A 57,671-nucleotide genomic window follows, 5' to 3' on the forward strand; every position below is an offset into this window, starting at 1 on the left:
CTCACATCAAGAAGCTTTGAATTTCCTACTTCAAGATTGTTGTCTTCTTCATCATTCTCAAATGCTTCGAGCTCTTCTTCACTTACATATTGTAACTTGAGGTATTCAACAAAATCTTCAACATCATGTTCTGCACTTAAATATCCTGCCTCTTCATCTCCAACTGTGAGTGCAAGAGCCTCGGCTTTCACTTCTATTAGATCGGCTAATTTATCCAGAGTCACATCATTAATTACACGAGCCTGGAATACGCGCTCGGGAATAACGTCGACTTCCTTCGACGTCGTAAGAACGAGATCTTCATAGTCTTTTTCAACTTTTTCAATCTCTGAATCTATGAGCTCATTCACATCTTCTTCATGACTCACAAAACCAATGCGCTCTTCTCCATAATAAACATGATAAACCGTCGTCAGACCTTCTGATTCATCTTCTTCTAAACTGTGATCCGCACTGACTTGTGCAGAAACTCCAATTGTAAATAGTGTCGTTAATACTATTAATATGAAATGTCGTATGTATCGTTTATGTTGACCAATCTCTTGGTTGGATTCCTGGGCTAAAGTAAGCATAAGATCCTCCTAATGGGCTGTTCCTTAAATGAAAGTTTAAGTAAATGTACCTATTTTCTTTCAGTAGTCATTCTACCATAAGTGACAACTGTCGTGACTAATGTGACAAAACTGTAAAAGAACTGTATTATTCGTGTCATTTTATGTAAAAAAACAGCGTTCAGTGTCCTTTCTCGTACGAACGTGCTATGTTTATGGCTAAAGTTTGTTGTTTTTGAGCGTTTTTTCAACTCAAATGATGATACGAATAAATGAATTTGCCCTCCACGATCACTTGATTTGAAAAACTCAAAAACAACTGCCAACAAAAGAGCATTATACAAACAAAAAACCTACCCTGCTGCTGCAAGATAGGTGTAACGTTTATTTAATATGGTGCTGGCCAGAGGACTTGAACCCCCAACCTACTGATTACAAGTCAGTTGCTCTACCAATTGAGCTAGGCCAGCGAGTATAAAAAAATGGTGGCTCGAGACGGAATCGAACCGCCGACACGAGGATTTTCAGTCCTCTGCTCTACCGACTGAGCTATCGAGCCACTCTGGCGGTCCCGACCGGGATCGAACCGGCGATCTCCTGCGTGACAGGCAGGCATGTTAACCGCTACACCACGGGACCTTGACCAAAAATATGTATTTTATACTCTATCAAACTTAACCAGCTTGTCCGGCTATTTTCCCAAAAAAAATATGCCGGTCTTTAGATTTTAAATTGGTTGCGGGAGGAGGATTTGAACCTCCGACCTTCGGGTTATGAGCCCGACGAGCTACCAGACTGCTCCATCCCGCGACGTTACATAGCATATGGATGATGCTATTCAAATGATGTGTAAACCCTACATCAAGTAAAAACCTTTTCCACTTTCGTTCACTTTATTAGTATGTGAAGGAACAATTTCTATTATACCTTAAAGTTCTAAAGAAAGCAACTACTTGAAGGAAATGGTGACCCGTACGGGATTCGAACCCGTGTTACCGCCGTGAAAGGGCGGTGTCTTAACCACTTGACCAACGGGCCACAAGAAATTAAGCAAGAAAAGAAAATGGTGAGCCATGAAGGACTCGAACCTTCGACCCTCTGATTAAAAGTCAGATGCTCTACCAACTGAGCTAATGGCTCATTTCTTGGCGACAAGATATATAATATCACCGTTCAAGAAACAATGCAATAGAAATCACAAAAATAATTTAAAGTTTTTTATCTACCCTCAAATATCCTTATCAACAATAACGAATCTTAATCAGAAAAGCAATAATCGTTGAGAAAAAAACCTTAAAATTAAATACTGTGGAGCGCTTAGGTGTAGAATTAATGAGTATTTGTGTAGTATTTGTGTAGAATAAAATTGTTTTTGTGCAGAATAGATTCTGTTTTGGATACAATTAAATGATTTTTGTGTAGAAATGGTTTCAAACTTGGCTGTTTTATTGAAGTTTGAGCATGACACGCTCAAAAAACAACAATCTTTTCTAAAATACCCTTCTACTTTTAAGATCAAAAGGTTCGTAAACAGAGCCTAAGAAAAGCCGCATAGCGGTCTATTATTAAAAACAGCGTCAGCTCGCATGTTTTAAAGTCTCAAGGATGCTTTTCCCTTGAGACGAGCGGTGTGAAGGTAGCAGTCCTCTTATAAATTCTTTTTTTAAATAAATACAGCTGTCTTACCACCGTGCAGTAAGACAGCCGTTTTTTACGCGAATACGCCACGAACTAAGTTCGTCTGACTGCGGTCCGGTCCAACTGAGAAGACACTCAATGGAATGCCAGTAAGCTGTGAGATGCGCTCTACGTAATAAAGGGCATTTTTCGGCAATTCATGTAAGGACTTGACGCCTGTGATGTCCTCATCCCAGCCATCGAGTTCTTCGTATACCGGTTTACACTCAGCAAGGACTTTTAAGCTGGCAGGGAACTCGTCAATGATTTCCCCTTTATATTCATAAGCAACACAAATTTTCAGCTTCTTAATTCCACTTAATACATCGATTGAGTTCAGCGACAGGTCTGTAATGCCACTCACGCGACGAGCATGACGAACAACAACACTGTCGAACCAACCGACACGGCGCGGACGCCCAGTAGTTGTTCCGTATTCATTTCCTACGTCACGGATTCGATCGCCGACTTCATCAGTCAATTCGGTTGGAAATGGACCATCACCTACGCGAGTTGTGTAAGCCTTCGATACACCAACAACGTGGTTAATTTTCGACGGGCCTACACCGGATCCTATCGTTACGCCACCTGCAATTGGGTTAGAAGACGTTACAAATGGGTAGGTACCTTGGTCAATGTCCAACATAACCCCTTGAGCACCTTCAAATAAAACACGGCGCCCTTCGTCTAACGCATCGTTTAAAACAACAGACGTGTCTGTTACATAATTAGAAATTTCTTGACCATAGTTATAGTATTCTTCGAGAATGTCTTCTTTTTTGAAGCCTTCTACTTCGTATACTTTTTCAAGAAGGCGATTTTTGTCTCGAAGGTTGAGTTCAAGTTTTTCTTCAAAGGTTTCTTTATCCAAAAGATCTGCAATACGAATTCCAACGCGAGCGGCTTTGTCCATGTATGCAGGGCCAATACCTTTTTTCGTCGTACCGATTTTATTCGCGCCTTTGCTGTCTTCTTCTACTGCATCTAATTTGAGGTGATAAGGTAAAATAACATGAGCGCGATTACTGATTCGCAAATTGCTTGTGTCGACCCCTTTATCGTGAAGATATTTCAATTCTTCCACGAGCGCTTTCGGATCAATGACCATTCCATTACCGATCACACATGTCTTATCACTGTAAAAAATCCCTGAAGGAATAAGATGAAGCTTGTATTTTACTCCACCAAACACGATCGTATGACCGGCATTATTTCCTCCTTGGTAACGAGCAACTAACTCAGCTTGCTCTGATAAGTAATCTGTAATTTTTCCTTTTCCTTCGTCTCCCCATTGTGTTCCTACCACAACAACCGATGGCATGGATGAGCACCTCCACTTATATTAAAAACATTATTTAACGTTCCCTAGTTATTCCTTTTTCATTAAACCACAGTAAGTTTATCAATTTGAAGCCAGATCGTCAACAAAAATCCGAACAATTATAGATAATACAAGATTTTTCGTTCGTATGTTAACTGTTAGACGCTTCTTACAAATAAAATCCCCTCTCCAAAAAAAGAGGGGGATTCTCATTATGCACCTGGTGGAATATCGCCTTCGTCGTAGCGGCGTTCCAAGTTAACGAATTTATTGTATTCTTTTACAAAGGCCAGTTCACATGTGCCAACCGGACCGTTACGTTGTTTAGCAATAATGATTTCAATAATATCTTTGTTTTCCGATTCCTTGTCATAGTAATCATCACGATAAAGGAAAGCGACGATATCGGCATCTTGCTCGATACTTCCTGACTCACGAATGTCGGACATCATAGGACGCTTGTCTTGGCGGGATTCTACACCACGGGAGAGCTGAGATAAGGCAATGACAGGTACTTCGAGCTCACGGGCGAGTCCTTTTAAAGCACGGGAAATTTCACTTACTTCCTGCTGACGGCCTTCTCCACTTCGGGCATCCCCTTGAATGAGCTGAAGGTAGTCAATCATAATCATTCCAAGGCCCTTCTCTTGCTTCAATCGACGACATTTTGCACGAATGTCATTTACTTTTATCCCAGGTGTGTCATCAATGTAAATACCCGCCTTAGACAGGCTTCCCATTGCCATCGTCAGCTTTTGCCAATCTTCATCGTTCAGCTCCCCGGTACGGAGCCGTTGGGCATCGATGTTACCCTCAGCACAAAGCATACGCATGATCAGCTGCTCTGCGCCCATCTCTAAACTGAATATCGCTACATTTTCATCGGTTTTCGTAGCGACATTTTGACTAATATTCAGAGCAAAAGCAGTCTTACCTACTGAGGGACGGGCAGCTACAATGATTAAATCGTTACGTTGAAAGCCGGCTGTCATACCATCTAGCTCGGTGAATCCAGTAGGAATTCCCGTAATTTCACCACTATGATGCTGGAGCATTTCAATATTATCATATGCACTGACTAGAACGTCTTTAATATCTTTAAAGGCACTCGTGTTTTTTTTATGAGATACTTCAAGTATCGTTTTTTCAGCGTCATTTAAAATCGCATCTACTTCTTCATCGGCTGCATATCCATCGGCAGCAATGTTTGTTGCCACACGAATCAGTCGGCGAAGTAATGATTTTTCTTCAACGATTTGGCTGTAGTAATCAACGTTGGCTGCAGTAGGTACTGCATTGGCCAAGTCACTTAAATAGGTCACACCGCCAATTTCTTCAAGCCAATTTTTGTTTTGCAGCTCAGACGTTACCGTGACTAAATCAACTGGCTCTCCTTTTTCAGAAAGTGTGAGCATGACGGAATAAATCCGCTGATGTGCAGCTCGGTAAAAATCGTCTGGCATTAAACGCTCAGAAGCCGTGACAAGGGCTTCATCTTCAATAAAGATGGCACCCAGCACGGCTTGCTCGGCTTCGACATTTTGTGGCGGGGTGCGATCCGCAAATAAATCGCTCATTTTCTCTTCCCCTTTTTTCACAAACTGTGTATTATTCTTCTGTCACGTGTACCTTTACCGTGGCAGTCACTTCCGGATGGAGCTTAACTTCTACGTTCGTATAACCTAACGCACGGATCGGTTCTTTCATAACGATTTTACGTTTATCGACTTTCATATCCATTTTTTTCAGCTTTTCTGCAACTTGTTTATTTGTAACAGCTCCGAATAAACGTCCACCGTCACCAGCTTTCGCTTTCAGTTCTACTGTTGTACTTTCGATTTTACCTTTAAATGCTTTAGCATCTTCGACTTCTTGCTGAGCCTTCTTATTTTGGCTTTCTTTTTTCTTTTCGAGACTTTTCATGTTCGCATTATTCGCTTCAATCGCAAGGTTATTTTTTAATAAATAGTTACGCGCATAGCCTTCAGAGACGTTTTTAACATCTCCTTTTTTCCCTTTTCCTTTAACGTCTTGTAGAAAAATTACTTTCATGACGATTGTCCCCCTTTGAAATAACCATCAATCTTCTCTTTTAAAATATCTTCTGCTTCATCAATGTCCACATCTGATAACTGAGTTGCTGCATTCGTCAAGTGACCGCCGCCGTTCATTTTTTCCATAATCACTTGGACATTCACATCACCTAAAGAGCGGGCACTAATACTGATCCGCCCATCATCGAGCTCAGAAATAACAAAGGATGCTATGACATTGTTCATCGTTAACAGCGTATCGGCTGCCTGGGCAATAAGCACTTGATTGTACGTCTGATTTTCTTCCCCTTTGGAGATTGCTGTCCCCGCAGAGTATATATAAGAGTTTTCCACTAACTTTGCTCGTTTCACATACTGCTCTAGATCTTCTTTCAACAGCTTCTGAACTAGGGTCGTGTCTGCTCCCTGACTTTTTAAATAAGAAGCCGCATCAAACGTTCTCGATCCAGTCCGGATAGCAAAGCTTTTTGTATCGACAATAATCCCTGACAATAGTGCAGTTGATTCAAGAACATCCAAATTTGGATGATTCGGCTGGTACTCCAAAAGCTCTGTGATCAGTTCGGCTGTCGATGAAGCATAAGGCTCCATGTAAACGAGGACAGCATCTTCAATAAACTCCTCACCTCGACGATGATGGTCGATCACAATGATTCGCTCTACACGATCTAACAGCTTCGTATCAATGCATAGAGACGGTTTGTGTGTATCAACGACCACGAGGAGCGTATCTTCGGTCATTTCCTCTCGTGCTTCTTCGGGAGTGATAAAGTTGGCCCATAGATCATCATGATCTTGTATAGCCTCTAGTAACTTGTGTACACTTAAGTTCACATTATCCGGATCAAGAACAATAAAGGCATCCTTGTTGTTTACTTGTGCAATTTTTAACATCCCGATGGCGGCACCAATTGAATCCATGTCAGGATTTTTATGCCCCATGACAATGACCTTATCGCTTTCTTTAATAAAATCGCGAATAGCATGAGAGATCACACGGGCTCTTACACGGGTCCGTTTTTCCATCGCGTTTGATTTTCCGCCATAAAAACGAACTTTTCCGTTCTTTTGTTTAATAGCTACCTGATCTCCACCTCGGCCTAAAGCCAAATCTAAACTTGATTGAGCAAGGGCACCCAATTCACGCAATGAAGAGTGGCCGCTTCCAATTCCTATACTTAAAGTGAGCGAGACTTTTTCCTGTCCTGTCACTTCCCGAACTTCATCAAGAAGTGTAAATCGATTCTGTTCTAAATGATACAAAGCATCCTCATTAAAAATTGCGATAAACCTGTCTGAGGATATTCGTCTCAATAAAATATCATGTTGTTTTGACCACGAGTTTAACACGTCTGTTACATGAGTCAACAATTTACTTCTTAACTGGTCATCCATTCCTTGGGTCACTTCATCATAATTATCTAAATAGACTAGACCAATCACAGTTTTATCACGTTCGAACAATGCTTTAATTTCCTGTTCTTCCGTGACATTAAAAAAGTAAAGGAGTCGCTCGTTCGACTCGTGGACTACCCGATATTTACGCTCTCCAAGAGTAATAAGAAATTCACCTTGCTCAGTTTCTAAAAGATCAGGGAGCTTGTCAGATACGACAGAAAGCTGTTCCCCTAGTGTTTCATTCGCTAACAATGCTGACATATAAGGGTTAATCCACTGAATGCTTCTTTCCTCATTATAGAGGATCATTCCAATAGGAAGTTTGGTTACCGCCTCTTCGCCAGCTTTATTTACCCTGTAACTTAATGTAGACACATAATTGGTAAATTCTTTTTCAAATTGTGTTTTTGCACGGATCACAAAGACAAAAACAAGGCCAATACTTAGAAAGCCGATCAATCCAAGCTGCCATTGATAATAGGTTAGAATACCGGTAAACAATATCGCGATACTCAACAGTGCTATGACGTGATAGCCATGCCACCGCTTCAATAAGAAATTAGGCATTCTTCACAACTCCTACTTGTTTGAGTCTAATCGCTTCCTCAACTCAAATCCTAAATCAATTATACCTAATATACGGACGAGATACAGCATAAATGGGAAAAGGACACTCAGAAATAAAATGGAAATTGGCACTGCAATATGAATCTTCTTTTTATGGAAAAAGAAGAAAATAAGAGCAAGTCCTTGAATTACCATGACCATTTCTAAGATCGGAAATAAATTATAAACGATTGTATACATCGTGGTGCCTTCATCTACGCCTATTAAAATGAAAATATACATTATTAAGTAGTACCAAATAAACGCTTTTGGAAAGGACCATTCTCTAAGTGGTGGAAATGTGCTTACTTCGGATTTCAGCATCCTCGCGGTAATCGAAGCGAGCCATTGAACAATAAACGCAAACGCAACCCCTATTAAAATAAATAAAGAAGGTGTGATGACAATAAGTTGATCAATTAACTCTTGCGCTGCTTCAAAAGTCGCCTGTTGATCCCCAAAAACCGCCAACATCGATTCTGTTTGCTCAACCGAATCAGTCAGTACATCTTGCACCGCACGAATCGGATGAATATCTAACAGAACGATACTCCCGATAAAGTTAACGATCAACGCCGTAATAACGGTTAACGAGCCTCCAAGAAGTACAGCAAAGGCTGGTTTTTCACGTCGGTACAATTCACCAATAACGACTCCTGTAGAGGCAAACGTGATCGTAAAGATAATGGCTAACGGGTAAGCTAGGATCAACAGCAGGACAAAGCTCACTAACAATAAATAGAGGCTCGGCTTTAACCCGTATTTTTTCCCAAATAAAATAAAGGGTATCGGTAATAAAAATACCGTTAATAACCCAACAAACGGAATAAAGAGTGTGCTCAAAATCAGAAGAAAGTAAATCCCTAAGAAGAGAACCCCTTCTTTTATAGCATTGGATGATTCATTCATCTTGTTCCCTCGTTTCAATCACTGTTACTAGTAGGTATCGAATCTTATTGTAGCATGAGTTAAAAGTAAAGGACAAAGTCCACTCTTACTCTTAAGCTAGCTTTCGGTGTAGCGAGTGGTTATTGGTCATGACGTCATTAAAGGAAGTGAGGTTTGCAAGTATGGCACACTGACCTTTAATTAAGGATTAATTCTTCTTACTAAAAGGCTGTTTTCTAAAAGATTGTTGCTATTTGTTTTTAGAGCGTTAGGCAACGCATGCTTCCCCAAAAAGCAACAAACTTTACGAAAACAGTCTACTAAAAAGAAGCGTGCATCAGAAGAAAAGCGCTGGACATTGAAATGTAGATTTTTAATTCTAAACAAGTATTGGATGCTAATGGTATTGAGATTCCATTCCCCATCAATTCTAACATGAGAACAAATAGTGTTATTTACCTCAAACGCCTCTTCAATAGTGGCGTTTTTTGTCTATTTTCTGCTTTTTTTATAGTTAAGAGCGAAAAAACAGTTATTTAAGTGCCATTTTACGTTTTGAATCTGCTCGTCAATGTATTTATCAGCGGAATTCATTGCGATATCAGCGGAAATGATTACGATATCAGCGATTCGACAAATTACGCTAAATAACGACACCGACCACACCCCGCCCCTACTCATTAAGGAAAACTAAAGTACAAAAAAGACCCTCAGTAGCTCCGTCACTACTGAGGGTCTTTTAACTAGCGATTACTCACCAGTTACAAATGGTAATAATGCCATTGTGCGAGCGCGTTTAATAGCACGAGTCAATTGGCGTTGGTATTTTGCAGAAGTACCAGTCACACGGCGAGGAAGAATTTTTCCACGCTCAGAAATGAATCGCTTAAGCAAATCTACATCTTTGTAGTCGATTTTCGTAATTTTGTTTACTGTAAAGTAACAAACCTTACGACGTTTTGGACGTCCACGACGAGCCATTTGAACCCCTCCTTCTTGTAAATTTTTATATAAACTCGTTATTTTTTAAAGCTTAGAACGGAAGATCATCATCATTGATGTCGATCGGTTTACCGTCGTTAGCAAATGGGTCATCAGAGAAGTCGGATTGTCTACCTTGACCAGATTGGCCTTGGTTAGGATTGTTTTGATAACCGTCGTTATTTTGACCGTAGTTTCCACCGCCATATTGTTGATCACGGTTTCCACCGCCGCCACCACTGCCTTTCGTTTCAAGAAATTGTACACTATCAGCGACAATTTCTGTAACAAAGACGCGGCGTCCTTCGTTATTATCATAGCTACGACTTTGCATCCTGCCATCAACACCGGCCATGCTGCCTTTTTTCAAATAATTCGCTACGTTTTCCGCTTGCTTTCTCCAAACAACGATGTTTAGAAAGTCCGCTTCACGGTTCCCTTGTTGGTTCGAAAAGGGACGGTTAACTGCTAACGTAAACGTAGCAACGGCAATACCATTTGCTGTATACCTTAACTCAGGGTCTTTTGTTAATCTTCCGACTAGTACAACGCGGTTAATCATCCGAACTCCTCCCCATTTATGATTCTCTTTTATTCATCGTCGCGTACAGCGATGTTACGCATAACGTTTTCGTTGATTTTCACCAAACGATCGAACTCAGAAATGGCTTCAGGGTTAGAGTTTACGTTTAAGATCACGTAGTAACCCTCTTTGTAATCGTTGATTTCGTAAGCAAGGCGTTTCTTTCCTACTTCCTCAACCTTTTCCAATTCCGCGCCGTTATCAGTCAAAACCTTGTTGTATCGCTCGATAATTTCTTTCGTAGCAGCCTCTTCAAGGTTAGGACGTACAATGTACATGATTTCGTACTTGCGCATGTTTCGTCACCTCCTTTTGGTCTAGCGGCTCCTCTGTTTCGAGGAGCAAGGAGCAAGCAGATTTCTCTTTTGCTCGCAATTGTCAATTATAGCAGGAGATTAACCGAAAGACAAGATAAGGATGGTTATTTTTTTGATAGGTTCTGTTATCTGGTAAGCTTGGGCATGATAAAGGGTAGATTTCGCTTCTTCGTACTTATTTGTAAAGAACAACAAAGTTTTCGAAACCAGCGTTTCAAAAAAAGAACCCAAGAGATAAATCTCTCCTGGGTCCGTCAATTTCTTTATTAATATACGAAGAATGTAGTTGAAGCAGAGCTACCTTCATAGCCAGAAAGTGCTGTATCTGCTTGTACACTGTATGTCCCTGTTGCAGTTGACCAAGATGTAGAAAGTGTCCAACTAGCTACACCTGATGAGTTCGTTGTAACTGTATTCGTCAACGTCGTGCCATTTGGACGTGTAATCGTCAAATCAACCTCTGCATTCGCGAGTGCTCGTCCATTTTCATCCGTTACTTGTGTAGAAACCGTCACGTTTTGACCACGGCTCACGTAATAACGATCTGTCGTTACAGATGTATTTGTTTCTCCTGCTTCCGGATCTGGCTGAGAACCTCCACCAAGAGCTTGTACTGCAGCGTTAGCATCTACAATACCATGTCCGTACTCAAAAAAGCTTCCTGCCTCTTGCGCTGTATCTTGTAATATACTTCGCGCTTCAGAGACAGAAACGCTAGAATCAACTGCTCTCATTAAACCAGCTACACCTGCTGCATGAGGAGATGCCATTGAAGTACCTGAGAAAGAATCATAACCATTGTTAGGGACGGTGCTGTAAATGTTAGAGCCAGGTGCCATTAATTCAAGACCGTCACCATAGTTAGAGAACGAGGATCTTGTTCCGTTTGACGTTACAGACCCTACAGCAATGACACTGTCGTATGCTGCTGGATAAGAGATGCTATTGCGATATTCGTTACCAGAAGCTGCGATTACAATAGATCCTGCATTGACTGCGGTTTGCGTTGCTTCATCCATGCTTTGATTGTATCCGCCACCGCCTAGAGACATATTGATGACATCAGCGCCAATATCAGCAGAGTAAAGAATACCTTGTGTGATGCCATACATAGAACCTCTACCATCGTCACCTAGTACTTTAACAGGTACGAGTGTTGCGTTGTGCATGACACCAGAAACATTTCCATAGCTTGCAATCGTACCCGCAACGTGAGTACCGTGACCTTGAACATCCATCGTGCTGCCGCCAACAAAGCTTCTTCCTAAGTCAGTATCTACTAAATTGCTCAAGCTCTGATGGTTGTGGTCGATCCCTGTATCTAACACAGCTTGGATGACATCGCTTGACCCAGTTGTGATATCCCACGCCTGTGGTGCATTAATCATTTCATAGTGCCACTCTTGGTTTGGATGCATGTTAATTTCAACGTCTTCTGTTGATACGTCTTCAAGAGCATACATCTCGTAGTTTTTTTCGATGTATCGCACCTCTACCCCTAACTCTTTTAACGTTTCTTCTAATGAAGCCTCTGCTTCCTCAATAGAATCATAGTCTTCAGTAGAATACTCTGTTAAGTATACTAACCCCATGTTTTCTACTATTTCTGTTTTAAATTCATCATCGCCGAAAGCTCGAATTGAATCTGAATCAGATTGTTCTAATAAAGAATCAACAACTTTAAATCCTTTATTTTCTAATTCATCTGACTGACTCATCACGCTATACGTACTTTGAATCCCAACACTAGAACTAGACTCACCTTCAACTGAAACAATCAATTCCCCTTCAATGAAACTCTCATCATTATCAGCTTGAGTAAATGTTGGATCGTTGGCATAAGTAGGAGTCACAAACATCGTAAAAATCATTGTCAGCATAACTAACCATATAAAACTCTTTTTCATCTCTAAAACCTCCGCCTTTAGTAGTTTAATTATTCCGAATTTTTTACCTAGATGTAGCCTAAATGACCTTATTTCCATGATACTTTTGACCATTTTTCGATAACACCCAACTCCTTTCCTGGTCATTTTACAAAACTTGCGGAAAGAAATGATTCTTTATCTTAGTTGCATCAACCTGCCGCTATCCCAAGTGTATCAAAGGTTCAAGCGTTTTGTTATTGGGAAATAGCCCTCAATTTTTATCGAATATTAACTTAAATTTTACGTACCTTTCACAAGTTTTTGGATATTTGACTGAAAATTCCGTTTTGATTTATGATTGTAAATATTAAATAGGTAGTGTGTTTTTTTTCCTTTTTCTAGCACGTTAAGAGTAGTCTTTTAGTGAGGTAATTAGTATAATGGGCAAAATTATATTGGAATTTCAATAGATTGACTTTATTTAAAAGGTGGAGGTATCCCTATGCTTGGTCAAAAAATTTTCTATTTTAGGAAATTAAGAGGCTTGACGCAAGATCAATTGGCTCAAGGGATCTGCTCTGTGCCACATTTAAGTAAAATTGAAAACGATCATGAAACTCCAAGTGCGGATATGCTCGAACACCTATGTAAACGATTAGATATTTCAATCAAAGAGATTGACGTGCAAGGAGAAATAACCTCAATTACGCAAGAATTAGATAATTGGTACACGTTGATATGTAATCGTGACAAGAAAGAGGCGAAGCGGTTATTTACGAAGCTAAAAAAACAAATAACGAGTATTCAGGACCCTCAAGTCTTACTGAAGTATCGAATCTTTACATTAGGATATCAATTATTAATAAGGAAAATGGCTGAAGCCAAAAATCAAATAGATGAACTAGAGCCATTTAGTAAAAAGCTAGATTCAAGCCTAGCCTACTATTACAACCTTTTTTACGGACTTTATTACTGCTTAGGAGAAGATTATTTAGAGGCTCTGTATTTATACAAGCAAGCAGAGCATGTACGAGATTCGTTAGGGATTGAGGATCCGGAAATTTACTACCATTTGGCGTTAGTCAATATGAATTTACACCGGACATATTACTCAATTAACTATGCTGAAAAAGCTGCAAAAATATATGTAAAGAGCTGCAATTATTTACGTTCGATCGACTGTGAAATTTTATTAGGTGTAAATTTGACTCGAATCAATAACTTTTGTGAGGCAGAAAAGCATTTATTAAATGCTCTTGAAGCTTCGACACAATTAAATAATAAGGATCACATTAGTACGATCTATCATAATTTAGGCTACTTGTTCTTAATGCAAGATCAGTATCAAAAAGCAAATAATTATTTCAAAAAAACGACGGAGTATGCAAAGCCAGAACGTTATGAGGACAACGTTCGAACGTACCTTTGTTTAGCGAGAACATGCTATAAGCTTCATGATTTTGATCACACTGAGCATTGGATTGAAGTCGGGCTTTCTATTGCCGAAAAATATAAGTTGGAAGAATTTCTAATCCACTTTAACGTTTTAAAAGGTCAAGTGAACAATGATATGTCACAAGAGTTTGAAACCCTCCTCAAAAATAAAGCGATTCCTTACTTTGAAGAAAAGCAGCTATGGTTTAACGTAGCCAAGTATGCTGAAATTTTAGCTGAATATTATACTAAAAAAAGTAAATACAAAAGCTCCAGCTACTACTATTCTCTTGTCAATGAATCAAGGGGAAAGATCTACGAATATATTACTTAACGCTCAAAATCAAATGTTGCCTTTGATTTGGGCGTTTTTATTAAAAATATGGCTCTGTTAAAGCTTGTTGTTGATATTGTGACATCGCTTTCCGCGGGCACTGCTCGAGCCTCGTGCTTTTCCCGCTGGAGTCGCCGCATTTCGCTCGTAACATCACACACCAAACTTTTCAATGCACTTCTCTAACAACACAGAACTTTAACAGAGCCCAAAATAAAAGAAGAGAGCCTCCAATTTGCTCTCTTCTTCAAGGATGTTGCTATACATTAAAACGGAAATGTACTACGTCGCCGTCCTGAACGACGTACTCTTTTCCTTCCAGTCTCACTTTTCCTTTTTCTTTGGCGGCGCTCATGTTTTCTGCTTCTACCAGATCTTCATAGGAAACGACTTCGGCACGGATAAACCCACGTTCAAAATCGGTATGAATTACACCAGCTGCTTGAGGGGCTTTTGTACCTTGACGAATCGTCCAAGCACGCACCTCTTGTTTCCCCGCTGTAAAGTAAGTTTCTAATCCTAATAAATTGTATGCCGCTTTAATTAACTGGTCTAAACCTGACTCGGCTATACCAAGGTCATCTAAAAATTCCTGTTTCTCATCACCTTCAAGCTCAGCAATTTCAGATTCTATCTTCGCACAAACAACAATCACTTCAGAATTTTCATTATTAGCAAACTCGCGGACCTTTTGCACGTTCGGGTTACTTTCCGCATCAAGAATCTCTTCTTCACTAACATTCGCTGCGTACAGTACCGGCTTCATCGTTAACAAATGCATGCCTTTTGCAAACTTCTCTTGTTCCTCTGTTAACGATACGCTACGTGCCGGTTTTTCATTTTCAAACGCATCTTTGAATTTATTCAGAATTTCGAGCTCATACATCGCATCTTTATCTTTTTGCTTTGCCATTTTCTCCACTTTAGCCAAACGCTTTTCGACCGTCTCCATATCAGCTAGAATGAGCTCTAAGTTGATCACTTCAATATCACGGATCGGATCGACGCTTCCGGATACGTGCGTAATGTTTTCGTCATCAAAACAGCGCACTACGTGAGAAATTGCATCGACCTGACGGATATGTGACAAGAACTGATTTCCAAGTCCTTCCCCTTTACTTGCCCCTTCTACAATCCCCGCGATATCAGTAAATTCAAAAGCTGTCGGAACCGTTTTTTCCGGATCAACGAGCTCCGTTAGTTTATTTAGTCTTTCATCTGGTACTTCAACAATTCCTACGTTCGGGTCGATTGTACAGAACGGGTAGTTTGCTGACTCAGCACCTGCTTGTGTAATTGCATTAAATAATGTTGATTTTCCAACGTTCGGTAAACCAACAATTCCAGTTGTTAACGCCATAGAGCATGCTCCTTTATCGTTATTGTCCAAAAACTGTAAGAGGGATTTGGACAATCATTTAAATTCATATAACCGTGATTTTACTACGTTTTCATCCTTTCCAATTATAGTGAGTATGGTGGAAAAGCGCAAGAGCCTGACTCTCTCATATAAATAGGAAAAAGCCTAAATCTCAACTTTGAGCTTTTAGGCTTTTCTTATCGATACCCGGCAGTCATATTGAATACCGCCTTTTCCCATGTCAGATTCCCCTGATAAAGTAAGGAGATTCACACTTCCTCCCATCGATTCTGATCGACCTTCGTCTACGTTTATGACCTCAGGGTGGAGATTTTCATCGACTCGAATCTTTCCATTAAGGTGTCCACGGTTATTATAAATAAGTCCGCGATCGCCATTTTTTAATTGGTGGTCTTGTGCTATTTGAGCCGAGACTTCAATCACATTTTCATTTTCTCCACTCAATAGATGATAGTTTTGCGAGTGGTTAGAACGTGCGGGGTGTAATGACAGCAAGTGATACATGTGAGTTGAGTCAACGTTTTCTTCTTCTTGTGCTGCCTCTTGCGGATACTCCAGCTTTATTCGGCCTTGGTTATCTTTGTTGTTATGTTGAGCAAGCTGAGAGGTAAATTCGTATTTACCACTTGGGGTATCGAACTGGTAATCAGCCCAAGCAACGTCTGGAATCGGCAGCTTAGAAAAGCCAATCCGTTTAGTATCCTCAAGACTCCACCCTCGTCCCCGCAAGGTTTTCGTTCCAATTTTCAGCCAATCCTCCCTACTGTAATCGAACCAATCTCCAAATCCAAGTCGCTTTGAGAGCTCAGTCCACATCCACAGGTCAGACTTCGCTTCTCCTTTTGCTTTTACAATGGCCGGGCTGTAATTCACGTAGTCGTGATACATTGCGGCAAAATATAAATCCTCTTCCTCAAACACTGTCGTACTCGGTAACACGTAATCTGCAAGCTTAGCTGTATCTGATAAATAGTGATCGGCCACCACTAACGTATCAAAGCTTTCGAATGCTTGCTTCGCCACATTTGTATCAGGGATTTGCGTTAACGGGTTTCCCCGGGTGACAAAAGCCATCGTCACTGGGGGATCATCATCAGTAAGAATTTTTTCCGCTTGATTCATTCTCGTAAATGTACGAATCTCAGCTGGCACACACCTTTTTGCCAGTAAGTCTGTGTCAAACAATTGACTTACAGCAAGATGCCCGTACATAACTCCGCCACCGGGAATCCCAACGTTCCCACTCGCTGCTCCAATTGCGTCAATAAGGCGGATCGTGTTACCTCCGTTGGCGTATCGCTGCATTCCTAAACCTAAATAGGTAACGGTTGGACTATCTCCGTAAATGCGGGCTACTTCATAGATCGTTTCTTTATCAACACCGGTGCATTTGACGATTTCTTCATAAGAAATATCTGTAACAAGTGTCAATAAATCATCCCACCCATATGTATGATGGGCGATAAAAGTGCGGTCTTCAAGCTCTAATTCTAGTAATGCTTTGATAACTCCAGCAGCTAAAAACCCATCCATGCCAGGACGAACACTTACATAAAGGTCTGCCTTTTTGGCAGTATCATTACGGATCGGATCTATGACAGTTACTGTTGCGCCTCGTTTTTTTGCCTTCATCAGACGCGCGAACAAATGAATATTCGTTCTGGACGCATTTCTCCCCCAAATAACGATGTGTTTACTATTTTCAATATCTTCTGGAGCATGGGCAACACTATTCCCAAAATCTTGAATTTGCGCTTGCAAACCAGCTCCCCAGCAAAGGCTACCTTCTAATTTTGTAAACCCACCAAATCCTCGAAAAAAGCGTTCATCGACGTTCTTTACTAAGCCGTTGTTCGCATAGTCGTGACTATGTAAAACCGCAGTGGGACCAAACTGTTCCTTCACTTTCCTCAGCTTAACTGCAATTTCATCTAAAGCTTGTTCCCAGGAAATTTGTTCAAATGTTCCGTTGATTTTTTTCAAGGGGTGTATAACACGAGAGACATCGTTAGTCTTTTTTTCCAACTGGCGCCCTCTACTGCAAATTTGTCCTTTGGTAATGGGGTGCTCTCGATTACCGTTTACTTTGACTACTTTTCCTTCAGCCACGGCAACCGAAAAGCTACACATATCCCAGCAATTCAATGGGCAAGCTGACGTGATAGCTGTCTCTTTAGATCTACTTTCCATGATGCTCCAACACTTTTTTGAGCTTTTTTGTAAATTCTTTACGAGGAATCATTACACTATGATCGCATCCTAAGCATTTAATTCGGATGTCCATCCCCATGCGAATAATCTTCCAACGATTCTCACCACACGGGTGTTGTTTCTTCATTTCTACCACATCATGTAAATCAAATGTTTTCTCGCTCATTGCTTTCACCTCTTCTAAACGGTCTTCTTGCTGATATTATACAACAATCCCGTTATCTATGGTAAAGGGCGATCATCAAAACGATGGAGAATTGGATACAAAATAATTGAAGCCAAAATGTATAAGTTCAACAACCCATACAGTGGATACAAAATTGAAATTAACCGTGAAAAACCAATTGTCGTAAGCGGGACCATTAAGCAAATGAAAATAAGAGCCAAAACCCAGAACGGAAGGCCTAGGTAGTTTTTGAACCTTGTACACAATCCAAGCATGCCTGAAGCGGCTGTCGTGTAAATGGCAGCCCAAAGTAAACCTGACATAACGAGAACCATAAAGTAAGGGTAATGCTTTAAAATCGCAAATAAGGGTATCTCATATAACATAACCTCGTGAGCGACAATTAACAGAGACTCATTGTACAAAAATGAAATCACTCCAAGAACCGTCGCACTTCCGATACTGGCAATCCAAATTTCTCCCGTACGTTGAATTTTATTACCTATTGCAGCGATCACAGCAACCAGCGGCAAAATATTCAACGCTGTAAAAGTAAAGGCATTAGGCCAGTTATGCTGAGCCATAACGTCGAAAGAAATTTCAAATCCTGTCGTCCATTGAAATACAAACAAAGTACCAACGAGAAAGACAATGAGCAGTGGAATAATAACCGCATTCATTGAGGTCATCCCTGAAATTCCCCAGACAAAAAGCAGCACTAGGAGTCCGGAAATAATTAACACTCCGTACCAATATGGGATATGTAGCACCTCTAATGTAGCACCTCCACCGGCGATCATAATGACAGTCGTTGAAAATAAATAAAGGATGATCATGCCATCATACAGACCCGTCAGCCTCTTTCCCATCAATTCTTGTAAAACCGGAAGATAATGCTCTGAGTTTTTCTGATAGCTGATCGCCATAATCACATAGCAACAGACAAAAAATAATATCGCAAATAGAATGATAGCTAGGCCACTTTCATTGCCAAAAAACTGCCATAATTCTCGTCCGGATGCATAGCCTGCACCAATGATCGTACCAATAATAAGAAACATCCACTTAAAACCTGATAGCCACATGGTCTCTTTCCCCTTTTCCTTCCGTTTTCAGACGTATAGATTTGTGAAAGATTCCGTATACTGTTAATACTATTTGGGAACAGGGGGTTATATGATGTTTCGTGGACAACTTTTTCAAAATCGTCGCCCATCCCCTTATCGTATATACGCAAAAGACAGCAATGCTGCTTTGGAATTATCAATGCATTTGAAAGAAATTTTAGCAGCTAAAAGATCAAGGGATTTGGTGATTGTATGTATTGGATCGGACCGTTCCACAGGAGATAGCTTGGGACCACTTATTGGTACAAAACTTCAGGAAAACCTTGCGAGTCATTACAAAGTCTACGGGACGTTGGCTAAACCTGTACATGCTGTAAATTTACAAGAAACGTTGGATGAGATTAACGCTACTTACTACGAGCCATTAATATTAGCCATCGATGCCTGTCTCGGCCGTTCGACGAGTGTTGGATATGTATGTCTTGGCGAAGGTCCTTTACGCCCTGGAACTGCAGTGAAAAAACAATTACCCGCTGTAGGAGACTTCCATATGACTGGCATCGTAAACGTCGGTGGTTTTATGGAAATGATGGTTCTGCAAAACACACGACTATCCGTTGTCGTTGAAATGGCAGACGTCATGTCTGATTCGATTGTCCGTGCGACAAAAGAAATTGAATCATCGCGAAAGAAATTCACCTGGCCAACACTGCCTTCCTCAAAATCTCAGTAAAATAAGAAAAGCGCAAGGCGCCCGCTAATCGGCGACATGCAAATGTTCTGTCCGATAAAAAGTGCTTTTTACTTTTAATCGGGCAGGTTATTTGACACGAGCCGATGGCGCCTGGAGCTAGACATCGAAACGTGGATTTTGTCGAGTAGGATGAGGGTTCACACCTTCATCCCCTCTCAAGAACCGTGCGTGCGGTACTACCGCACACGGCTCTTCCCTGTACTATTCACTTGAAGCAAAGGTTAATTCTGGGTTGGTTTTCGCTACTTCAGCTATTCTCATCAGTTTCGTTTCCATGACATTTTTTTCCTCCTACCTCTGTGTGTAGTTCATGTGTCCCTGATAAGACCCATACAGGGTGGATGCCTTTCCTCAGTCGGAGTTACCCGATGTCATCGGTACTACGCATCCATCCGACTTCCTGAATGACATTTGGTTTTCTCACTTTGTATCGCTTGTCCACCATACTTTCTATCCGAAAGATCATTCAGGATCTCCCGAGTTGCCATATCCTAACGATGTCCAGCGTGCCGAGGTCACAGACTCCGGGGAAACCTCTCCTCACTCGCCCTATCGTTTGGAGAGATGTTGCTTTCTGAGAGTATAAGATCATCAGCTTTCCCAGGTCATAAGATATCGGAGCTCTATCCCTTCAACCGCTTGGCTTACGGCCCACTGTCTTACTGTCTATGCTTAAAGATTATGGTTACCCACAACCCTCCAAGACTCGTTACGGGTGAGTGGCTAGCCCTTACCCGATGGGATTCCCACCCATTATAGGATACGACCTATGCTCGGTCACTCTATACTTTCTTAACTCACGCGAAAAAAGAGGCACCTATGGGGTACCTCTTTTTCACATATTTACAACTATTTTTTATTATCTAGTATCTCTATCTCTCTATAGCTTCGTAAGTATGAGTTTCAGACAATACTTGTTGCTTTACGAAAAGAGCCTTTATTAAGTCATTCCTATATAAACTCTAACATGGCTTCTATTACAACAACCTTATCCCACAAGGTGCATTATGAAAACAAAAGCGACAGCAATCGGAATTGCTGGCAGTAAATTGGCTACTCGAACCGGCTGGATTCCGATAATGTTCAGTCCAATGGCAAGAATCATAATACCACCTACTGCAGTAATTTCACTAATCATCATTTCCAGTAGTTCATCAGGTACCCAGCGTACTATAAAAGCGGCACCTAGTGCGATGGACCCTTGGTACAAGATTACTGGAATCGCTGAGAAAATTACACCAATGCCAAGTGTTGCTGCAAATACAATAGATGAGAAGCCGTCTAAAACACTTTTCGTAAATAAGACGGAGTGATCTTGTCGTAATCCACTGTCTAATGCACCAATAATCGCCATGGCGCCGACAACAAACAATAACGTTGCAGCTACAAAGCCTTCTGCCAACCTTCCTTCTGATGATTTGCTCATTCTCTTTTCCAATACCTTACCTAATTGATTGAGCTTCCCTTCAATATTCAACCGTTCACCAAGAATACCTCCGAAAGCCAGACTAAAAATAATCAAGAGAAATTGCTGTCCTTCAAAAGCCATCGTTAAACCTAATACAATAACCGCTAATCCGATCGCTTTCATAACCGTTTCCTTCATATCAGCCGGAATTCTCTGTAGTTTGATACCGATATATGCACCAATGGCAATGGCAACTCCGTTTACTAATGTGCCTAGTAAAACCATCCTCTACTCTCCTAACCTAACAGGCCTTCCTTAATCTCTGTTATCGCTTCTATAAATGTGTCAATTTCATTCTCAGTATTATAAGGACCTACACTGACTCGTACCAGCCCCGTTTTAGCCGTATTAAAGTAATAATGCGATAACGGAGCACAATGCAGTCCGGCCCGCACAGCAATATTATAGTGCTCGTCTAAGATCATCGCTATTTCATGGACGTCTGCCCCATCCATATAAAAAGAAACGACTCCTAGTCGCTTTGCTGCGGCTTGGACGACATGAATTTCCTCATGAGTAGACAACCCTGCGATCAGCTTGTCCGTAAGGTGAGTTTCATGCTCGTAGATATTGTCTAGTCCCATTTTCTCAACAGCTTCTAACCCTTTTACCAAACCAGCTATACCAGGTGTATTTAATGTGCCGCTTTGCATCCCAGTAGGCCATACATCAGGCTGAAGCGGGGTCTCCGAATGACTCCCCGTCCCTCCGAAATAAATTGGTGACAATTTCACATCTGGCTTTACCATTAATACTCCGACCCCTTGTGGACCAAGAAGACCTTTGTGTCCAGGAAATGCCAATAAGTCAATCCCGCTCTTTTTCATATCAATCGGCAAGACACCCGCCGTTTGTGATGCGTCGACCATAAACGTAGCTGAAGTCTCGTTATGCAAAACTTCTCCCCATTCCTCAACAGGAAGGACAGTACCTGTCACATTCGAAGCGTGCGTAGCCACCACCATTTTTGTAGTTGCGCGTAGTGCATCAAGAAGTGTCTTCGTTTCAATTCGTCCCTCTGAATCAGGGGTAAGATACGTTACCTCAATTCCTTTTTCTTTTTTCAGCCATTCCAATGGTCGTCTGACGGAATTGTGTTCATATTTCGTCGCAATCACATGATCTCCACTCTCAAAAGAGAATCCTAATAACCCTTGATTAATGGCTTGTGTCGCATTTTGATAAAACAAAACACGATCAGCTCCAGGGCATTGAAAAAACGAAGAAAGTTTTTCACGGGCCCGATCTATCGTCTCTGACGCCTTTCTACCTAACCGATGACCACTCCGCCCTGGATTCGCTCCATACTCATTTACCGCTTCAGCCATCGCTACAGCTACTGTTTTAGGTTTAGGAAAGCTAGAAGCTGCTTGGTCTAAATAAATCATACTTTCTCCCCCTTCACCATCTCATTTAAAGTAAGACGCACTATTTTTTATTAAAAAAGGCTGTTTTCGTAAAAATTGTTGCTTTTTGAGCGTTTTTTCAAAGCTCAAAAAAACAAATAGCAACAATCGTTTAGAAAAGGCCTTAGAAAAAAGACCACCGGGATGCGATGGTCTCACATTATTGTCCAGAATCTTCATGATCCAGTAACGTGAGAATTCGTTCTAAATCATCTTCAGAAAAGAAGTCAATTTCAATTTTCCCTTTCTTCTTCCCTTGTCTTATTTGTACATTTGTCCCAAAGTAGTTCTTTAATGTAGTCTCTCTTTCTCGGATAAACGGTGAGATCTTTCGTTTTTTATCCTTTGTTTCACGTGAAACAGTTTCGTTTATTTTTTGTACATAGTCTTCAAGCTGGCGGACGCTAAGTTTTTCATTGACCACTTTTTGAATTGTACTTGGGATTTTCTCTTTATTTTTCAATCCTAACAATGCTCTACCATGACCCATAGACAGTTTCCCCTCTGAAATAAACTGCTGGGCTAGCTGTGGCAGCTGGAGTAACCTTACATGGTTCGCTATGTGCGGGCGGCTTTTCCCTAACTTTTTGGAAAGCTCCTCTTGTGTGACTTGGAGATGCTCTAGAAGCTTTTGATAGGCTCTTGCTTCCTCCAATGGATTTAAATCTTCTCTTTGAAGATTTTCGATTAACGCAATTTCCATCATTTCGTCTTCAGATAGATCACGAATAACTACAGGAACTGTTTTAAGTTTTGCTTCTTTAGCCGCTCGAAACCGACGCTCCCCCACCACGATTTCGTAACCTTTAATACTTTTTCTGACGATTAAAGGCTGTAATATTCCGTGCTGACTAATAGAAACTTTTAGTTCTTCAATGGCTCCATCATCAAATCGTTTTCGCGGTTGGTAAGGATTCGGTCTTAACTCTCCGATTTTTAATTCTTGTACTTTTTCCTGTTTTTCGTCCGATGATTCAGGAAAGAGTGCCTGAATACCTTTTCCAAGACCTTTAGCCATTCGACACCACTTCCTTCGCTAATTCAGTATAAACCTCTGCACCTTTCGAACGCGGGTCATATGTAATGATCGGTTCTCCGTGACTTGGCGCCTCCCCTAAACGTACATTTCGAGGAATAACCGTTTGAAATACTTTTTCGCGAAAGTATTTCTTCACTTCTTCAATCACTTGAATTCCTAGATTGGTCCTCGCATCGAGCATTGTTAATAAAACACCTTCAATCGCCAATTTTTGATTCAAATGTTTTTGTACTAAACGTACGGTATTTAACAATTGACTTAACCCTTCCAAAGCGTAATACTCGCATTGCACCGGAATGAGTACTGAATCCGCCGCTGTTAACGAGTTAATCGTTAGTAAGCCAAGAGAAGGTGGACAGTCGATGACCACATAATCATAGTCAGCAGAAACTTGATCGATAGCTCGTTTAAGTCGAACTTCCCTGGAAATCGTCGGTACCAGCTCAATTTCAGCACCTGCTAATTGAATTGTCGACGGTAATAAATCAAGCCCTGTTAGCGTCGTTGGCAAGATCACATTTTTTGCCTCTGTATCTTCCACTAACACATTATAAACACACTCATCTACATCCCCTTTGTCAATTCCAATCCCACTCGTAGTATTGCCTTGTGGATCAATGTCAATGAGCAGTACTCGCTGTCCTTCATTGGCAAGACACGCACTCAAATTCACCGAAGTCGTCGTTTTTCCAACGCCGCCTTTCTGATTTGCGATGGCTATGACTTTTCCCATCTCGTCACCTACCTTACTGATCGTTGAATCTGTGATAAAATAGTTCCAACGTCTTAAAAATAACTCTCGTAGAGATTGTTCACTTGTATTGTTTATATTGAGTTTAAAATTTTCTGTCACTGCATTTTATTTTATCATGAAAAAGCCGTCATGGAAGATTTCCGTTTTAAAAATTGAAAAAAACTAGTTTTATTTAGGGGTTGCTGAATAACTCTAGAACTCAAATACAAAGGGTGCCGCTTCAATGTCTTCTCTTTCCGCAGGCGTATGCTACTTATTCAGCAGCTTTTATTTACTTTTAGCATTTTAACATTGGGAAAACAAAGTAATGAAGTTGAGGTTTGTTTTTGTGCTCTGATTCAAAAAACTTACCTATATAAAGAAAACAATTCGTGAAAATATGAGCATCCTATCTTTAGGTTAACGTTTCCAAACGTGTCTCACGAATGGTCAATGAACTATCCACCCACCCATCCTGAATTCATCAATTGAAAGGCGGATTAATAATGAAATGCTTATGTGAAACACCGCTAGAATCGATTCATCTCCAATTAGACGAAGAAGGGAGTCCAGTCGCCTGCTCTCATTGTGGCACTGAACTAGATCTTGAAGAACTCTCGCTCCCTCCTTCTTTAAACAGAACGATATACGAATGGACTGCCCAGTTTTCGAGTGGTGAATTAACTACGAAAGAAGCAAACGATACTGGACATACCCTCGTCTATCGATTGCAAGCGGCACTCGATGGTCAAACACTTGTTTTTTATATACCGCTCGATGAAAATATAAACATTTAGTCGTTTCTCTGATCCTCATGGCAGAAGCCTTCGTTTTACTTGAATTTTTTCCTTTAAGAAAAACGACATAGCGGTCTTTTATTAAAAACAGCGTTAGCTCGCATGTTTTTATGTCTCAAGGATACTTTTCCCTTGAGTCGCGCGGCGTGAAGGTAGCTGTCAGCTTATAAAGTCTTTCAAAAAAAGCATTCGATTCAATGTCGAATGCTTTTTTCATAGGATAGAAAAAATAGTTTAATAGTTTTATGATTTCGACTTGGGAATGCGAATAGTAAATTGATAATACTCGTCGTGCTCTTCTTCGTTCGTATCCACTTCCATCCCTGATTGAGCTACCATGTCCAGTGATTGGCGGATCGTATTCATAGCTAACCGCATGTCTTTGGAGTAGCCTTTTCGAATCGGCTTTTTCTTCTCAGGTTTTGGTTCAGATAACCTTTTAACCTGTTCTTCCGTCTGTTTCACATTGAGCTCTTCTTCAATAACCTTTTCTAAAATCTTCTCTTGCTTCTCGTTATCTTTTAAAGAAATCAATGCTCGTGCGTGGCGCTCTGATATTTGCCGGTTCAAAAGAGCATCCTGTACTGCTTGAGGCAAATGTAATAATCGCAGCTTATTCGCTACCGTTGATTGTCCTTTTCCTAAGCGTTGAGCCAGACTTTCTTGTGTAAGACCGTGAATATCCAAAAGTTTAGCGTACGCCATGGCTTCTTCAATAGCAGTAAGGCCTTCTCGCTGTAAATTTTCAATGAGAGCAACGGATGCAGTCTGAGCATCATTAAATTCTTTAATTACAGCCGGAATAGTATCCCAACCAAGCTTAGTTACAGCTCGCCAACGACGCTCTCCTGCGATAATTTCAAACTTGCCGTCTCGCTCTCGAACAACGATTGGCTGGATAATTCCATGTGTTTTAATCGTTTGAGCGAGTTCATCTATACGTTCGTCTTGAAAAACCGTACGAGGCTGGTAACGGTTAGGAACAATTTCTGCGACAGGAAGCTGCCTTACTTCCTCTCGGTCACTCACTTCAACTTCTTCTTGTTGTTTTTCATTTAAGCCAAACAAGCGTGAAAACGACTGCTTCATGGCGACACCACCTTCTGAAAACTACCTTAACTTCATTCGAGAAATAATGGACAAAATCCTGCTAGAAGAATATTGAAATTCTTACTTACATAAAAACCTTTGCTTAAGACTGTTATACTTCTTGTTCACGTGAAAGATAAACCACCTTAAACGAGCTGCTATACGATGGGTTGTTTATTAGGTGTTCCTGGTTTTCTTGGGTACTTTTTTGGTGTGGGTTGTACTTTTTTCACCGTAATAATGGAACGTTCACTCTGTTCTTTAGGAAGTTGAAACTCGTTTGCTTCGGCCAATTCTCCGCCTAAAACTCGAAAAGCTTTCCTAGCCTCATCAAGCTCATCTTTTGCTCCTGCACCTTTCATTGCAATGAAAGTCCCGTTCTTTTTAACTAACGGAAGACACAGCTCGCTTAAAACAGGGAGTCGGGCAACGGCTCTTGCCATCGCTACGTCATAGCTTTCCCGGTGTTCTTTTTTCTTACCAAATGTCTCAGCCCGGTCATGATAAAAAGAAACCCCGGCCAAGTCTAATTCTTCTGCTAAAGCATGGAGAAATGTAATTCGTTTATTTAACGAATCAACAATCGTCACATCTAAGTGGGGAAAGCATATTTTCAAAGGAAGGCTCGGAAAACCCGCTCCCGCCCCAATATCAACAATAGTGTGTACGTCTTGAAAGTTAAAATGAAAAGCTGCTGATACAGAGTCAAAGAAGTGCTTTAAATAGACCTCCTCTTTATCTGTAATCGCGGTTAAATTCATACGTTCGTTCCAGTCGACGAGTACTTCAAAGTAACGTTCAAATTGTGCTAATTGCTTGTCTTCCAATAAAAGCCCTCGTTTTACAAGTTCTTGTTGAAATTGATCTGGTTTCATACTCTCACCTTTTCTACGTTCCCGACACCGATCATTCTATTGTCTTGGATTCGTGAACTTTTTTAAGACGACCTTGTTCCATATAAACTAAAAGGACAGAAACATCTGCAGGATTTACACCTGCTACTCGGGATGCTTGTGCCATCGATAGCGGTCTCACTTCCGATAACTTTTGTTTAGCTTCTGTTGCGAGTCCGTTAATCGCAAAGTAGTCCAAGTCTTCAGGGAGCTTTTTCGTTTCCATTTTCTTGAGTCTCTCTACCTGCTCTAACTGCTTAGCAATATACCCCTGATATTTCACTTGAATCTCTACCTGTTCGGCAATATCGACATCAAGTGGTTTGTCAGGTGGTGCAAGCTTAGTCATGACGTCATAACCAATTTCCGGACGTTTTAAAAGGACTGTAGCATTGGTCGCATCCTTTAATGGAGATGATGGGATTGATTCAAGAAGCTTCTGTGCTTCATCTGTGACTTTAATTGTCGTTTTTTCAAGTCGTTTAATTTCGTCCGCAATCGCTGCTTTTTTCGCCTCGAAACGTGCAAAACGTTCTTCAGAAACCAGCCCGATTTCACTTCCTCTGTCTGTTAAACGTAAGTCGGCATTGTCGTGACGCAAGAGCAACCGGTACTCTGCTCGAGACGTCAGCAATCGGTAAGGTTCGTTCGTACCTTTCGTTACTAAATCATCAATCAACACACCGATATAGGCATCTGAGCGATCCAGAATGAGAGGTTCTTTTTCTTGTACTTTCAGCGCTGCATTGACTCCTGCCATTAATCCTTGCCCTGCAGCTTCCTCATACCCACTCGTGCCGTTAATTTGACCAGCCGTAAACAGGTGGCTGATTTTCTTTGTTTCAAGAGATGGCCATAATTGTGTTGGCACAATAGCATCGTATTCAATCGCATAGCCAGGACGCATCATCCTTACTTCTTCTAGTCCCGGTACCGTTTTCAGCATACTTAGCTGGATATCTTCCGGTAAGCTTGTAGACAATCCTTGTACGTAAACTTCAGACGTGTTGCGCCCTTCCGGTTCCAGAAAAATCTGATGACGCGGTTTGTCGCTGAAACGGACAATTTTATCTTCAATTGACGGACAGTATCGTGGTCCCGTCCCTTCAATCATTCCGGAATACATTGGAGAACGTTCTAGGTTACTATTAATAATCTCGTGCGTTAGATCATTAGTATACGTCAACCAACAAGGAAGCTGATCGGTAATGTATTTTGTCGTTTCATACGAGAATGCACGTGGAACATCGTCTCCTGGTTGAATTTCTGTTTTAGAGTAATCAATCGTTTGACTGTTCACCCTTGGAGGCGTTCCCGTTTTAAATCGAACCATGTCAAATCCTAACTCTTGTAAGTGGTAAGACAAATTTACTGAGGGCTGTTGGTTATTAGGTCCACTGTCATAGGCTAAATCACCAAGAATTACTTTTCCACGCAAATAAGTTCCCGTCGTTACCACCACCGCTTTTGCACGGTAAGCAGCTCCGGTTTGCGTAACGACACCTTTACAAACTCCGTCTTCGATAATTAGTTCTTCAACCATTCCTTGTCGAAGGAGCAGATTTTCTGTTTCTTCGATTGTTTTCTTCATTTCATGCTGGTACAAAAATTTGTCGGCTTGTGCACGTAATGCACGGACAGCAGGACCTTTTCCTGTATTTAACATCCGCATTTGAATATGGGTTTTGTCGATATTTCTTGCCATTTCACCGCCCAGAGCATCAATTTCACGTACGACAATCCCTTTTGCCGGACCTCCTACAGACGGATTACATGGCATATAAGCCACTGCATCCAAGTTAAGCGTCAACATAAGTGTATCAGCCCCCATACGTGCGGATGCAAGACCGGCTTCCACCCCTGCATGGCCAGCGCCAATGACAATCACATCAAATTCTCCACCATGGTAGCTGCTCATATCATTAACCTCCTTTACGTGTAATTTTCGATTACTTTCCTAAACAAAATTGCGAGAACAATTGATCAATTAAGCTTTCATTTATACTGTCACCAATCACTTCACCGAGTAGTTCCCACGCTTTTGTAATATCAATTTGCACCATATCCACCGGCATACCCGCTTCCACAGAGGAAAGGGCATCGTCAATAGTTCGACTAGCTTGATTCAAAAGGGCAATGTGCCTTGAGTTCGAAACATACGTCAAATCTCCAGACTCCAAATCTCCTTCAAAAAACAGCTGCTTGATCGATTCCTCTAACTCATCAATCCCTTCATCTTCCAGTAATGAAGTCGTAAGTACCGGACGATCTTTGGCTAATGCTTTGACACGGTCCATATTAATTTCTTTCGGTAGATCGGTTTTATTAATGATAATGATGGTATCTCTTCCTTCACTAATGGCAAAAAGCTTTTCATCTTCTTCCGTTAATGGTTCATTATGATTAATGACTAACAAAACAAGTTCCGCTTCACCAACAAGCTTCCTTGAACGATCCACTCCGATTTTTTCGACAACATCTTCTGTTTCCCGAATTCCCGCTGTGTCGAGAAGGCGAAGGGGAACACCGCGAACATTGACGTACTCTTCAATGACATCTCTTGTTGTTCCAGGGATATCAGTCACAATTGCCTTGTTTTCATGAACCAAGCTGTTAAGAAGTGAAGATTTCCCTACATTCGGACGACCGATAATGACAGTAGACAACCCTTCTCGAAGAATTTTGCCTTGTTGAGCTGTATTGAGAAGTTTGTCGATTTCTTTTTTGACGAAACCTGCTTTCTCATTTAAGATCTCCAATGTCATTTCTTCTGCATCATATTCTGGATAATCAATATTCACTTCGACATGAGCCACGGTTTCTAACAGAGCTTGTCTTAATTTCTGGATTCGATCGGATAATCGTCCTTCTACTTGAGACATTGCGACATTCATCGCACGGTCGGTTTTCGCACGAATTAAGTCGATCACTCCTTCAGCTTGAGATAAATCGATCCTTCCATTTAAAAACGCACGTTTCGTGAATTCGCCAGGTTCAGCCAACCGAACCCCTTCATTTAAAATCAGCTGTAACACGCGATTTACGGCAACAAGTCCCCCGTGACAGTTAATTTCAATCATATTTTCTTTCGTAAAAGTCCGTGGAGCATGAAGGATACTGACCATCACTTCTTCCACGGTTTCCTCTGTTTTCGGATCAATAATATGACCGTAGTTAATCGTATGGGAATCGGCATTCGCTAGTGGCTGCTTCCCTTTGTACAGTCGATCTGCAACTTCAATCGCATCGTCACCGCTAATTCTAACAATAGCAATGGCGCCTTCCCCCATTGGAGTAGAAATTGCCGCAATTGTATCGAGTTCCATTTACCTTCACCTCTCTTTCTGTAAAAGGTTGCTTAATATTCGTTTTGATCACTCTCTATATAAACTTCATTTATTCATTATTTTCATAGATAAAAACATGCATCCAAAATATTAGAATACCATAATCTCTTATACGAAAAAAGCAACTTTCTTCTCCATCTTAGACAAAAACAATCGGCTTCATCCACAAAGAGAAAGCAGCTTCTTACTGCGGATTATGCGTTATCCACATGTGAATAACATCACCCATTTGTAAATGATGCCCATTTATCCACAGTTCTTTCTTTACTTTACAAAATGTTTCCTTAAAAATCAAAGTATGAGGCTTTCTGATTGCGAAAAGAGTCAACAGTTACAACTCACAGTCTGCTCTTCCATCAACAAAACTTTAATACACAAAGGCTGGCTATTTTGTGCGTTAGGCAAGCGAATGCTCGCCACAAATTTACTAAACAGTTTTAGAAAAGCGCAAGGCGCCCTTACCCGACGACATGAAAAAGTTCTGTCCGATCAAAAGTGCTTTTTACTTTTGATCGGGCAGGTTATTTGACACGAGCCGATGGTGCCTGAAGCTAGACAACGAAACGTAGATTTTTATACCTTCTTAACTCTTGAGAAAAACCGCATAGCTTTCTTTTATTTTAAAGGCTTTTTGATAAGATAAGATCTTCGCTCAAATCCGCTACAGGCTGACGCTTTCAACGGGCAACGCTTCAGCCTCCTTTCACTTCTTGATGCTTATTTTGAAAAAGCAGCCAAGTTTGCGAAAACAGCGATTTAAAAAAACCATCGCCAGTTATAAAACGGCGATGGTTCTCCTAATTTAAGTGATACTCTCAGGTGACTGGTTGATTACTTTGGTGCAACCACGATCCGGCGGTTTGGTTCGTCACCATCGGAATAAGTGGACACACCTTTCACACTTTGAAGCGTTGTATGAATAATTTTTCGTTCGTGAGCATTCATTGGCTCAAGGCGTACTTCCTGACGGGTTCGAATCGCTTTCGTTCCTAATCGCATCGCTAATTTTTCAAGTGCTTCTCTTCTTCGTTGGCGGTAGCCTTCAGCATCCAACACAATTCGAAGGTATTCTTGAGAATTCTTATTTGCGACAAGATTGACTAAATATTGTAAAGAGTCCAGTGTTTGCCCTCTTTTACCAATTAAAACACCAATCTCCTCACCTGACACGTTAAAATAAACACCGTCTTTCATGATTTCCTCAGTGACACTTGCTGATACGCCCATTTGTTGAATCGTTTCTCTTAAGAAAGTAAGGGCTTCTTTTAATGGATCTGGTTTAACTTTAACTTCTACAACGGCCGGCTTGCCCCCAAGAATACCTAAAAATCCTTTTTGAGCTTCTTCAACAATGTGAACTTCGACTTCATCTCGCGCCACACTCAACTTGTCGAGTGCTTGTTCGATTGCTTCATCAACAGTTTTACCTGAAACAGTCACTTTTTTCACTTGTTCTTCGCTCCCCCTGTATCCGGTTCCTCATCATTATTTTTTCCTACATTCGGACCGGTAATAAAGTACGTTTGAACAATCATAAAGAGGTTACCAATTACCCAGTACAGCGCAAGAGCTGCAGGGAAGAATGCGGCAAAGGCGATGATCATAACTGGCATAATGTACATGAGCGCCTTCATTTGCGGGTTGTCTGTTACCATCATCATCTTTTGCTGAATGAAAGTTGTCGCACCCGCCACTAACGGTAAAATAAAGTATGGATCTGCAACCCCTAACTCGAACCATAAAAACTGCTGCGGTGCTCCTGTGTAGCTTGCATCAATAGACGGGTTAATTTGCGGTGTACGAATAATAGCATGATAAAACGCAATTAAAATCGGCATTTGAATTAATATCGGAAAACACCCTGCTAACGGGTTTACATTATGCTTCTGGAAAAGCTGCATCATTTCCTGCTGAAGCTTTTGTTGTGTTTGTTGATCTTTCGCGCTATATTTTTCACGAAGCTTTGTCATTTCAGGCTGTATGGCCTGCATTGCCTTCGTACTTCTCGTTTGTTTAATCATTAATGGCAAAATTAAGATACGTAATAAAATTGTAACAATGATAATCGCGAGGCCATAACTATTGTTTAACGCTTCAGCGATCGTTGTCATTAACCATGATAATGGATAAACAAAATAACTATCCCAAATACCTGTACTGGATGATTGAATCGGCTCATTTACATTAAAACACCCTGTCATAATGACCATTAAACCGACTAAAACGGTAACTAAACCAAATTTTCTTAACACTGTAAGATCCTCCCTTACTTTCTTAAAGCATGTTGTCTCTATAGTAAATGAAACACGTTACTCTATGAAATTCAGCGTGAAGTCTTACCCTTTTTTTCCGGCACAGGATCGACTCCTCCTGGATGTAAGGGTTGACATTTCACGATTCTTTTAATCGTCAGCCACGTGCCTTTGAAAACACCAAAGCGTTGATAGGCTTCAATACTATATTGTGAGCATGTTGGATAAAATCTGCACGATGGTGGCGTAAAACGGGAAATGTACTTTTGATAAAAGCGAATGAGTCCGATAAAAAACCGCTTCATTCCCCACACCTCACTTCCCAATTATGACCGGCGCTTTTCATCCAACAGCTTTCCTCGTTTCAGGACATGAATCAAACTTTTTTTCACTTCATGAAAGTCCATATCGGCTGTTGGTTTTCGTGCGATAATGACGTAATCTTTCTTCATTTTCAACCGGGGCTTTAACTCGCGGATCACTTCACGGATTAGACGCTTTACGCGGTTACGTGTCACCGCATTCCCTACCTTTTTGCTTACGGAAAGACCAACGCGGAATTCACTGTTATCGTCAGCTTTTCGCTGGTATACAACAAATTGTCGATTCGCTACTGAAGTCCCCCGTTTAAACACGAGCTGAAAATCTGCATTTTTTTTTAGTCGGTAGATTTTTTTCATCTTTTCCACCTCTGTTCACCCGACACGTTTATTTTACTTCTAAGAGATATTCAAAAAGTCCAAGGGAAATAGCTTGCGAGTCTCTTCAATCTCTCTTCTTATCCTCTGAATTTTATAATAGTGCGGATGAAACTCAAATTTCATTATATACAATGAGAGAATGAAAAACTAGACAAGAATCCAGCCTCTCGAAAATTTATGTTCATTTGAACATGAAAGATGGGAACAAGGACAAGCGATTGGCAACCAGTCACTCCCTGTTCCCTCTCATGTTGAAAAGCATCACAGCTTAATTATAATCTCTATACCAAGATTCACGATTCTGATCTAGCTTATACGTGATAGAAATAATAAGGAAAAAAAGACCACTGAGCGGTCAGTGGCCTTTTTAAGCAGATAGTACTTTTCTTCCTTTACGGCGACGATTCGCCAATACTCTACGGCCGTTTTTCGTACTCATGCGACTACGAAAACCGTGAACTTTTTTACGCTTACGATTATTTGGGCTGAAAGTTGGTTTACCCATCTATTAACACCTCCTGGGAAAATTCCTATAGACAGTCTTATAAAGTATAAGAAATTAGTGCTCTAATTGTCAAGAGTTCTTCCTAAACAGAATCTTCCTTTTTTCTTTGCAAACGATAACCTTCACGAAAATTCTTCCCATCGATCATGATTTGAATAAGTAGTCCTACAATTGAAATTTGAACATTTTTTTTTAAAAGTGAAGCGTTATCCACAATCTGACCATTTTTCTGCTTTTATAACGAATCAATCGACTAAAATATTGCCTGTGGACAACTTCCAACAATTTTCTTGTTTTCCACACAAGTTTTTCGACAAGTTTTACACATGATCTAGTGGTGTGGAAAAAACTTGGACACAACCCCTTGAATAATGTGGATAACTACGGTAACTCATTGTCATTAAGCTGACTTTCTGATATCATTATTTTGTTTTTCCAGTGGAGAACCTGTGGTAAAATAATAACTATCCACAACTGTGTACAACTATGTGGATAGTTATTCACGTCGTCTTGATGGTTTTATCCACATAGTTGTGTATGGCGTGAATTTCTGAGTTTCTACTATTATATTGTTTTTCCACAACTAGTACCCAACTAATATTTATACGCCCTTATTTATAGTGTTATACAACTGTTGTACAAGTCGACTTTCGGTAAGGTGGTCGGCTCATCTGTTGTGGTACAGATTAATGTGATAAAGGAGGTAGACGGTGGAGAATTTAAGTGATCTCTGGCAACAAGCCCTGAAAAATATTGAAGATAAAGTGAGTAAACCAAGTTTTGAAACATGGTTGAAGTCGACAAAAGCTGAGGCCATTGAGCAAGATACGATGATCATTATTGCACCTAATGAATTTGCCCGAGACTGGTTGGAGAATCGCTACTCAGGACTCATTTCTGAAACGTTACAAGAACTAACAGGCGCTGATCTTCATGTTCGTTTTGTAATCCCGAAAGATGAGCAAGAAGAAAATTTGGAACTAATTGAAAAGATGAAGCAACCTCAAAAACCTGCTGTACAATCGGACGATGATACGCCAAAGCATATGCTCAATCCAAAGTATACATTTGATACGTTTGTCATTGGCAGCGGCAACCGATTTGCCCATGCAGCCTCCCTTGCAGTGGCCGAAGCACCAGCTAAAGCCTACAATCCTTTATTTATATATGGAGGCGTTGGATTAGGCAAAACCCACTTGATGCACGCGATTGGTCATTACGTGATCGATCACAATCCGAATGCTAAAGTGGTTTATTTGTCATCGGAAAAATTTACAAATGAGTTTATTAATTCGATTCGTGATAACAAGGCTGTAAACTTTCGTAACAAATATCGAAACGTGGACGTGTTGCTAATTGATGATATTCAGTTTCTTGCTGGAAAAGAACAAACCCAGGAAGAATTTTTCCATACATTCAATGCACTGCATGAAGAACGAAAGCAAATTGTGATTTCAAGTGACCGTCCTCCAAAGGAGATCCCTACATTAGAAGATCGCTTGCGGTCCCGCTTTGAATGGGGATTGATTACAGACATCACACCTCCTGACTTGGAGACACGAATTGCCATTTTACGTAAAAAAGCGAAGGCAGAAAATCTTGATATTCCAAATGAAGTAATGCTTTACATTGCCAATCAAATCGATACGAATATCCGGGAATTAGAGGGAGCGCTCATTCGTGTTGTCGCTTATTCGTCATTGATTAATCAAGATATGAATGCCGACTTAGCTGCAGTAGCTTTAAAAGACATTATTCCAAACTCTAAACCTAAAACCATTAGGATTCAGGATGTACAAAAGATAGTTGCTGATACATTCCAAGTAAAGGTAGAAGAGATGAAGGCGAAAAAAAGGACAAAAACCGTCGCATTCCCACGACAAATTGCGATGTATTTATCGAGAGAGCTAACGGATAGTTCATTACCAAAGATCGGAAGCGAATTTGGTGGACGAGACCATACTACGGTTATTCATGCTCATGAAAAAATCTCAAGATTACTCAGCTCAGATCATGAATTACAAAAACAAGTACAAGAAATAACTGAGCAATTGAAGTCTGGCTAATTGTGAAGACTGTGCATAATCTCGCTCAGTTTATCAACAACTTGTCCACAGGTGGATAACTCGCTAATTCTGGAGTCTTTTATACTTATCCACATGTTCACAAGCCCTATTACGATTACTTCTAGTTTTTATTACTAAATAATAATAAATATGCTCAAGATATTTAAATTAAGATTTGGAAAATGAAAGTGAGGAAAAATAGTCTATGAAATTCACTATTCATCGGGAGCAATTTGTTCAAAGTGTTCAGCATGTATCCAAAGCGATCTCCTCTAGAACAACGATTCCGATTCTTACAGGAATTAAGATTGATGCAACAGATGAAGGTGTAACATTAACCGGAAGTGACTCTGATATTTCGATTGAATGTTTTATCCCTAAGGAAGATGATGAGAACGAGTATGTCGAAATTGAAGAAGAAGGAAGCATCGTTCTGCAAGCGAAAGTCTTTGCTGATATCGTAAAGAAATTACCTGAAAACAAAATTGAACTGACTGTACAAGACCAATTTGCAACTACACTTAAGTCAGGATCTTCTGTTTTTAATTTAAATGGACTTGATCCGGAAGAATATCCACGGCTACCGCAAATTGAAGAGGACAGTGTTTTTAAACTACCGACTGACTTACTTAAAAACATTATCCGACAAACGGTCTTTGCTGTTTCGACAGTCGAAACGCGTCCAGTACTTACAGGAGTACACTGGCAGATTGAAGACGGTGAATTAACATGTACCTCTACAGACAGTCATCGCTTAGCTGTCCGAAAAGCGATGGCGGAAACGAACACCGACGACTTGCAATTTTCAAATGTAATCATTCCTGGACGGAGCTTAAGCGAATTAAGTAAGATCCTTGATGATTCAGATGAGTGGATTGATATTATCGTGACTGAAAATCAAATCCTGTTTAAAGCGAAAAACATCTTATTCTTTTCTCGCTTACTTGATGGCAACTATCCGGCTACCAGTAACATGATCCCAAACACATCCAAAACAGGATTGAAACTTGACACGAAAGTTTTACTACAAGCAACTGAGAGAGCCCTTCTTTTGTCAAGAGACGGGAAAAACAATGTCGTAAACATGAAAACGATGGAAAATGGACAAGTTGAAATTACCTCCATCACACCTGAAGTAGGAAAAGTAACTGAGGATCTTCAAAGCATTGAATTGACAGGTGAAGAATTACGCATTTCGTTTAACGGTAAAAACTTAATCGACGCGTTAAAAGTTGTCGATTCATCAGAAATTCATGTAACATTCACAGGAGCCATGAGTCCGTTTGTATTAAAACCTGTCGATCATGACAACACGCTCCACTTATTCTCACCAGTTAGAACGTACTAAAAATCAAACCTGTTGATTAGGCCCCTACTCGCTTAATCAACAGGTTTTTTACTTGTAACGTGGTGCCTGACCCCGCACAATTTTGTGTAAAATTGTGGACAAAAAAGTTTTTGTATAAGAATTAATAAGAGGACAGCTACCTTCACGCCGCTCGTCTCGTGCGTTATTTGAGCCCCAGACCTTTGAATAAGCGGTCTTTTTTGGTCCTTGGTAAAGAAATTTGTCGAACGTGATTGGAGTCCTTTTGATAATCGATTTAGTAAAAGTTCAATGAGAGTTGGCGAAATAACAAAACTTTTAGTACAATATAGATTGAGACTATTTGCGTGTTTATGTACGTGAACGTTTCAAAGTGAAATGTGGAAAGTGAGTGACCATCGATGGAACAAACGGTGAAAATCGAAGGTGAATTTATCACCCTGGGACAACTTTTAAAAGAAGTTGGTGCAATTGATACAGGTGGTATGGCGAAGTGGTTTCTTAGCGAATATGTTGTATATGTAAACAATGAAGCAGAAAACCGCCGTGGACGGAAGTTGTACCGAGGAGATATTGTGCGATTAGAAGGTGGCGAAACTTTTGAATTGGATTAAACAATGTCGAACGATTCAGACGAGGGATTCTCTTGCAAATTGACCAGCTGACAGTCAAAAACTATCGAAATTATCCAGCAGTTAATTTGACATTTGAAAATGAAGTTAACGTCATCATTGGAGAAAATGCTCAGGGTAAAACAAATCTGATGGAAGCCATTTATGTTCTAGGGATGGCAAAATCTCATCGAACACCGAGAGACAAAGAATTAATTCGGTGGGATGAAGATTTTGCAAAAATCGAAGGTAAGCTTACAAAACGTACAGGCCCACTTCATATGGAAGTGGTGTTTTCTAATCAGGGCAAAAAAGTGAAGCTGAACCATTTAGAGAAAAAACGGCTCAGCGATTATATTGGTACGTGTAATATTGTCATGTTCGCCCCGGAAGATTTGAACTTAGTGAAAGGGAGCCCACAAGTTCGAAGGCGATTTATAGATATGGAGATGGGACAAATTCATTCCGTTTATCTATATCATCTGGCTCGTTACCATAAAATATTAAAACAGCGAAACCAATTATTAAAAAACATGCAGATGAAGCGAAATAGTGGAGATCAAGATCGGGCCATGCTCGACGTCATAACAGATCAACTTATCGAATCAGCTGCTCACGTTGTTGAAAAACGTTTTTCCTTTCTAAAAAAACTCCAGCAATGGGCCGAAGAAATTCATAAAGAAATAAGCAGAGGTCTTGAAAAGCTGGAGATTCGATATATTCCAACCTGCAACGTATCAGAAGACATGGACTTGTCGACAATGAAAAGTAAGATGAGAAATGAATTTTCTGAACTTGGAGATCGTGAAATGTTAAGAGGCACAACGTTAATTGGACCTCACAGAGACGATTTAAAGTTTTTTGTAAATGACAGAGATATTCAAGTTTATGGTTCACAGGGACAGCAGCGGACAACGGCATTATCTTTAAAGTTAGCAGAAATCGAATTAATCTATGAAAAAGTAGGCGAATACCCCATCTTACTACTAGATGACGTGTTATCTGAGTTAGATGACCACCGTCAATCCCATTTACTCAGTGCGATTCAAGGAAAAGTGCAAACATTTGTCACGACGACAAGTGTGGATGGCATTCATCATGAAACATTGCAAAACGCCCGTCTGTTTTATGTAGATCAAGGTACGGTAGAGCAAAAGAAATGAGGTGGTCTTAATGTTTATACATTTAGGCGGAGATACAGTTATCCGCTCAAAAGATGTTGTGGCAATCCTCGACCACCAAAGTAGAGGCTTGTCTCAAGATAATCAAACATTTTTAACCCGGTGCAGTAAAGACAAGGATACAACCGAAATATCATCAGACATCATCAAATCTGTTGTTGTCACTGAAGAACGTGTGTACTTATCACCTATCTCTTCATTGACACTAAAGCGACGAGCACATACTGCAGTAGACTTTGATGATGAAGAGCTTGACCAATATAGAGAAAATGAGTAATTCATTGGATGATCAAATGAATGAAAAAGAAATATATCATTCCATGCAGTTGTGAACTGCAGAGAAGTGTAGGTGAAGAAATTGACCATTGAACAACAGCAATCCTATGATGAGAGTCAAATTCAAGTATTAGAAGGCTTAGAAGCTGTACGAAAACGTCCAGGAATGTATATTGGATCAACAAGTAGCCGTGGACTCCATCACCTCGTCTGGGAAATTGTAGACAACAGTATTGATGAAGCGATGGGCGGACATTGTGATGAGATTCGCGTCACAATCGAAGAAGACAATAGTATTACTGTTGAGGATAACGGTCGAGGGATTCCGGTAGGTATTCAAGAAAAAATGGGACGCCCCGCAGTCGAGGTCATTATGACCGTATTGCACGCAGGAGGAAAATTCGGCGGCGGCGGCTATAAAGTTTCAGGAGGACTGCACGGTGTTGGTGCCTCCGTAGTAAACGCCCTCTCCAACAAATTAGAGGTTGAAGTGCATAAAGAAGGCAGCATATATTATCAAGAATATCACCGTGGTGTACCCAAAGAAGATTTATCCGTCACTGGTTCAACAAAAAAGCAAGGAACGATTATCCGTTTTAAACCAGATCCCGAGATTTTCACTGAGACAACAGAATATGAATTCGACATCTTAGCTAATCGACTGAGGGAACTTGCTTTTCTTAATCGCGGACTAAGAATTTTTATTGCAGATAAACGAGGAGAACAAAAAGAATCGGAATATTATTATGAGGGCGGAATTGCTTCTTTTGTGGAACACTTAAACCGTACAAAAGAGCCAATTCATGAGCCACCGATCTTTTTAGAAGGTGAAAGAGCAGAAATCTCCCTCGAAATTGCTATGCAGTACAATGAAGGTTTTGCCAGCAACCTTTACTCGTTTGCAAATAATATTAATACTCATGAAGGCGGTACGCACGAATCAGGCTTTAAAACGGCCCTGACTCGTGTAATTAATGATTATGCTCGAAAGAATAACATGTTTAAAGAAAATGATCCGAACCTCGTTGGAGATGATGTGAGAGAAGGTTTAACAGCGATCGTCTCTGTTAAAATTCCTGACCCGCAGTTCGAAGGTCAAACAAAAACGAAGCTTGGAAATAGTGAAGCGCGTACCATTACAGATTCCCTCTTTACAGAGCATTTAACCAAATTTCTTGCAGAAAATCCTCAGGTAGCACGGAAACTTGTCGAAAAAGGGATTTTAGCATCAAGGGCTCGGGATGCAGCTAAGAAAGCACGAGAGCTAACTCGACGCAAATCTGCATTAGAAGTAAGTTCATTACCTGGGAAATTAGCGGATTGCTCAACGAAGGATGCTTCTATTAGTGAACTATATATCGTTGAGGGTGACTCAGCAGGAGGATCTGCCAAACAAGGACGTGACCGCCATTTCCAAGCGATCCTTCCGCTTAGAGGAAAGATTATAAACGTTGAAAAAGCCCGATTAGATAAAATTTTATCTAATAATGAGATACGGGCAATTATTACTGCGCTTGGTACAGGAGTCGGAGAAGATTTTGACATCTCGAAGGCCCGTTACCATAAAATTATCATTATGACCGATGCCGATGTCGATGGTGCTCACATCCGCACACTCTTACTCACCTTCTTCTATCGCTACATGAGACCTCTCATTGAAGAAGGATACGTTTATATTGCCCAACCACCTCTATACAAAATTCAGCAAGGCAAGCAGGTGCACTACGCATATAACGATAAAGAAATGGAACTCATTATGAGTGAAATCTCAGAAAGTCCTAAACCTGGTCTCCAGCGCTACAAAGGTTTAGGAGAGATGAATCCTACACAGTTATGGGAAACGACAATGGACCCAAGCTTCCGCACTGTTCTTCAAGTTACCCTTGAAGATGCGATGATGGCTGATGAAGTGTTTGAAACATTGATGGGGGATCGAGTCGAACCACGTCGAGACTTCATCCAAGAAAATGCTCATTACGTTAAGAACTTGGACGTGTAACTAGTCAAATAACATCATAATATAAGGGCCTTTCCGTGCAATCTGATTTTTCAAAACATTGCATGGAGCTTCTTCTTACAGTTTAGATTTAATTTTGTCAGTGAAAATCCAAAGAATATTTCTCTCTACTCGGATAACCGGGCCACATAGGGAGAAGCTGAACGGATCATACCGACCCGTTTTGACTTAGAGAAAACGGAGGTAAGCGCAATGTCTGAGCAAGACCAATCAAGAGTGAAAGAAATAAATATTAGTCAAGAAATGAAAACGTCATTTATGGACTACGCTATGAGTGTTATCGTCAGCCGGGCTCTCCCAGATGTACGAGATGGTCTTAAGCCGGTTCACCGTCGAATATTATATGCGATGAACGAGCTCGGGATGACACCGGATAAAGCGTTTAAAAAATCTGCACGTATCGTCGGAGAAGTTATCGGTAAGTACCACCCACACGGCGACTCTGCGGTCTATGAAACAATGGTACGCATGGCTCAAGATTTTAGCTATCGATACATGCTCGTTAATGGACACGGAAACTTTGGTTCAGTCGATGGCGATGCAGCTGCAGCTATGCGTTACACAGAAGCAAAATTAGCTAAAATCTCAATGGAAATCGTTCGAGATATTAATAAAGATACGATCGATTACCAGGATAACTATGACGGAAGTGAACGGGAACCGATTGTTCTACCGGCACGATTCCCTAATCTTCTTGTCAATGGTACTTCAGGAATTGCTGTTGGTATGGCGACAAACATTCCACCCCACAATTTGGAGGAAGTTATTGATGGTGTCTTGGCCTTAAGTAAAGATCGCGACTTAACGAATCAGGATTTAATGGAATACATTCCAGGACCGGATTTCCCGACAGGTGCTGAAATTGTCGGTATTTCGGGAATTCGTAGAGCTTATGAAACTGGGAAAGGTTCTATTATTATTCGTGCGAAAGCAGAAATAGAAGACCATAACGGTAAACCGTGGATTATTGTGAATGAGTTGCCGTACCAGGTCAATAAAGCGAAACTTATTGAAAAAATTGCTGAACTTGTTCGAGATAAAAAGATTGATGGTATTACAGACCTGCGAGATGAGTCTGATCGAACAGGAATGCGAATTGTAATTGAACTGAGAAAAGACGTGAACGCCAACGTACTGTTAAATAATTTGTACAAGCAGACCGCTTTGCAAACAAGTTTTGGCATTAATACTCTTGCCTTAGTGAATGGACAGCCAAAAGTTCTCGACTTACGTTCTGTGTTATCACATTATATTGATCACCAGATTGAGGTTATTCGTCGTCGAACTGCATTTGAACTGAAGAAAGCAGAAGCCAGGGCGCATATTTTAGAAGGTCTGCGGATTGCTCTTGATCACATTGATGAGATCATCGCCTTAATTCGCGGTTCTCAAACAACAGAAATCGCTCGTCAAGGTTTAATGGAAAACTACGAACTAAGCTATGAGCAAGCACAAGCAATCCTGGACATGCGTTTACAGCGTTTAACAGGCTTAGAGAGAGACAAAATAGAATCAGAATACCAAGAGTTACTTGCACGTATTCAAGAATTAAAAGCGATTTTAGCTGATGAAGAAAAAGTGTTAGAAATCATTCGTGAAGAACTAACAGACATCAAAGATCGTTATAGTGATGACCGTCGTACAGTAATTACAATTGGAGAAGACAGCTTTGAAGACGAAGATTTAATTCCTCGTCAAAATGTCGTCATCACATTAAGCCATAACGGATACATTAAACGAATGCCAGTATCTACTTACCGCAGTCAAAAGCGCGGAGGACGAGGTATTCAAGCAATGGGAACCCATGATGATGACTTTGTGCAGCATCTCTTTATCACAAATTCTCATAATGTACTCCTGTTCTTTACAAATAAAGGGAAAGTGTATCGCTTAAAAGGATATGAAATTCCTGAGCTTGGTCGTACAGCTAAAGGGATCCCGATTATCAATTTGCTGCAAATTGAAAAAGATGAGTACATCAGTACGGTTATTCCGATCGAAGCATTCGAAGAAGATAAATACCTCTTCTTTATGACAAAACATGGAGTTACAAAACGATCTGCATTGTCTTCTTTTGCAAATATTCGTCGAGTTGGGTTATTTGCAATAAATCTGAGGGAAGAAGATGAACTCCACGGCGTGCGTCTAACAGACGGCAATCAGGAAATGATTGCAGGTACGAAAAAAGGAATGTCCATACGTTTTCATGAAAATGATGTCCGACTCATGGGAAGAACGGCAACTGGCGTCAAAGGCGTCGCCCTGCAAAATAACGATGAAGTTGTCGGCATGGATATTATTGAAGAGAATCAGGATGTATTAATCGTTACCGAAAATGGTTTCGGAAAACGTACGACCATTGATGAGTATCGTATTCAAAGTCGTGGTGGTAAAGGGATAAAGACGTGTAACATTACAGACAAAAACGGTGAGCTCGTTTCCTTAAAGGTTGTTTCAGATGATGATGACTTAATGATTATTACGAACTCAGGTGTGGTCATCCGTATGCACGTCAACGAAATTTCACAAACGAGCCGAAATACACAAGGTGTTAGATTGATCCGTGTAGCCGAACAGGAGCACGTGTCTACTGTTGCTCGCGTGAACATTGAAGATGAAGAAATTGAAGAGGGAAATGAGGAACTTGCTTCTGAAGTCGATGGAGAAGTAATAAATCAAGATGACCAAGATGACGATGAAACAGAAGGAACATTAGATGGCGAAAACGAAAAAAATGATGCAGAAACTGAGGAATAATGGGACGTAAACACGTAAACATTGTCCGGCTCATTAGATCGTCATTGTGATTGAAAATCGAGGGTGTCTCAAAAGGTTAAAAACCTTTTGAGACGCTCTTTTTTTAGGTAGAAAGTATAAGTGGATAGCTTACTTCACACCGCTCGTCTTAAGAGAAAAGTATCTTTGAAGCTTAAAAACATCCGAAGGAAGCTAACGTCTTTTACTTTAAGGAAGTTTAATTTCAATAGAGCAATAAAAAGACGCAACATTGTTACTTTTGAACTTGCCATGCGTGACAAGAAATGTATTCTCTAAATAGTAGAAAAAAGAATAGTCTGATTGACAAGTTGTCCCCTATCCTTTCCAATAAGAGTAGACAAAGTGACGAAGGAGAGTTTGTGAATGCGTGTAAGAACAGAAGACTTAATTCCAGGGTGTATTATTTCTGAAGACGTTTATAAACAAGGTGCGACACCGATCGTGAAAAAAAATACGACATTAAGTCAATTACATATCGACATGCTTCATGTATTCTTTATTAATGATGTTCCAATAGAAGCGAAATTGAAAAATGGCCGGATGTATACTCCAAATGGAGTATTATATGAAGAAAAGCCAGAAGAGGAAGTGCCATCTGACGTAAAGGAAGAAAAAAACCTTTCGTTTACTACAAGGTATTTGGATGCAGTTAATGAATATAAAAAGTTGTTTCACCATTGGCAAGGAGGTGCAAAAGTGGACCCTCTTGCTGTGCGTCAACTTTTCCTTGGCCTCATTGAGGTCCTTCCGACTAAAAAAGAGCTAAATGACCTCTATCGACTAAGTTTGAAAAAAGATTATCTTTATTTCCATTCGGTATCTGTGGCATTAATAAGCTTTCTATTAGGGAAAAAGCTGTCGATTAAAGAAGGGGAGTTGATTCAATTAGGAATTGCAGGTTTATTGTCTGATGCAGGCATGGCTAAAATCCACTCAGATATTTGGATGAAAAATGGAGAACTTTTGGAGAGGGAGTTTGCTGAAGTACAACAACATCCATTATATAGTTACCGAATGCTCGAGGAAGTAAAAGGGATTTCGCAACAAGCTTTGTTAGGTGTACTTCAGCATCATGAAAGGGAAGATGGAAATGGTTATCCATTAAAAGCAAAAGGAGATAAAATTCATTTATTTGCTAAGATTATTGGAGTCGTTGATATTTATCATGCAATGACTACCGATCGTGTATATAGGAAAAGACAAACATCATACCAAGTGTTTGAAAAGCTTGTGAAAGATGAGTTTGGAAAATTGGATGCGGTTGTCGTTAAACAGTTGAGCCGATTATTATTAGATTTAGATATTGGTAAAAAGGTACGTTTATCAAATGGTGAAGTTGGGGAAATCGTATATCTACAGGATCATGAACCAACACGCCCTATACTCAGAATGTCTAGTAATGATGAACTATTCAAGCTATCATCGACTCCTCATATATATATTGAATGTGAAGCAGGAGAAGAGTAAAATTTATTATGTATCGGAGAATAGCTAACCTCTTTGTTATAACGTTTTAAAAAAGAGTGAATATCTTTTAAAAAACTCTTGTGTAATAAGTGACCCTATGGTATATTTATATTTGTCGCTTTGAGAGAAGCGGTGAACATAACATTTTAATAGATTCCTCACGAAAACTTTTTTTGAAATAAAGTATTGACGGGGATATGATGAGATGGTATGATTATTGAGTCGCTTTAAACGAGGCGCCTGAAACAATTGACCTTTGAAAACTAAACAAAAAGCCAAGCGAAACGTGGGATATTGAGAGATATTCCGTCAATGAATTATTTATGATGTCAGAGACATCGAACTTTCTACGGAGAGTTTGATCCTGGCTCAGGACGAACGCTGGCGGCGTGCCTAATACATGCAAGTCGAGCGCGGGAAGCAAGCGGATCCCTTCGGGGTGAAACTTGTGGAACGAGCGGCGGACGGGTGAGTAACACGTGGGCAACCTGCCTCACAGACTGGGATAACTCCGGGAAACCGGGGCTAATACCGGATGATCAAAGGGATCGCATGATTCTTTTGTAAAAGTTGGGTTTTACCTAACACTGTGAGATGGGCCCGCGGCGCATTAGCTAGTTGGTGAGGTAGTGGCTCACCAAGGCGACGATGCGTAGCCGACCTGAGAGGGTGATCGGCCACACTGGGACTGAGACACGGCCCAGACTCCTACGGGAGGCAGCAGTAGGGAATCATCCGCAATGGGCGAAAGCCTGACGGTGCAACGCCGCGTGAGTGATGACGGTCTTCGGATTGTAAAGCTCTGTTGTTAGGGAAGAACAAGTGCCGTGCGAATAGAACGGCACCTTGACGGTACCTAACCAGAAAGCCCCGGCTAACTACGTGCCAGCAGCCGCGGTAATACGTAGGGGGCAAGCGTTGTCCGGAATTATTGGGCGTAAAGCGCGCGCAGGCGGTTCTTTAAGTCTGATGTGAAAGCCCACGGCTCAACCGTGGAGGGTCATTGGAAACTGGGGAACTTGAGTGTAGGAGAGGAAAGTGGAATTCCAAGTGTAGCGGTGAAATGCGTAGATATTTGGAGGAACACCAGTGGCGAAGGCGACTTTCTGGCCTACAACTGACGCTGAGGCGCGAAAGCGTGGGGAGCAAACAGGATTAGATACCCTGGTAGTCCACGCCGTAAACGATGAGTGCTAGGTGTTAGGGGTTTCGATACCCTTAGTGCCGAAGTTAACACATTAAGCACTCCGCCTGGGGAGTACGGCCGCAAGGCTGAAACTCAAAGGAATTGACGGGGGCCCGCACAAGCAGTGGAGCATGTGGTTTAATTCGAAGCAACGCGAAGAACCTTACCAGGTCTTGACATCCTCTGACACCCTTAGAGATAAGGCTTTCCCCTTCGGGGGACAGAGTGACAGGTGGTGCATGGTTGTCGTCAGCTCGTGTCGTGAGATGTTGGGTTAAGTCCCGCAACGAGCGCAACCCTTGATCTTAGTTGCCAGCATTAAGTTGGGCACTCTAAGGTGACTGCCGGTGACAAACCGGAGGAAGGTGGGGATGACGTCAAATCATCATGCCCCTTATGACCTGGGCTACACACGTGCTACAATGGATGGTACAAAGGGCAGCAAAGCCGCGAGGCCGAGCGAATCCCATAAAGCCATTCTCAGTTCGGATTGCAGGCTGCAACTCGCCTGCATGAAGCCGGAATTGCTAGTAATCGCGGATCAGCATGCCGCGGTGAATACGTTCCCGGGCCTTGTACACACCGCCCGTCACACCACGAGAGCTTGTAACACCCGAAGTCGGTGCGGTAACCTTTTGGAGCCAGCCGCCGAAGGTGGGACAGGTGATTGGGGTGAAGTCGTAACAAGGTATCCCTACCGGAAGGTGGGGATGGATCACCTCCTTTCTAAGGAGCTATTAAAGCTCAACGAGTTTTACAAAGGTTTTGCTTTGGTCTTTTTGTTTAGTTTTGAAAGGTTAATCCTTTCAAAACCTGTTCTTTGAAAACTAGATAACAGTAACGACATCAAATTTCTAATTTGAAAAAACTTTTTTGTGAGTTTCACCGGTTGTTTGATTATTTGAGAGAACAACCGAGTGTCTTAGAAAAAGACCAACGACATCGACGGTTAAGCTAATAAGAGCGCACGGTGGATGCCTTGGCACTAGGAGCCGAAGAAGGACGGGACGAACACCGATATGCTTCGGGGAGCTGTAAGTAAGCTTCGATCCGGAGATTTCCGAATGGGGGAACCCAGCACGCGTAATGGCGTGTTATTTATACCTGAATACATAGGGTATAAAAGGCAGACCCGGGGAACTGAAACATCTTAGTACCCGGAGGAAGAGAAAGCAAATGCGATTTCCTGAGTAGCGGCGAGCGAAACGGAAACAGCCCAAACCAAGAGGCTTGCCTCTTGGGGTTGTAGGACACTCCATTGGAGTTACAAAGGAACGGAGTAGATGAAGCGACCTGGAAAGGTCCGCGAGACAAGGTAACAGCCCTGTAGTCGAAACTTCGTTCCCTCCGGAGTGGATCCTGAGTACGGCGGGACACGTGAAACCCCGTCGGAATCCGGGAGGACCATCTCCCAAGGCTAAATACTTCCTAGTGACCGATAGTGAACCAGTACCGTGAGGGAAAGGTGAAAAGCACCCCGGGAGGGGAGTGAAAGAGATCCTGAAACCGTGTGCTTACAAGTAGTTGGAGCCCGTTAAAGGGTGACAGCGTGCCTTTTGTAGAATGAACCGGCGAGTTACGATTACGTGCAAGGTTAAGTTGAAGAGACGGAGCCGCAGCGAAAGCGAGTCTGAACAGGGCGTATCAAGTACGTGGTCGTAGACCCGAAACCAGGTGATCTACCCATGTCCAGGGTGAAGTCCAGGTAACACTGGATGGAGGCCCGAACCCACGCAAGTTGAAAATTGCGGGGATGAGGTGTGGGTAGGGGTGAAATGCCAATCGAACTTGGAGATAGCTGGTTCTCCCCGAAATAGCTTTAGGGCTAGCCTCGAGGTGAGAGTGTTGGAGGTAGAGCACTGATTGGACTAGGGGTCCCTACAGGATTACCGAATTCAGTCAAACTCCGAATGCCAATTACTTTTTACTCGGGAGTCAGACTGCGAGTGCTAAGATCCGTAGTCGAGAGGGAAACAGCCCAGACCATCAGCTAAGGTCCCAAAGTATACGTTAAGTGGAAAAGGATGTGGAGTTGCTTAGACAACCAGGATGTTGGCTTAGAAGCAGCCATCATTGAAAGAGTGCGTAATAGCTCACTGGTCGAGTGACTCTGCGCCGAAAATGTACCGGGGCTAAACGTATCACCGAAGCTATGGATTGTCCTTCGGACAGTGGTAGGGGAGCGTTCCAAGTGCCGTGAAGTCAGACCGAGAGGACTGGTGGAGCGCTTGGAAGTGAGAATGCCGGTATGAGTAGCGAAAAGAGGGGTGAGAATCCCCTCCGTCGAAAGCCTAAGGTTTCCTGAGGAAGGCTCGTCCGCTCAGGGTAAGTCGGGACCTAAGCCGAGGCCGAAAGGCGTAGGCGATGGCAAACAGGTTGAAATTCCTGTACCACCTCCTCACCGTTTGAGCAACGGGGGGACGCAGGAAGGTAGGGTAAGCGCGCCACTGGATGTGCGCGTCCAAGCAGTAAGGCTGGCAAGTAGGCAAATCCGCTTGTCGTAAGGCTGAGCTGTGATGGCGAGGGAAATTATAGTACCGAAGTTCCTGATCCTACACTGCCTAGAAAAGCCTCTAGTGAGGTGAGAGGTGCCCGTACCGCAAACCGACACAGGTAGGCGGGAAGAGAATTCTAAGACGCGCGGGAGAACTCTCGTTAAGGAACTCGGCAAAATGACCCCGTAACTTCGGGAGAAGGGGTGCTCTTTCGGGTTTATAGCCCAGGAGAGCCGCAGTGAAAAGGCCCAAGCGACTGTTTATCAAAAACACAGGTCTCTGCCAAGCCGCAAGGCGATGTATAGGGGCTGACACCTGCCCGGTGCTGGAAGGTTAAGAGGAGGGGTTATCCCTTAGGGGAGAAGCTCTGAATTGAAGCCCCAGTAAACGGCGGCCGTAACTATAACGGTCCTAAGGTAGCGAAATTCCTTGTCGGGTAAGTTCCGACCCGCACGAAAGGTGCAACGACTTGGGCACTGTCTCAACGAGAGACCCGGTGAAATTATATTACCTGTGAAGATGCAGGTTACCCGCGACAGGACGGAAAGACCCCATGGAGCTTTACTGTAGCTTGATATTGGATTTTGGTACAGCTTGTACAGGATAGGTAGGAGCCTTGGAAACCGGAGCGCCAGCTTCGGTGGAGGCATCGGTGGGATACTACCCTGGCTGTACTGACATTCTAACCCAGGACCGTGATCCGGTTCGGGGACAGTGTCAGGTGGGCAGTTTGACTGGGGCGGTCGCCTCCTAAAAAGTAACGGAGGCGCCCAAAGGTTCCCTCAGAATGGTTGGAAATCATTCGCAGAGTGCAAAGGCATAAGGGAGCTTGACTGCGAGACATACAGGTCGAGCAGGGACGAAAGTCGGGCTTAGTGATCCGGCGGCACCGCATGGAAGGGCCGTCGCTCAACGGATAAAAGCTACCCTGGGGATAACAGGCTTATCTCCCCCAAGAGTCCACATCGACGGGGAGGTTTGGCACCTCGATGTCGGCTCATCGCATCCTGGGGCTGAAGTAGGTCCCAAGGGTTGGGCTGTTCGCCCATTAAAGCGGTACGCGAGCTGGGTTCAGAACGTCGTGAGACAGTTCGGTCCCTATCCGTCGTGGGCGTAGGAAATTTGAGAGGAGCTGTCCTTAGTACGAGAGGACCGGGATGGACACACCGCTGGTGTACCAGTTGTTCCGCCAGGAGCATGGCTGGGTAGCTACGTGTGGAAGGGATAAGTGCTGAAAGCATCTAAGCATGAAGCCCCCCTCAAGATGAGATTTCCCATTACGTTAAGTAAGTAAGATCCCTCAGAGACGATGAGGTTGATAGGTCTCGTGTGGAAGCGTGGTGACACGTGGAGCTGAGAGATACTAATCGATCGAGGGCTTATCCAAAAAACGATGTTGTTTGTCTTTAAGAAACTCACAAAGGTTTCAAGTTGAAGCTGTTATCTAGTTTTGAGAGAACAAGGTTTTCTCAAAAGAATACTTGTCTAGTGACGATAGCGGAGAGGTCACACCCGTTCCCATGCCGAACACGGAAGTTAAGCTCTCCAGCGCCGATGGTAGTTGGGGGCTCTCCCCCTGTGAGAGTAGGACGTCGCTGGGCAATGAAGGTAACACTCGCTTTAGGGCGAGTGTTTTTTTGCGTTTTGGTGAAAAAAGCCCCCAAAAAAAGGACACTACTGGCTCCATAGCCAGTAGTTCTGGGATTGAAAAGAGAATAGCACTTCCTCCTACCTATGCAGGATTATAGTAAAGTGATAATACATTAACGCGGGATCTTTCTTCAATTTCATTTCCCCAAGATAAGAGGATGAGTATAATAGAAAGAGAAAGAGATAAAAAAGGGGTTGTTAGTGGATGGAAAAAAAAGAGCTAGAAACACGTCTCATTCACGGTGATTATGATCGTGAAAAGCATTATGGAAGTTTAACACCGCCAATGTACCAGACGTCAACTTTTACATTTGACTCAGCAGAGCAAGGGGAAGCTCGTTTTGCCGGTGATGAAAGCGGTTACATTTATTCGAGGTTAGGGAACCCTACAGTGGATATGTTAGAAAAAAAGATTGCAGACCTTGAGGACGGAGAGGCTGGACTGGCTTTTGCTTCGGGAATGGCTGCGGTTTCATCGGTCCTATTAGCGTTACTCAAAACGAAGGAACATGTTCTTGTATCAGAAGGTGTTTATGGGTGTACTTATGGTTTTTTACAACTTATTGAAGATCGATATGGTGTGGAACATCATTTTATTTCTATGGATAGTGAAGAGGCAATTCAAGGACAGATACGTGACAATACGAAAGTTCTTTACGTAGAAACTCCGATTAATCCTACTATGAAACTCATTGATCTTGAAATGGTCATCCGTGTAGCAAAGAAAAATGGATTGAAGGTTGTTGTAGATAATACGTTTTGCTCTCCTTACTTACAACAACCGTTAAACCTTGGCGCTGATGTGGTTATTCATAGTGCAACGAAATATATTGGTGGCCATGGCGATGTTATTGCAGGCCTTGCTGTAGGAAAAGAGGAATTTATCCAGGAAGTTAGAGGAACGACATTAAAAGACATCGGTGGTGTTATGGCTCCATTTGATGCTTGGCTGCTAATAAGAGGATTGAAGACACTTTCTGTAAGAATGGATCGTCACTGTGAAAATGCAGCAAAGCTTTATGAGAAAATAAAAACACATCCAAAAGTAAAAAGAGTCGTATATCCTGGAGACCCTGATTTTGTTCAATATGATTTAGCGAATAAACAAATGCGTCAACCTGGAGGGCTGATTACATTTGAAGTAGAGGGTGGAAAAGTTGAAGCTCAAAAGCTGTTGAATCAATTAAACATGATTCAAGTAGCGGTAAGTCTTGGAGATGCGGAAACGTTAATTCAGCATCCTGCTACGATGACTCATGCAGTGATTCCAGAGGAGAAAAGATTGGGGATGGGAATCACGGATTCGATGTTAAGGTTATCTGTTGGTTTGGAAAGTGTAGAAGATATTTGGAATGACTTGTCTCAAGCCTTAAATCAAGAAAAATACAATGTAGAAAAGACGTTAGCAACTGAAACAAAGTGAATTTAAAGCATACGCACTCGCGAGTGCGTGTGTGCAAAAGGTAAGGTAGTAAAGGGTGAACAGCTACCTTCACGCCGCGCGTCTCAAAGAAAAAGCATCCTTGAGACTTAAAAACATGCGAGTTAACGCTGTATGGATTTAGTATTAAGTAAAGTGAGTTCTTACTACAGTGGAGACTATTTATTATTTTACAATAAAGTTTCGAATGATCTTGGTCGTTAATTAGCGCAAGTAGGTTTTTTAATGTTACCCTAACTACTGATTGCCAGTGACTAAGGCTCTTATACTTTTGCTAGGAGGTTTTTTCACAATTCAGTGTAGTTTCTATATGCGTTGAACTACTAGGCCTCCCCCTCTATTTTAGTAAGTCTTCGATTAGTGCGGGGAGTTTCTTTTTTGTTACCGTCAAAAAGTGTTCAATGTATGGGTAATCATTTGATGAGAATGAATGCAGTAGTTCACACCACCATTCCGTTTCGTAGCGGCAAATCATACTTAAATTATAAAGGGTTAAATAGTGACAAAACAGCTCGGGAAGTGGTAGATAATTATCTCTTTCGCTTGGTAAATACCATTGATTAACCTCGCTTTTTATCAACATGTATGGATGTTTTTTTAAAGGTTCTGGATTAGGCAGATGGATATAAGCGTCATTTTCTTCAATTCCTGCATGATCGATTCCAAAGGATTGCAGCCAGACGTTGAAACGGGGTATCTCCATGTCTAAGCTAGTTAGAATATCAGAAGGAATCAGTGCTGCATCGGTATTTAAAGTAATTGGCGTTAATGGGTACTCTCCTTCAATGTGTTGAATAAGAGAAGCCATTTCAGGCAGTCTCCTTATTACATTGCTAAGTTTATATTTTTCACCAGTGAGTTGTTTCACATGAAACATTTGCTCTGAAAAATAAGGGAAAAGACCTTCCTTTTGAACTTTTACTTCATCTTTTAAAAACGAATAATCCTGCTTTTTTCGTTTGCGGGTTGTTACCCCGTGAGCTAACACTTGTGTTGTGCTAGGGTAAGAAGGATCTACTGTAAGAAGACAGGCTTTCATCCACTGTACACAGCCGTAAAACAGCAATACAGGCTGAGTTGCTAGGGAAGCTTTATGGGCTTGCTCTACATATTGTCTACCCATTTCTATATAATATAAAAAGGAATAGCCGTTTTGATAAGCTAAGGATTTGGCATCTGAAGAATATCGGCGTGCATATTTTTGTTCTAAATATTTTTTAACATAGTCAATGGATTGAAATGGAAGTAAAAAGGGGTGACTTGTCAAGATCATTACCTCCTTTGATAAAAACGCTTGGTTTAGGGGATAGATATTCCTTTGTAAGTTCTGGAACCCATTAAAAAATCTTGACAGTAGTGTACCCACTTGTTACGCTACTAATAATATTTTGGGAAAATATTAAGGAGGAGTAAGTCCATGTGGGAGGAAAAGTTTTCTAAAGAAGGGTTAACTTTTGATGACGTATTGTTAATGCCTGCACGTTCTGAAGTTTTGCCTAGGGACGTTTCTGTAAAGACAAAGCTAACAGATCAACTGGAATTGAATATTCCAATCATTAGTGCTGGAATGGATACAGTCACAGAGGCTAAATTGGCGATTGCCATGGCTCGTGCCGGTGGGTTAGGCATTATTCATAAAAACATGTCTATCGAAGAACAAGCAGAGGAAGTAGATCGCGTAAAGCGTTCTGAAAGCGGAGTAATTACTAATCCGTTTTTCCTGTCGGCAGATCACCAAGTGTTTGATGCAGAACACTTAATGTCGAAATATCGTATTTCAGGAGTGCCGATTGCAGATGAAGATGAGAAACTTGTTGGTATTTTAACGAATAGAGATCTTCGTTTTATCGATGACTATTCGATTCGAATTAAAGAGGTGATGACGAAGGATGACCTCGTTACAGCACCTGTAGGTACGACACTGGATGAAGCCCAAAAAATCCTTCAAAAGTATAAAATTGAAAAACTCCCTCTAATCGATGATCAAGGGACTTTAAAAGGTCTCATCACGATTAAAGATATTGAAAAAGCGATTGAATTCCCGCATTCTGCAAAAGATTCATTAGGCCGACTAGTTGTAGGAGCGGCAGTTGGTGTAGGGGGCGACTCTGAAACCCGGACTGAAGCTCTTGTCGAGGCAGGGATTGATGTACTTGTAATTGATACCGCTCACGGTCATTCAAAGGGAGTACTAGATAAAGTTTCTGAAGTCCGCGAAAAATACCCTGATCTTGATATTGTGGCAGGAAATGTAGCGACAGCAGAAGCGACTCGCGATTTGATCGAAGCGGGTGCAAATATTGTTAAAGTTGGTATTGGACCTGGTTCCATTTGCACGACACGTGTAGTGGCAGGTATCGGCGTACCACAGATTACAGCTGTGTATGATTGTGCGACCGAGGCAAAAAAACACGGAGCGACAATCATTGCAGACGGTGGAATTAAATACTCAGGAGATATCGTTAAAGCTCTTGCTGCGGGTGGACATGCTGTTATGCTTGGTAGCTTATTGGCTGGAGTTTCAGAGAGCCCAGGAGAACGAGAAATATTCCAAGGCCGTCAGTTTAAAGTATACCGTGGTATGGGTTCATTAGGCGCGATGGAAAAAGGAAGTAAAGACCGTTATTTCCAAGAAGGAGAACAGAAGCTTGTTCCTGAGGGAATTGAAGGAAGAATCCCTTACAAAGGGCCGTTAAATGATACCATTCATCAGTTAATTGGAGGTATCAATGCAGGCATGGGTTACTGTGGAACACCTTCTATCATCGATCTTCATGAAAATAGCCGTTTTATCCGAATCACAAATGCCGGACTAAAGGAAAGCCATCCGCATGATGTGCAGATTACGAAGGAAGCACCAAATTACTCGTTATAAAGAAGTGTTAGTGAATAGGTATTTAGACATAGATAGATAGGGGACTCCCCTATCTATTTTTTTTATAACACTTGTGGTAAAATGACGTTTGTTGTTGTTAAAAAGTTTTGTTATATAAATAGATTTGCTTCAAGGAGAGGGAGAGAGAATGGGAAAGATTAAATCAACTGTATTGATGATGATGACATTGTTGCTCGTCTTTTCGAGTGTATTTTCATACGGAGGAAACGTTGAAGCTAGTTTTGATGCAAGTGTAGATACGGCTTTGTTAGTCGATGCGGAAACGGGGAAGATCTTGTATCAAAGTAATATTGATCAACCTTTACCACCGGCCAGTATGACAAAAATGATGAGTGAATATTTAATTTTGGAAGCAGTAAATAACGGAGAAATTTCCTGGGAACAAGAAGTACCGATCAGCGATTATAATGCTCAGTTATCCCATGATCGTTCATTGTCTAATGTGCCATTAAGACAAGATGAGACTTATACTGTAAAAGAACTTTATGAGACAGTAGCGATTTATTCGGCAAATGCAGCTACGATGGCGCTCGCTGAATTAATTGCTGGCTCTGAAGGAAATTTCGTTAAGAAAATGAACGAAAAAGGTAAAGAGCTCGGTCTTGGAGAGACGTTGAGAGAAGCGGGCGAAGAATTTGGCATGGACAACCTTGAAGAGATTGCTAATGCTGACGAAGGTGATTTTCAATTTGTAAATTCAACAGGTTTACCTAATCGCTTACTTGAGGGGAATCATCCTGAAGGAACCAATGGTGATGAAGATAACTATATGTCTGCTCGTGCTACAGGGACATTAGCGTTCCATTTAATTAATGACTTCCCTGAAGTTTTGGACACAGCAAGTATTTCTGAGAAAAAGTTCAAGGAAGGCTCAGAAGATGAGATTAACATGCAAAATTGGAACTGGATGATTCCAGGGACAATGTATGGTGACCTTGATTTCGAAGCTATGGATGGATTAAAAACAGGATTCACAAACGCTGCAGGGTATACCTTTACAGGTACAGGTGAGCAGAATGGACAACGTTTTGTCAGTGTCGTTATGAAGGCTGATTCTGAACCCCATCGTTTTGAAGAAACTCAACGGTTAATGGAATACGGTTTTAATCAGTTTTCAGAGGTGGAACTCTTTCCAGAAGGAATGACGATTGAAGATAATGAGACATTTCCAGTAACAAAAGGAAAAGAAGATGAAGTCTCCATCTCTACTGAAGAAGCGGTTTCTATGTTAGTTCTAAATGGCGAAGAAGAGGGCTACGGGTATGAAGTGGCCTGGGATGAATCGTTATTTGATGACAAAGGTAAATTGATTGCGCCGGTAGAAGAAGGGCAAGTTGTAGGCACAATGACAGTTATTTCGGAGGATGGAAACTCTACCTACCTCCAAGATGATGGCTCCGATCAATCGCAAATTAATATTGTGACAGACCAAGCTGTTGAAAAAGCTGGCTGGTTCACACTTATGTTTAGAAGTATTGGTAGTTTCTTTGCAAGTGTTTGGACATCAGTAGCAGATACAGTTAGCGGTTGGTTTTAGACGAAAAACGTGAGGGGGAGAGACCCTCACGTTTTTTTGAAAGGCTCTTTTATTGCTATTATTAAATTGTTGGATGAACTTCATAATTCATGTCTATTTTACGATAAGAGAGTCTTTTAGTTCTTACAAAGTTGGCCGTAATCTGCGAGACTCCTGCGGAAAAACGGACCAGCCGAGACCCCGCAGGGCGCTTTTCCCGAGGAGGCTTGACGGTTCGTCCGCGGAAAGCGAGCAGATGCAGGCCAACGGAGCTACATAAAGTTACGCATTTTACAATAAGTAATAATCAAAAAGAACGGAGAAAATATTATTTTGAAGTTGTGTGCTTTTTTAAACAAATGAATTATGAAAGTAAGTAAACTAAAGTAACGAAAAGTGGAGAACTCGCTAATTTTTGCCGAAATATTTGTGAATAAGACAATAAAGCGATGCTCTCCCCAACTATTTCTAATTCTTTTCCATCGATATTGTACCCGGTTTTCCGTTATAATAGATAAGGATAAGCAGAATCCGAATAATGAGACTTTATGGATATGAGAAGGGGGATCATTCACGATGAAACAAACAGGAACAGATCGAGTAAAGCGTGGAATGGCGGAAATGCAAAAGGGCGGCGTCATTATGGATGTTGTCAATGCAGAACAAGCTAAAATTGCAGAGGAAGCAGGGGCTGTTGCGGTTATGGCCTTAGAGCGTGTCCCAGCAGATATCCGTGCAGCTGGTGGCGTTGCGCGTATGGCAGACCCTACAATTGTAGAGGAAGTAACAAATGCTGTCAGTATTCCGGTAATGGCAAAGGCGCGAATCGGGCATATTGTAGAAGCACGCGTATTGGAAGCCCTTGGTGTAGACTACATTGATGAGAGTGAAGTACTAACTCCTGCAGATGAAGTTTACCACTTAAATAAACGTGATTACACTG

Annotated in this window: 43 protein-coding genes, 6 tRNA genes and 3 rRNA genes (2 of these 52 running past the window's edge); 18 read left to right on the plus strand and 34 right to left on the minus strand. The window is 41.4% G+C overall.

Annotated elements, in window-relative coordinates:
* From CDZ94_RS13755 to CDZ94_RS13830, 16 genes are all read right to left on the minus strand, one after another.
* Positions 1-572, minus strand: the start of a protein-coding gene (locus CDZ94_RS13755) for a peptidoglycan DD-metalloendopeptidase family protein (RefSeq protein ID WP_096437978.1). Its footprint begins 901 nt before the window's first position; only the first 572 of its 1,473 coding nucleotides appear in the window; the start codon lies at positions 570-572; the stop codon falls past the left edge of the window.
* 373 nt (positions 573-945) lie between these two features.
* Positions 946-1,021 (minus strand) — tRNA-Thr (locus CDZ94_RS13760).
* 13 nt (positions 1,022-1,034) lie between these two features.
* Positions 1,035-1,110: transfer RNA gene (locus CDZ94_RS13765), tRNA-Phe, on the minus strand.
* A 4-nt stretch (positions 1,111-1,114) separates the two neighbouring features.
* Positions 1,115-1,190 (minus strand) — tRNA-Asp (locus CDZ94_RS13770).
* A 94-nt stretch (positions 1,191-1,284) separates the two neighbouring features.
* Positions 1,285-1,361 (minus strand) — tRNA-Met (locus CDZ94_RS13775).
* Positions 1,362-1,514: 153 nt separating this feature from the next.
* Positions 1,515-1,589: transfer RNA gene (locus CDZ94_RS13780), tRNA-Glu, on the minus strand.
* 26 nt (positions 1,590-1,615) lie between these two features.
* A tRNA-Lys gene (locus tag CDZ94_RS13785) sits at positions 1,616-1,691 on the minus strand.
* Between the two features lie 571 nt (positions 1,692-2,262).
* Positions 2,263-3,549: an adenylosuccinate synthase gene (locus tag CDZ94_RS13790; protein WP_096437980.1), complete on the minus strand. Its 1,287-nt coding sequence runs from the start codon at positions 3,547-3,549 to the stop codon at positions 2,263-2,265.
* Positions 3,550-3,761: 212 nt separating this feature from the next.
* The gene (gene dnaB, locus CDZ94_RS13795; RefSeq protein ID WP_096437982.1) at positions 3,762-5,126 is read right to left on the minus strand and encodes a replicative DNA helicase; all 1,365 of its coding nucleotides are present in this window, start codon (positions 5,124-5,126) and stop codon (positions 3,762-3,764) included.
* A gap of 31 nt (positions 5,127-5,157) precedes the next feature.
* Entirely contained in the window at positions 5,158-5,601 is a 444-nt protein-coding gene (gene rplI, locus CDZ94_RS13800; protein ID WP_096437984.1) for a 50S ribosomal protein L9, read from the minus strand.
* Positions 5,598-7,568, minus strand: a complete 1,971-nt coding sequence (locus CDZ94_RS13805; RefSeq protein ID WP_096437986.1) for a DHH family phosphoesterase — start codon at positions 7,566-7,568, stop codon at positions 5,598-5,600. The genes rplI and CDZ94_RS13805 overlap by 4 nt, the downstream gene beginning before the upstream one ends.
* 12 nt (positions 7,569-7,580) lie before the next feature.
* Positions 7,581-8,516 carry a YybS family protein gene (locus CDZ94_RS13810; RefSeq protein ID WP_096437988.1) on the minus strand — a complete coding sequence of 312 codons (936 nt, stop codon included), beginning with the start codon at positions 8,514-8,516 and terminating at the stop codon, positions 7,581-7,583.
* A gap of 729 nt (positions 8,517-9,245) precedes the next feature.
* Entirely contained in the window at positions 9,246-9,476 is a 231-nt protein-coding gene (gene rpsR, locus CDZ94_RS13815) for a 30S ribosomal protein S18 (protein WP_096437990.1), read from the minus strand.
* A gap of 52 nt (positions 9,477-9,528) precedes the next feature.
* The gene (gene ssb, locus CDZ94_RS13820; protein ID WP_096437992.1) at positions 9,529-10,038 is read right to left on the minus strand and encodes a single-stranded DNA-binding protein; all 510 of its coding nucleotides are present in this window, start codon (positions 10,036-10,038) and stop codon (positions 9,529-9,531) included.
* Between the two features lie 29 nt (positions 10,039-10,067).
* Positions 10,068-10,355 carry a 30S ribosomal protein S6 gene (gene rpsF, locus CDZ94_RS13825; protein WP_096437994.1) on the minus strand — a complete coding sequence of 96 codons (288 nt, stop codon included), beginning with the start codon at positions 10,353-10,355 and terminating at the stop codon, positions 10,068-10,070.
* Positions 10,356-10,642: 287 nt separating this feature from the next.
* On the minus strand, positions 10,643-12,283 hold the full coding sequence (locus CDZ94_RS13830) for a S8 family serine peptidase (RefSeq protein ID WP_096437996.1): 1,641 nt from the start codon (positions 12,281-12,283) through the stop codon (positions 10,643-10,645).
* Positions 12,284-12,746: 463 nt separating this feature from the next.
* Between CDZ94_RS13830 and CDZ94_RS13835 the strand changes: the two genes are divergently transcribed.
* Positions 12,747-14,012 (plus strand): helix-turn-helix transcriptional regulator, encoded by a 1,266-nt coding sequence (locus CDZ94_RS13835; RefSeq protein WP_096437998.1) that lies wholly within the window; start codon positions 12,747-12,749, stop codon positions 14,010-14,012.
* 259 nt (positions 14,013-14,271) lie between these two features.
* Here CDZ94_RS13835 and ychF read toward each other — a convergent pair whose 3' ends face one another.
* The 4 genes from ychF to CDZ94_RS13855 all read right to left on the minus strand — a co-directional run bounded on the left by ychF (position 14,272) and on the right by CDZ94_RS13855 (position 18,855).
* Positions 14,272-15,372, minus strand: a complete 1,101-nt coding sequence (gene ychF, locus CDZ94_RS13840) for a redox-regulated ATPase YchF (protein WP_096438000.1) — start codon at positions 15,370-15,372, stop codon at positions 14,272-14,274.
* A gap of 186 nt (positions 15,373-15,558) precedes the next feature.
* Positions 15,559-17,583 carry a molybdopterin-dependent oxidoreductase gene (locus tag CDZ94_RS13845; RefSeq protein WP_096438002.1) on the minus strand — a complete coding sequence of 675 codons (2,025 nt, stop codon included), beginning with the start codon at positions 17,581-17,583 and terminating at the stop codon, positions 15,559-15,561.
* On the minus strand, positions 17,573-17,770 hold the full coding sequence (locus CDZ94_RS13850; RefSeq protein WP_096438004.1) for a DUF951 domain-containing protein: 198 nt from the start codon (positions 17,768-17,770) through the stop codon (positions 17,573-17,575). Before CDZ94_RS13850 ends, CDZ94_RS13845 begins: the two co-directional genes overlap by 11 nt.
* A 56-nt stretch (positions 17,771-17,826) precedes the next feature.
* Entirely contained in the window at positions 17,827-18,855 is a 1,029-nt protein-coding gene (locus CDZ94_RS13855; protein ID WP_096438006.1) for a YkvI family membrane protein, read from the minus strand.
* 94 nt (positions 18,856-18,949) lie between these two features.
* Between CDZ94_RS13855 and yyaC the strand changes: the two genes are divergently transcribed.
* Positions 18,950-19,570 carry a spore protease YyaC gene (gene yyaC, locus CDZ94_RS13860; protein WP_096438008.1) on the plus strand — a complete coding sequence of 207 codons (621 nt, stop codon included), beginning with the start codon at positions 18,950-18,952 and terminating at the stop codon, positions 19,568-19,570.
* A 1,009-nt stretch (positions 19,571-20,579) separates the two neighbouring features.
* On the opposite strand, the gene CDZ94_RS13865 is transcribed toward yyaC, so the two are convergent.
* The 4 genes from CDZ94_RS13865 to CDZ94_RS13880 form a co-directional block, all read right to left on the minus strand.
* Complete coding sequence (locus CDZ94_RS13865) at positions 20,580-21,284, minus strand: DUF554 domain-containing protein (protein WP_096438010.1); 705 nt, start codon at positions 21,282-21,284, stop codon at positions 20,580-20,582.
* Between the two features lie 11 nt (positions 21,285-21,295).
* Positions 21,296-22,447 carry an aminotransferase class V-fold PLP-dependent enzyme gene (locus tag CDZ94_RS13870; RefSeq protein WP_096438012.1) on the minus strand — a complete coding sequence of 384 codons (1,152 nt, stop codon included), beginning with the start codon at positions 22,445-22,447 and terminating at the stop codon, positions 21,296-21,298.
* Positions 22,448-22,625: 178 nt separating this feature from the next.
* Positions 22,626-23,483 carry a ParB/RepB/Spo0J family partition protein gene (locus CDZ94_RS13875; RefSeq protein WP_096438014.1) on the minus strand — a complete coding sequence of 286 codons (858 nt, stop codon included), beginning with the start codon at positions 23,481-23,483 and terminating at the stop codon, positions 22,626-22,628.
* Positions 23,476-24,237 carry a ParA family protein gene (locus CDZ94_RS13880; protein ID WP_096438016.1) on the minus strand — a complete coding sequence of 254 codons (762 nt, stop codon included), beginning with the start codon at positions 24,235-24,237 and terminating at the stop codon, positions 23,476-23,478. Before CDZ94_RS13880 ends, CDZ94_RS13875 begins: the two co-directional genes overlap by 8 nt.
* A 506-nt stretch (positions 24,238-24,743) precedes the next feature.
* On the opposite strand from CDZ94_RS13880, the gene CDZ94_RS13885 reads away from it, so the two are divergent.
* Positions 24,744-25,034: a hypothetical protein gene (locus CDZ94_RS13885; protein ID WP_096438018.1), complete on the plus strand. Its 291-nt coding sequence runs from the start codon at positions 24,744-24,746 to the stop codon at positions 25,032-25,034.
* 243 nt (positions 25,035-25,277) lie between these two features.
* On the opposite strand, the gene noc is transcribed toward CDZ94_RS13885, so the two are convergent.
* The 9 genes from noc to rpmH form a co-directional block, all read right to left on the minus strand.
* Entirely contained in the window at positions 25,278-26,123 is an 846-nt protein-coding gene (noc, locus tag CDZ94_RS13890; protein ID WP_096438020.1) for a nucleoid occlusion protein, read from the minus strand.
* Between the two features lie 158 nt (positions 26,124-26,281).
* Positions 26,282-26,998 (minus strand): 16S rRNA (guanine(527)-N(7))-methyltransferase RsmG, encoded by a 717-nt coding sequence (rsmG, locus tag CDZ94_RS13895; RefSeq protein ID WP_096438022.1) that lies wholly within the window; start codon positions 26,996-26,998, stop codon positions 26,282-26,284.
* 31 nt (positions 26,999-27,029) lie between these two features.
* On the minus strand, positions 27,030-28,934 hold the full coding sequence (gene mnmG, locus CDZ94_RS13900) for a tRNA uridine-5-carboxymethylaminomethyl(34) synthesis enzyme MnmG (RefSeq protein ID WP_096438024.1): 1,905 nt from the start codon (positions 28,932-28,934) through the stop codon (positions 27,030-27,032).
* 31 nt (positions 28,935-28,965) lie between these two features.
* The gene (mnmE, locus tag CDZ94_RS13905; RefSeq protein WP_096438026.1) at positions 28,966-30,342 is read right to left on the minus strand and encodes a tRNA uridine-5-carboxymethylaminomethyl(34) synthesis GTPase MnmE; all 1,377 of its coding nucleotides are present in this window, start codon (positions 30,340-30,342) and stop codon (positions 28,966-28,968) included.
* 852 nt (positions 30,343-31,194) lie between these two features.
* Complete coding sequence (jag, locus tag CDZ94_RS13910; RefSeq protein ID WP_096438028.1) at positions 31,195-31,812, minus strand: RNA-binding cell elongation regulator Jag/EloR; 618 nt, start codon at positions 31,810-31,812, stop codon at positions 31,195-31,197.
* A complete protein-coding gene (gene spoIIIJ / locus CDZ94_RS13915) occupies positions 31,809-32,615 on the minus strand; it encodes a YidC family membrane integrase SpoIIIJ (protein ID WP_096438030.1) in 807 nt (268 codons plus the stop codon). The genes jag and spoIIIJ overlap by 4 nt, the downstream gene beginning before the upstream one ends.
* A 71-nt stretch (positions 32,616-32,686) precedes the next feature.
* Entirely contained in the window at positions 32,687-32,920 is a 234-nt protein-coding gene (yidD, locus tag CDZ94_RS13920) for a membrane protein insertion efficiency factor YidD (RefSeq protein WP_096438032.1), read from the minus strand.
* A 21-nt stretch (positions 32,921-32,941) separates the two neighbouring features.
* The gene (gene rnpA, locus CDZ94_RS13925; protein WP_096438034.1) at positions 32,942-33,295 is read right to left on the minus strand and encodes a ribonuclease P protein component; all 354 of its coding nucleotides are present in this window, start codon (positions 33,293-33,295) and stop codon (positions 32,942-32,944) included.
* Positions 33,296-33,683: 388 nt separating this feature from the next.
* Positions 33,684-33,821 (minus strand): 50S ribosomal protein L34, encoded by a 138-nt coding sequence (rpmH, locus tag CDZ94_RS13930; RefSeq protein WP_096438036.1) that lies wholly within the window; start codon positions 33,819-33,821, stop codon positions 33,684-33,686.
* Between the two features lie 710 nt (positions 33,822-34,531).
* On the opposite strand from rpmH, the gene dnaA reads away from it, so the two are divergent.
* The 12 genes from dnaA to megL all read left to right on the plus strand — a co-directional run bounded on the left by dnaA (position 34,532) and on the right by megL (position 52,298).
* Positions 34,532-35,887, plus strand: a complete 1,356-nt coding sequence (gene dnaA / locus CDZ94_RS13935) for a chromosomal replication initiator protein DnaA (RefSeq protein WP_096438038.1) — start codon at positions 34,532-34,534, stop codon at positions 35,885-35,887.
* Between the two features lie 205 nt (positions 35,888-36,092).
* Positions 36,093-37,235, plus strand: coding sequence for a DNA polymerase III subunit beta (dnaN, locus tag CDZ94_RS13940; RefSeq protein ID WP_096438040.1), 1,143 nt, complete (start codon positions 36,093-36,095; stop codon positions 37,233-37,235).
* A 380-nt stretch (positions 37,236-37,615) separates the two neighbouring features.
* The gene (yaaA, locus tag CDZ94_RS13945; RefSeq protein WP_096438043.1) at positions 37,616-37,828 is read left to right on the plus strand and encodes a S4 domain-containing protein YaaA; all 213 of its coding nucleotides are present in this window, start codon (positions 37,616-37,618) and stop codon (positions 37,826-37,828) included.
* A gap of 32 nt (positions 37,829-37,860) precedes the next feature.
* Positions 37,861-38,988 (plus strand): DNA replication/repair protein RecF, encoded by a 1,128-nt coding sequence (gene recF / locus CDZ94_RS13950; protein ID WP_096438045.1) that lies wholly within the window; start codon positions 37,861-37,863, stop codon positions 38,986-38,988.
* Between the two features lie 10 nt (positions 38,989-38,998).
* Positions 38,999-39,283, plus strand: coding sequence for an extracellular matrix regulator RemB (gene remB / locus CDZ94_RS13955; RefSeq protein ID WP_096438047.1), 285 nt, complete (start codon positions 38,999-39,001; stop codon positions 39,281-39,283).
* 87 nt (positions 39,284-39,370) lie between these two features.
* Positions 39,371-41,281 (plus strand): DNA topoisomerase (ATP-hydrolyzing) subunit B, encoded by a 1,911-nt coding sequence (gene gyrB, locus CDZ94_RS13960; RefSeq protein ID WP_198546746.1) that lies wholly within the window; start codon positions 39,371-39,373, stop codon positions 41,279-41,281.
* Positions 41,282-41,491: 210 nt separating this feature from the next.
* Positions 41,492-44,056, plus strand: coding sequence for a DNA gyrase subunit A (gene gyrA, locus CDZ94_RS13965; RefSeq protein WP_096438051.1), 2,565 nt, complete (start codon positions 41,492-41,494; stop codon positions 44,054-44,056).
* A 384-nt stretch (positions 44,057-44,440) separates the two neighbouring features.
* Entirely contained in the window at positions 44,441-45,544 is a 1,104-nt protein-coding gene (locus tag CDZ94_RS13970; RefSeq protein WP_096438053.1) for an HD-GYP domain-containing protein, read from the plus strand.
* Positions 45,545-45,890: 346 nt separating this feature from the next.
* Positions 45,891-47,456 (plus strand): 16S ribosomal RNA (locus CDZ94_RS13975).
* A 221-nt stretch (positions 47,457-47,677) separates the two neighbouring features.
* A 23S ribosomal RNA gene (locus tag CDZ94_RS13980) occupies positions 47,678-50,612 on the plus strand.
* Positions 50,613-50,709: 97 nt separating this feature from the next.
* Positions 50,710-50,826, plus strand: a 5S ribosomal RNA gene (gene rrf, locus CDZ94_RS13985).
* The 16S, 23S and 5S rRNA genes sit together here, the layout of an rRNA operon.
* A 254-nt stretch (positions 50,827-51,080) precedes the next feature.
* Positions 51,081-52,298, plus strand: a complete 1,218-nt coding sequence (gene megL / locus CDZ94_RS13990) for a methionine gamma-lyase (RefSeq protein WP_096438055.1) — start codon at positions 51,081-51,083, stop codon at positions 52,296-52,298.
* A 355-nt stretch (positions 52,299-52,653) separates the two neighbouring features.
* On the opposite strand, the gene CDZ94_RS13995 is transcribed toward megL, so the two are convergent.
* On the minus strand, positions 52,654-53,583 hold the full coding sequence (locus CDZ94_RS13995) for a YaaC family protein (protein ID WP_157911762.1): 930 nt from the start codon (positions 53,581-53,583) through the stop codon (positions 52,654-52,656).
* 150 nt (positions 53,584-53,733) lie between these two features.
* On the opposite strand from CDZ94_RS13995, the gene guaB reads away from it, so the two are divergent.
* The 3 genes from guaB to pdxS all read left to right on the plus strand — a co-directional run.
* Positions 53,734-55,191, plus strand: coding sequence for an IMP dehydrogenase (gene guaB, locus CDZ94_RS14000; protein ID WP_096438059.1), 1,458 nt, complete (start codon positions 53,734-53,736; stop codon positions 55,189-55,191).
* A gap of 148 nt (positions 55,192-55,339) precedes the next feature.
* A complete protein-coding gene (locus tag CDZ94_RS14005) occupies positions 55,340-56,749 on the plus strand; it encodes a D-alanyl-D-alanine carboxypeptidase family protein (RefSeq protein ID WP_096438061.1) in 1,410 nt (469 codons plus the stop codon).
* Between the two features lie 555 nt (positions 56,750-57,304).
* Positions 57,305-57,671 carry the 5' end (the start) of a pyridoxal 5'-phosphate synthase lyase subunit PdxS gene (pdxS, locus tag CDZ94_RS14010; RefSeq protein ID WP_096438063.1) on the plus strand. Its footprint extends 518 nt past the window's final position, so the window shows 367 of its 885 coding nt (coding positions 1-367); it begins with the start codon at positions 57,305-57,307; its stop codon lies off the right edge, out of view.

Source organism: Alteribacter populi, assembly GCF_002352765.1.
Lineage (GTDB): Bacteria > Bacillota > Bacilli > Bacillales > Salisediminibacteriaceae > Alteribacter > Alteribacter populi.

Bases quoted from the DNA above. Each gene is read 5' to 3' on its own strand.
- CDZ94_RS13790 (WP_096437980.1), bottom strand. From the start codon at position 3,549: ATGCCATCGGTTGTTGTGGTAGGAACACAATGGGGAGACGAAGGAAAA.
- dnaB (WP_096437982.1), bottom strand. From the start codon at position 5,126: ATGAGCGATTTATTTGCGGATCGCACCCCGCCACAAAATGTCGAAGCC.
- rplI (WP_096437984.1), bottom strand. From the start codon at position 5,601: ATGAAAGTAATTTTTCTACAAGACGTTAAAGGAAAAGGGAAAAAAGGA.
- CDZ94_RS13805 (WP_096437986.1), bottom strand. From the start codon at position 7,568: ATGCCTAATTTCTTATTGAAGCGGTGGCATGGCTATCACGTCATAGCA.
- CDZ94_RS13810 (WP_096437988.1), bottom strand. From the start codon at position 8,516: ATGAATGAATCATCCAATGCTATAAAAGAAGGGGTTCTCTTCTTAGGG.
- rpsR (WP_096437990.1), bottom strand. From the start codon at position 9,476: ATGGCTCGTCGTGGACGTCCAAAACGTCGTAAGGTTTGTTACTTTACA.
- ssb (WP_096437992.1), bottom strand. From the start codon at position 10,038: ATGATTAACCGCGTTGTACTAGTCGGAAGATTAACAAAAGACCCTGAG.
- rpsF (WP_096437994.1), bottom strand. From the start codon at position 10,355: ATGCGCAAGTACGAAATCATGTACATTGTACGTCCTAACCTTGAAGAG.
- CDZ94_RS13830 (WP_096437996.1), bottom strand. From the start codon at position 12,283: ATGAAAAAGAGTTTTATATGGTTAGTTATGCTGACAATGATTTTTACG.
- CDZ94_RS13835 (WP_096437998.1), top strand. From the start codon at position 12,747: ATGCTTGGTCAAAAAATTTTCTATTTTAGGAAATTAAGAGGCTTGACG.
- ychF (WP_096438000.1), bottom strand. From the start codon at position 15,372: ATGGCGTTAACAACTGGAATTGTTGGTTTACCGAACGTTGGAAAATCA.
- CDZ94_RS13845 (WP_096438002.1), bottom strand. From the start codon at position 17,583: ATGGAAAGTAGATCTAAAGAGACAGCTATCACGTCAGCTTGCCCATTG.
- CDZ94_RS13850 (WP_096438004.1), bottom strand. From the start codon at position 17,770: ATGAGCGAGAAAACATTTGATTTACATGATGTGGTAGAAATGAAGAAA.
- CDZ94_RS13855 (WP_096438006.1), bottom strand. From the start codon at position 18,855: ATGTGGCTATCAGGTTTTAAGTGGATGTTTCTTATTATTGGTACGATC.
- yyaC (WP_096438008.1), top strand. From the start codon at position 18,950: ATGTTTCGTGGACAACTTTTTCAAAATCGTCGCCCATCCCCTTATCGT.
- CDZ94_RS13865 (WP_096438010.1), bottom strand. From the start codon at position 21,284: ATGGTTTTACTAGGCACATTAGTAAACGGAGTTGCCATTGCCATTGGT.
- CDZ94_RS13870 (WP_096438012.1), bottom strand. From the start codon at position 22,447: ATGATTTATTTAGACCAAGCAGCTTCTAGCTTTCCTAAACCTAAAACA.
- CDZ94_RS13875 (WP_096438014.1), bottom strand. From the start codon at position 23,483: ATGGCTAAAGGTCTTGGAAAAGGTATTCAGGCACTCTTTCCTGAATCA.
- CDZ94_RS13880 (WP_096438016.1), bottom strand. From the start codon at position 24,237: ATGGGAAAAGTCATAGCCATCGCAAATCAGAAAGGCGGCGTTGGAAAA.
- CDZ94_RS13885 (WP_096438018.1), top strand. From the start codon at position 24,744: ATGAAATGCTTATGTGAAACACCGCTAGAATCGATTCATCTCCAATTA.
- noc (WP_096438020.1), bottom strand. From the start codon at position 26,123: ATGAAGCAGTCGTTTTCACGCTTGTTTGGCTTAAATGAAAAACAACAA.
- rsmG (WP_096438022.1), bottom strand. From the start codon at position 26,998: ATGAAACCAGATCAATTTCAACAAGAACTTGTAAAACGAGGGCTTTTA.
- mnmG (WP_096438024.1), bottom strand. From the start codon at position 28,934: ATGAGCAGCTACCATGGTGGAGAATTTGATGTGATTGTCATTGGCGCT.
- mnmE (WP_096438026.1), bottom strand. From the start codon at position 30,342: ATGGAACTCGATACAATTGCGGCAATTTCTACTCCAATGGGGGAAGGC.
- yidD (WP_096438032.1), bottom strand. From the start codon at position 32,920: ATGAAGCGGTTTTTTATCGGACTCATTCGCTTTTATCAAAAGTACATT.
- rnpA (WP_096438034.1), bottom strand. From the start codon at position 33,295: ATGAAAAAAATCTACCGACTAAAAAAAAATGCAGATTTTCAGCTCGTG.
- rpmH (WP_096438036.1), bottom strand. From the start codon at position 33,821: ATGGGTAAACCAACTTTCAGCCCAAATAATCGTAAGCGTAAAAAAGTT.
- dnaN (WP_096438040.1), top strand. From the start codon at position 36,093: ATGAAATTCACTATTCATCGGGAGCAATTTGTTCAAAGTGTTCAGCAT.
- yaaA (WP_096438043.1), top strand. From the start codon at position 37,616: ATGGAACAAACGGTGAAAATCGAAGGTGAATTTATCACCCTGGGACAA.
- remB (WP_096438047.1), top strand. From the start codon at position 38,999: ATGTTTATACATTTAGGCGGAGATACAGTTATCCGCTCAAAAGATGTT.
- gyrA (WP_096438051.1), top strand. From the start codon at position 41,492: ATGTCTGAGCAAGACCAATCAAGAGTGAAAGAAATAAATATTAGTCAA.
- CDZ94_RS13970 (WP_096438053.1), top strand. From the start codon at position 44,441: ATGCGTGTAAGAACAGAAGACTTAATTCCAGGGTGTATTATTTCTGAA.
- megL (WP_096438055.1), top strand. From the start codon at position 51,081: ATGGAAAAAAAAGAGCTAGAAACACGTCTCATTCACGGTGATTATGAT.
- guaB (WP_096438059.1), top strand. From the start codon at position 53,734: ATGTGGGAGGAAAAGTTTTCTAAAGAAGGGTTAACTTTTGATGACGTA.
- CDZ94_RS14005 (WP_096438061.1), top strand. From the start codon at position 55,340: ATGGGAAAGATTAAATCAACTGTATTGATGATGATGACATTGTTGCTC.